The organism is Pseudomonas nabeulensis, from assembly GCF_004682045.1.
GTDB classification, from domain to species: domain Bacteria; phylum Pseudomonadota; class Gammaproteobacteria; order Pseudomonadales; family Pseudomonadaceae; genus Aquipseudomonas; species Aquipseudomonas nabeulensis.
On record NZ_QUZT01000003.1, the window covers coordinates 1 to 56,264 of the forward strand.

At 60.3% G+C, this 56,264-nt stretch carries 53 protein-coding genes and 2 tRNA genes (1 of these 55 running past the window's edge); 30 read left to right on the forward strand and 25 right to left on the reverse strand.

Translation table 11 applies throughout. The annotated features are described in order from the left end of the window. Nucleotides 1-211: 211 nt before the first annotated feature. Complete coding sequence (locus DYL61_RS02370) at nt 212-508, forward strand: DUF6124 family protein (protein WP_420825057.1); 297 nt, start codon at nt 212-214, stop codon at nt 506-508. A 118-nt stretch (nt 509-626) separates the two neighbouring features. Here DYL61_RS02370 and nagE read toward each other — a convergent pair whose 3' ends face one another. From nagE to DYL61_RS02405, 7 genes are all read right to left on the reverse strand, one after another. Next, nucleotides 627-2,327, reverse strand: coding sequence for an N-acetylglucosamine-specific PTS transporter subunit IIBC (gene nagE, locus DYL61_RS02375; RefSeq protein ID WP_135307058.1), 1,701 nt, complete (start codon nt 2,325-2,327; stop codon nt 627-629). A 27-nt stretch (nt 2,328-2,354) separates the two neighbouring features. Then, a complete protein-coding gene (gene ptsP, locus DYL61_RS02380; protein ID WP_135307059.1) occupies nt 2,355-4,865 on the reverse strand; it encodes a phosphoenolpyruvate--protein phosphotransferase in 2,511 nt (836 codons plus the stop codon). A 29-nt stretch (nt 4,866-4,894) separates the two neighbouring features. Then, the gene (locus DYL61_RS02385) at nt 4,895-5,905 is read right to left on the reverse strand and encodes an SIS domain-containing protein (protein ID WP_420825058.1); all 1,011 of its coding nucleotides are present in this window, start codon (nt 5,903-5,905) and stop codon (nt 4,895-4,897) included. Further along, nucleotides 5,898-7,004: an N-acetylglucosamine-6-phosphate deacetylase gene (nagA, locus tag DYL61_RS02390; RefSeq protein ID WP_135307061.1), complete on the reverse strand. Its 1,107-nt coding sequence runs from the start codon at nt 7,002-7,004 to the stop codon at nt 5,898-5,900. The genes DYL61_RS02385 and nagA overlap by 8 nt, the downstream gene beginning before the upstream one ends. A gap of 10 nt (nt 7,005-7,014) precedes the next feature. After that, the gene (locus DYL61_RS02395; RefSeq protein WP_135307062.1) at nt 7,015-7,755 is read right to left on the reverse strand and encodes a GntR family transcriptional regulator; all 741 of its coding nucleotides are present in this window, start codon (nt 7,753-7,755) and stop codon (nt 7,015-7,017) included. A gap of 261 nt (nt 7,756-8,016) precedes the next feature. Further along, nucleotides 8,017-8,520 (reverse strand): L,D-transpeptidase family protein, encoded by a 504-nt coding sequence (locus DYL61_RS02400; RefSeq protein WP_135307063.1) that lies wholly within the window; start codon nt 8,518-8,520, stop codon nt 8,017-8,019. A 28-nt stretch (nt 8,521-8,548) separates the two neighbouring features. Further along, on the reverse strand, nt 8,549-9,097 hold the full coding sequence (locus DYL61_RS02405; RefSeq protein ID WP_135307064.1) for an NUDIX hydrolase: 549 nt from the start codon (nt 9,095-9,097) through the stop codon (nt 8,549-8,551). A gap of 146 nt (nt 9,098-9,243) precedes the next feature. Here DYL61_RS02405 and DYL61_RS02410 point away from each other — a divergent pair, with 146 nt between their 5' ends. The 5 genes from DYL61_RS02410 to purT all read left to right on the forward strand — a co-directional run bounded on the left by DYL61_RS02410 (nt 9,244) and on the right by purT (nt 12,511). Continuing rightward, complete coding sequence (locus tag DYL61_RS02410; RefSeq protein WP_065887517.1) at nt 9,244-9,846, forward strand: CoA pyrophosphatase; 603 nt, start codon at nt 9,244-9,246, stop codon at nt 9,844-9,846. 39 nt (nt 9,847-9,885) lie between these two features. Further along, nucleotides 9,886-10,410 (forward strand): gamma carbonic anhydrase family protein, encoded by a 525-nt coding sequence (locus DYL61_RS02415; RefSeq protein WP_135307065.1) that lies wholly within the window; start codon nt 9,886-9,888, stop codon nt 10,408-10,410. Then, a complete protein-coding gene (locus tag DYL61_RS02420) occupies nt 10,407-10,622 on the forward strand; it encodes a DUF1289 domain-containing protein (RefSeq protein ID WP_135307066.1) in 216 nt (71 codons plus the stop codon). The genes DYL61_RS02415 and DYL61_RS02420 overlap by 4 nt, the downstream gene beginning before the upstream one ends. Nucleotides 10,623-10,792: 170 nt before the next feature. Further along, entirely contained in the window at nt 10,793-11,260 is a 468-nt protein-coding gene (locus DYL61_RS02425) for a VUT family protein (RefSeq protein WP_105523850.1), read from the forward strand. A 69-nt stretch (nt 11,261-11,329) separates the two neighbouring features. Beyond that, the gene (purT, locus tag DYL61_RS02430) at nt 11,330-12,511 is read left to right on the forward strand and encodes a formate-dependent phosphoribosylglycinamide formyltransferase (RefSeq protein ID WP_135307067.1); all 1,182 of its coding nucleotides are present in this window, start codon (nt 11,330-11,332) and stop codon (nt 12,509-12,511) included. Nucleotides 12,512-12,630: 119 nt separating this feature from the next. Here purT and DYL61_RS02435 read toward each other — a convergent pair whose 3' ends face one another. From DYL61_RS02435 to DYL61_RS02445, 3 genes are all read right to left on the reverse strand, one after another. Next, nucleotides 12,631-13,944, reverse strand: a complete 1,314-nt coding sequence (locus DYL61_RS02435) for an MFS transporter (protein ID WP_135307068.1) — start codon at nt 13,942-13,944, stop codon at nt 12,631-12,633. Between the two features lie 356 nt (nt 13,945-14,300). After that, the gene (locus DYL61_RS02440) at nt 14,301-15,539 is read right to left on the reverse strand and encodes a transporter associated domain-containing protein (protein WP_135307069.1); all 1,239 of its coding nucleotides are present in this window, start codon (nt 15,537-15,539) and stop codon (nt 14,301-14,303) included. Between the two features lie 12 nt (nt 15,540-15,551). Next, nucleotides 15,552-16,364, reverse strand: coding sequence for a cytochrome C assembly family protein (locus DYL61_RS02445; RefSeq protein ID WP_105695324.1), 813 nt, complete (start codon nt 16,362-16,364; stop codon nt 15,552-15,554). Nucleotides 16,365-16,598: 234 nt separating this feature from the next. Here DYL61_RS02445 and ffh point away from each other — a divergent pair, with 234 nt between their 5' ends. The 10 genes from ffh to thrC all read left to right on the forward strand — a co-directional run bounded on the left by ffh (nt 16,599) and on the right by thrC (nt 25,455). After that, nucleotides 16,599-17,975 (forward strand): signal recognition particle protein, encoded by a 1,377-nt coding sequence (ffh, locus tag DYL61_RS02450; RefSeq protein WP_135307070.1) that lies wholly within the window; start codon nt 16,599-16,601, stop codon nt 17,973-17,975. A 250-nt stretch (nt 17,976-18,225) separates the two neighbouring features. Next, on the forward strand, nt 18,226-18,477 hold the full coding sequence (gene rpsP / locus DYL61_RS02455; protein ID WP_025854836.1) for a 30S ribosomal protein S16: 252 nt from the start codon (nt 18,226-18,228) through the stop codon (nt 18,475-18,477). A 5-nt stretch (nt 18,478-18,482) separates the two neighbouring features. Continuing rightward, nucleotides 18,483-19,019, forward strand: a complete 537-nt coding sequence (gene rimM / locus DYL61_RS02460) for a ribosome maturation factor RimM (RefSeq protein ID WP_003175898.1) — start codon at nt 18,483-18,485, stop codon at nt 19,017-19,019. Then, on the forward strand, nt 19,001-19,774 hold the full coding sequence (gene trmD / locus DYL61_RS02465; protein ID WP_177343966.1) for a tRNA (guanosine(37)-N1)-methyltransferase TrmD: 774 nt from the start codon (nt 19,001-19,003) through the stop codon (nt 19,772-19,774). The genes rimM and trmD overlap by 19 nt, the downstream gene beginning before the upstream one ends. Before the next feature lie 45 nt (nt 19,775-19,819). Further along, nucleotides 19,820-20,170 carry a 50S ribosomal protein L19 gene (rplS, locus tag DYL61_RS02470; RefSeq protein WP_030139558.1) on the forward strand — a complete coding sequence of 117 codons (351 nt, stop codon included), beginning with the start codon at nt 19,820-19,822 and terminating at the stop codon, nt 20,168-20,170. An 82-nt stretch (nt 20,171-20,252) separates the two neighbouring features. Next, the gene (locus DYL61_RS02475) at nt 20,253-20,666 is read left to right on the forward strand and encodes an acyl-CoA thioesterase (RefSeq protein ID WP_017736774.1); all 414 of its coding nucleotides are present in this window, start codon (nt 20,253-20,255) and stop codon (nt 20,664-20,666) included. Nucleotides 20,667-20,818: 152 nt separating this feature from the next. Continuing rightward, nucleotides 20,819-21,715, forward strand: a complete 897-nt coding sequence (xerD, locus tag DYL61_RS02480; protein WP_105695327.1) for a site-specific tyrosine recombinase XerD — start codon at nt 20,819-20,821, stop codon at nt 21,713-21,715. A gap of 142 nt (nt 21,716-21,857) precedes the next feature. Further along, nucleotides 21,858-22,589, forward strand: a complete 732-nt coding sequence (locus DYL61_RS02485) for a thioredoxin fold domain-containing protein (RefSeq protein ID WP_064053737.1) — start codon at nt 21,858-21,860, stop codon at nt 22,587-22,589. 84 nt (nt 22,590-22,673) lie between these two features. Then, a complete protein-coding gene (locus DYL61_RS02490; protein WP_135307071.1) occupies nt 22,674-23,978 on the forward strand; it encodes a homoserine dehydrogenase in 1,305 nt (434 codons plus the stop codon). A 67-nt stretch (nt 23,979-24,045) separates the two neighbouring features. Beyond that, nucleotides 24,046-25,455 (forward strand): threonine synthase, encoded by a 1,410-nt coding sequence (gene thrC, locus DYL61_RS02495; RefSeq protein ID WP_135307072.1) that lies wholly within the window; start codon nt 24,046-24,048, stop codon nt 25,453-25,455. Nucleotides 25,456-25,534: 79 nt separating this feature from the next. Here thrC and DYL61_RS02500 read toward each other — a convergent pair whose 3' ends face one another. Further along, the gene (locus DYL61_RS02500) at nt 25,535-25,735 is read right to left on the reverse strand and encodes a hypothetical protein (RefSeq protein WP_043205840.1); all 201 of its coding nucleotides are present in this window, start codon (nt 25,733-25,735) and stop codon (nt 25,535-25,537) included. 316 nt (nt 25,736-26,051) lie between these two features. Between DYL61_RS02500 and DYL61_RS02505 the strand changes: the two genes are divergently transcribed. Further along, the gene (locus DYL61_RS02505; RefSeq protein ID WP_105695331.1) at nt 26,052-26,336 is read left to right on the forward strand and encodes a DUF3509 domain-containing protein; all 285 of its coding nucleotides are present in this window, start codon (nt 26,052-26,054) and stop codon (nt 26,334-26,336) included. Nucleotides 26,337-26,510: 174 nt separating this feature from the next. Here the strand turns inward: DYL61_RS02505 and DYL61_RS02510 are convergent, their stop codons facing one another. Then, nucleotides 26,511-27,383 carry a TIGR02285 family protein gene (locus tag DYL61_RS02510; protein WP_135307073.1) on the reverse strand — a complete coding sequence of 291 codons (873 nt, stop codon included), beginning with the start codon at nt 27,381-27,383 and terminating at the stop codon, nt 26,511-26,513. Beyond that, complete coding sequence (locus tag DYL61_RS02515; protein ID WP_135307074.1) at nt 27,383-28,582, reverse strand: CaiB/BaiF CoA transferase family protein; 1,200 nt, start codon at nt 28,580-28,582, stop codon at nt 27,383-27,385. Before DYL61_RS02515 ends, DYL61_RS02510 begins: the two co-directional genes overlap by 1 nt. Nucleotides 28,583-28,718: 136 nt before the next feature. Here DYL61_RS02515 and DYL61_RS02520 point away from each other — a divergent pair, with 136 nt between their 5' ends. Both DYL61_RS02520 and recJ read left to right on the forward strand, forming a co-directional pair. After that, nucleotides 28,719-29,261, forward strand: a complete 543-nt coding sequence (locus DYL61_RS02520) for a YaeQ family protein (RefSeq protein ID WP_105695334.1) — start codon at nt 28,719-28,721, stop codon at nt 29,259-29,261. A 173-nt stretch (nt 29,262-29,434) separates the two neighbouring features. Beyond that, the gene (gene recJ / locus DYL61_RS02525) at nt 29,435-31,144 is read left to right on the forward strand and encodes a single-stranded-DNA-specific exonuclease RecJ (protein WP_135307075.1); all 1,710 of its coding nucleotides are present in this window, start codon (nt 29,435-29,437) and stop codon (nt 31,142-31,144) included. 149 nt (nt 31,145-31,293) lie between these two features. Here recJ and DYL61_RS02530 read toward each other — a convergent pair whose 3' ends face one another. From DYL61_RS02530 to DYL61_RS02545, 4 genes are all read right to left on the reverse strand, one after another. Next, nucleotides 31,294-32,580 carry a virulence factor family protein gene (locus DYL61_RS02530; RefSeq protein WP_135307076.1) on the reverse strand — a complete coding sequence of 429 codons (1,287 nt, stop codon included), beginning with the start codon at nt 32,578-32,580 and terminating at the stop codon, nt 31,294-31,296. Continuing rightward, on the reverse strand, nt 32,580-35,222 hold the full coding sequence (gene mprF / locus DYL61_RS02535; protein ID WP_135307077.1) for a bifunctional lysylphosphatidylglycerol flippase/synthetase MprF: 2,643 nt from the start codon (nt 35,220-35,222) through the stop codon (nt 32,580-32,582). The genes DYL61_RS02530 and mprF overlap by 1 nt, the downstream gene beginning before the upstream one ends. 280 nt (nt 35,223-35,502) lie before the next feature. Continuing rightward, nucleotides 35,503-35,579: transfer RNA gene (locus DYL61_RS02540), tRNA-Met, on the reverse strand. Between the two features lie 184 nt (nt 35,580-35,763). After that, nucleotides 35,764-35,840: transfer RNA gene (locus DYL61_RS02545), tRNA-Met, on the reverse strand. Nucleotides 35,841-36,119: 279 nt separating this feature from the next. Between DYL61_RS02545 and dinB the strand changes: the two genes are divergently transcribed. Next, nucleotides 36,120-37,178, forward strand: a complete 1,059-nt coding sequence (dinB, locus tag DYL61_RS02550; protein WP_064054577.1) for a DNA polymerase IV — start codon at nt 36,120-36,122, stop codon at nt 37,176-37,178. 69 nt (nt 37,179-37,247) lie between these two features. Here dinB and DYL61_RS02555 read toward each other — a convergent pair whose 3' ends face one another. The 4 genes from DYL61_RS02555 to DYL61_RS02570 all read right to left on the reverse strand — a co-directional run bounded on the left by DYL61_RS02555 (nt 37,248) and on the right by DYL61_RS02570 (nt 42,023). Beyond that, nucleotides 37,248-38,201 (reverse strand): hypothetical protein, encoded by a 954-nt coding sequence (locus DYL61_RS02555; RefSeq protein ID WP_135307078.1) that lies wholly within the window; start codon nt 38,199-38,201, stop codon nt 37,248-37,250. A 20-nt stretch (nt 38,202-38,221) separates the two neighbouring features. Then, nucleotides 38,222-39,937 (reverse strand): proline--tRNA ligase, encoded by a 1,716-nt coding sequence (locus tag DYL61_RS02560; RefSeq protein ID WP_135307079.1) that lies wholly within the window; start codon nt 39,935-39,937, stop codon nt 38,222-38,224. Nucleotides 39,938-40,132: 195 nt separating this feature from the next. Continuing rightward, complete coding sequence (locus DYL61_RS02565) at nt 40,133-41,665, reverse strand: AmpG family muropeptide MFS transporter (RefSeq protein ID WP_135307080.1); 1,533 nt, start codon at nt 41,663-41,665, stop codon at nt 40,133-40,135. A gap of 43 nt (nt 41,666-41,708) precedes the next feature. After that, entirely contained in the window at nt 41,709-42,023 is a 315-nt protein-coding gene (locus tag DYL61_RS02570) for an MGMT family protein (protein WP_238704516.1), read from the reverse strand. Between the two features lie 200 nt (nt 42,024-42,223). Between DYL61_RS02570 and DYL61_RS02575 the strand changes: the two genes are divergently transcribed. The 5 genes from DYL61_RS02575 to groL all read left to right on the forward strand — a co-directional run bounded on the left by DYL61_RS02575 (nt 42,224) and on the right by groL (nt 46,851). Beyond that, nucleotides 42,224-43,231 carry a DUF481 domain-containing protein gene (locus DYL61_RS02575; RefSeq protein WP_105695343.1) on the forward strand — a complete coding sequence of 336 codons (1,008 nt, stop codon included), beginning with the start codon at nt 42,224-42,226 and terminating at the stop codon, nt 43,229-43,231. A gap of 106 nt (nt 43,232-43,337) precedes the next feature. After that, nucleotides 43,338-44,069, forward strand: a complete 732-nt coding sequence (locus DYL61_RS02580; protein WP_135307081.1) for a HugZ family pyridoxamine 5'-phosphate oxidase — start codon at nt 43,338-43,340, stop codon at nt 44,067-44,069. A 66-nt stretch (nt 44,070-44,135) separates the two neighbouring features. Further along, complete coding sequence (locus DYL61_RS02585; protein ID WP_105695345.1) at nt 44,136-44,612, forward strand: FxsA family protein; 477 nt, start codon at nt 44,136-44,138, stop codon at nt 44,610-44,612. A 247-nt stretch (nt 44,613-44,859) separates the two neighbouring features. Further along, nucleotides 44,860-45,156 carry a co-chaperone GroES gene (locus tag DYL61_RS02590; RefSeq protein WP_016975516.1) on the forward strand — a complete coding sequence of 99 codons (297 nt, stop codon included), beginning with the start codon at nt 44,860-44,862 and terminating at the stop codon, nt 45,154-45,156. Nucleotides 45,157-45,204: 48 nt separating this feature from the next. After that, the gene (gene groL, locus DYL61_RS02595) at nt 45,205-46,851 is read left to right on the forward strand and encodes a chaperonin GroEL (RefSeq protein ID WP_135307082.1); all 1,647 of its coding nucleotides are present in this window, start codon (nt 45,205-45,207) and stop codon (nt 46,849-46,851) included. 208 nt (nt 46,852-47,059) lie between these two features. Here groL and DYL61_RS02600 read toward each other — a convergent pair whose 3' ends face one another. Further along, on the reverse strand, nt 47,060-49,009 hold the full coding sequence (locus tag DYL61_RS02600; protein ID WP_135307083.1) for an LTA synthase family protein: 1,950 nt from the start codon (nt 49,007-49,009) through the stop codon (nt 47,060-47,062). Between the two features lie 201 nt (nt 49,010-49,210). On the opposite strand from DYL61_RS02600, the gene colR reads away from it, so the two are divergent. From colR to DYL61_RS02625, 5 genes are all read left to right on the forward strand, one after another. Next, the gene (colR, locus tag DYL61_RS02605; RefSeq protein WP_016975511.1) at nt 49,211-49,894 is read left to right on the forward strand and encodes a two-component system response regulator ColR; all 684 of its coding nucleotides are present in this window, start codon (nt 49,211-49,213) and stop codon (nt 49,892-49,894) included. Next, nucleotides 49,884-51,164 carry a sensor histidine kinase gene (locus DYL61_RS02610; RefSeq protein ID WP_135307084.1) on the forward strand — a complete coding sequence of 427 codons (1,281 nt, stop codon included), beginning with the start codon at nt 49,884-49,886 and terminating at the stop codon, nt 51,162-51,164. Before colR ends, DYL61_RS02610 begins: the two co-directional genes overlap by 11 nt. Before the next feature lie 189 nt (nt 51,165-51,353). After that, a complete protein-coding gene (locus DYL61_RS02615) occupies nt 51,354-52,034 on the forward strand; it encodes a class I SAM-dependent methyltransferase (RefSeq protein WP_135307085.1) in 681 nt (226 codons plus the stop codon). A 4-nt stretch (nt 52,035-52,038) separates the two neighbouring features. Continuing rightward, on the forward strand, nt 52,039-52,758 hold the full coding sequence (locus tag DYL61_RS02620) for a lipopolysaccharide kinase InaA family protein (protein ID WP_135307086.1): 720 nt from the start codon (nt 52,039-52,041) through the stop codon (nt 52,756-52,758). Continuing rightward, the gene (locus tag DYL61_RS02625) at nt 52,755-52,982 is read left to right on the forward strand and encodes a hypothetical protein (protein ID WP_099585549.1); all 228 of its coding nucleotides are present in this window, start codon (nt 52,755-52,757) and stop codon (nt 52,980-52,982) included. Before DYL61_RS02620 ends, DYL61_RS02625 begins: the two co-directional genes overlap by 4 nt. Before the next feature lie 54 nt (nt 52,983-53,036). Here the strand turns inward: DYL61_RS02625 and DYL61_RS02630 are convergent, their stop codons facing one another. The 3 genes in view from DYL61_RS02630 to DYL61_RS02640 are tightly spaced (at most 31 nt apart) and all read right to left on the reverse strand, a layout consistent with a single transcriptional unit that may run on beyond the window. Next, nucleotides 53,037-54,134, reverse strand: coding sequence for a DUF1513 domain-containing protein (locus DYL61_RS02630; protein WP_135307185.1), 1,098 nt, complete (start codon nt 54,132-54,134; stop codon nt 53,037-53,039). A gap of 2 nt (nt 54,135-54,136) precedes the next feature. Beyond that, nucleotides 54,137-55,201 (reverse strand): imelysin family protein, encoded by a 1,065-nt coding sequence (locus tag DYL61_RS02635; RefSeq protein ID WP_105695353.1) that lies wholly within the window; start codon nt 55,199-55,201, stop codon nt 54,137-54,139. Nucleotides 55,202-55,232: 31 nt separating this feature from the next. Next, nucleotides 55,233-56,264: the 3' portion of a di-heme oxidoreductase family protein gene (locus tag DYL61_RS02640; RefSeq protein ID WP_135307087.1), read on the reverse strand. It continues 396 nt past the right edge of the window; only the last 1,032 of its 1,428 coding nucleotides appear in the window; the start codon falls outside the window, past its right edge — the gene reads right to left on this strand; it ends in the stop codon at nt 55,233-55,235.

A 56,264-nucleotide genomic window follows, 5' to 3' on the forward strand; every position in this document is an offset into this window, starting at 1 on the left:
GAAAGCTGCTCATCTGCTGTTTCCTTAACTGACTGGCATTAGGGCTTGCCCCCGATGGCGTCCGCCCAGGCGCCTCAGACCTTTCCGACACGTCTTTCAGGTTGTCCCTCGGAACTGGCGTCACTAGTCTTCTTGGGTCGCCATCCATGTGGTGACCGGGACTGCAAGCCTGAAATTCTCACCAGGAGCCTTTTCCGCATGGAGTTTTACGATGATCCACGAAAACGTACGACCTGAATCAAGCACCTCTGAAACCATGTCCCAGATGACAGGCGACCAACTCTTCACCGTCCGCCCCAGCCTCGACAGCGAAACCCTGCTCGCCAACGCCGCCCAGGATATTGCCTCGGTGCAGGCGCTGATGGGCCATTTGGCCTTTGAAATCGACGGCGCTCAGCGGGATATTGCGTTGGGCATTCACCGGATGCTGGAAGGTATCCAGTTGATGGTGGATCGGGTGTTGGATTTGAATGAGGTGGCTGAACTCAAATCATTAGCCGGCAGTTAAAACCAATCGGGGGCAAGCCCCCTCCCACACTGGCCTGTGTTCACAAGTCAAAATAGGTGAACACAGCAAATGTGGGAGGGGGCTTGCCCCCGATGAGGCCTGGTCAGCCAATGAAAATTTAAGCCCCAGCCCCAACCTGCCGACCACTGACCAACCGCTCCAACACCTCACCCAACCCAGAAGCCTTGTCACCCATCAGCAGGTGCCAAACACCACTGTCGAGCTGGGTCACGCCCTGGCACCCAAGCGCCACAAGCTCCGCTTCAGACACCACCGAATCATCCCCCAGTTCCACCCGCAACCGGGTCATCGCCACCGCTTCCAGTTGCCGAACATTCCCCCGGCCACCCAATGCGCTCAGCCATTTCTCGGCTTCCTGTGCATTCACCGTCGCCGGCTTATCCACAGGCACGGCAGCGATGGCGTCAACAAACCCTGGCATCGCCAACCGAATCTCATCGGCAATGCTATCGGCCATCGGCCCGACCACCACCTGCAAACTCCCGCCATTGCCGGGCCGTACAACCGCCATGGCGCCCAGCGCTTTCAAGTCCGCATCCACCGCTTTGTTGCGATCCACCATGTCCAGGCGCAAGCGCGTGGTGCATGCGCCCACACTCAACAGGTTCGAAGCGCCGCCCAATGCGCGGATATACGCGCTGGCCCGCTGGTTATCGCTCATCACCTCGGCCTGCACCACCTGAATATCTTCACGCCCCGGCGTCTTCAAGTTGAACCGGCGAATGCAGTAGTTGAACACGCTGTAATAGACCAGCGCATACGCCAGCCCCACCGGGAACACCAGCCAGCCATTGGTCGATTTGCCCCAACCCAACACCATGTCGATAAACCCACCGGAGAAGGTAAAGCCCAGGTGGATATTCAACAGATTGGTCACCGCCATCGACAGGCCGGTGAGCAGTGCATGGATCAGGTACAGGAACGGCGCCAGGAACATGAACGCGAACTCAATCGGCTCGGTCACCCCGGTCAAAAACGAGGTCAGTGCCATCGACAGGAAGATCCCGCCCATCACCTTGCGTCGCTCCGGCAGTGCATTGCGGTACATCGCCAAACACGCCGCAGGCAGGCCGAACAGCATCACCGGGAACATACCGGTCATGAACTGGCCGCCTTTGGGGTCGCCGGCAAAGTAGCGCGTCAGGTCGCCGGTCACTACCGCGCCGGTCACGGGATCGGTAAAGCTGCCAAACACAAACCACGCCATATTGTTGAGGATATGGTGCAGCCCGGTGACGATCAGCAGGCGGTTGAACACACCGAACACGAACGCACCCAGGCTGCCGCTCTCCATCAGCAACACGCCGAAACTGTTAATGCCATGCTGGATCGGCGGCCAGATCAAACCAAAGATCACACCTAAACCCACTGCGCTGAAGCCAGTCACAATCGGCACAAACCGTCGCCCACCAAAAAACGCCAGGTATTCCGGCAACTTGATGTCCTTGAAGCGGTTATACAGCCCGCCCGCCATCAAGCCGCTGGCGATACCGGCGAGCATGCCCATATTGATGGTGCTGTCCATCACCTTGAGGGTGGAGATCATCACCAGGTAACCGATCGCTCCGGCCAGCCCGGCGGTGCCGTTGTTGTCGCGGGCAAACCCCACGGCGATGCCGATGGCGAAGATCAGCGCCAGGTTGGCGAAGATCGCCTGTCCGGCATCGTGCATCACGGCGATGTTCAACAGATCGGTGTCACCCAGGCGCAGCAACAGGCCGGCGATGGGCAGGATCGCAATGGGCAGCATCAGCGCACGCCCGAGGCGTTGCAGGCCTTCGATAAAGTGTTGGTACATGGCGAGTCTCCTTTTTTCTTGTTGTTGTCAGCTCAGCGGCCAGTGGTGTTGACAGGCTTGGCGAACGGCCCTGGCGCTGCTCAGGTCGAGCAGGCCGTGGCTCAGTTGCCGGCAGTGCGCCGCGTCCAGATGGCGGACGCGGTCCTTGATTTCGCCGATTTGCAGCGGGCTCACCGACAGCTCGCGAACCCCCAGGCCGATCAGCACCGGTGTGGCCAGCGGGTCGGAGGCGAGGGCGCCGCACACGCCGACCCAACGCCCATGCTTGGCCGCACCGGCGCAGGTCTGGGCAATCAGCCGCAGCAGCGCCGGGTGCAGGGCATCGACCCGCGCGGCAAGGCCGGCGTGGTCGCGGTCCATGGCCAGGGTGTACTGGGACAAGTCGTTGGTGCCGATAGACAGGAAGTCCGCATGCTTGGCCAGGTGTTCGGCCATCAGCGCGGCGGCGGGCACTTCGATCATCACGCCCAGCTCGGGGCGCTGGGTCAATTCCAGCTCAGCGCAGAGTTCGTCCAGGCGCTGGCGGATATGCAGCAGCTCATCCACCTCCGTCACCATTGGCAGCATGATCCGGCAGCGCGACAACGGGCTGACTTGCAGCAGGGCGCGCAGTTGTTGGTCCAGCAATTCAGGCCGCACCTGGGCCATGCGAATGCCGCGCAAACCCAATACCGGGTTGGCCTCGACGGGCAGCGGCAGGTAGTCGAGCTGCTTGTCGCCGCCCACATCGATGGTGCGGATGATCACGGATTTATCGCCTATGGCATCCAGTACGGCTTGATAGGCCTGACGTTGTTCCTGCTCATCCGGCGCGGTATGGCGGTCGACGAACAAAAATTCGGTGCGCAGCAGGCCGACGCCATCGGCGCCGTTTTCGAAGGCCACTTGGGCTTCGGCACTGGAGGCGACGTTGGCGGCCACTTCGATATTCACGCCATCGAGACTGCGCGCCGGCAATCGCGCCTGGGCCTGTTGCTGCTGGCGCCGCAGCTTCTGCGCATCACGAATCTGATGCACCTCGGCATGGCGCGCCTCGCTCGGTGCCAATTCCAGGCGACCGTTGGCGGCGTCCAATACCACGCGCTGACCTTGGGGCACGTCGAGCACTTCGCTGCCCAACGCCACCACGCACGGCAGCCCTTTGCCCCGCGCCAGGATGGCCACGTGGGACGTCGCGCCGCCTTCGGCCATGCAGATGCCGGATGCGTGTTGCGCACTCAGTTGCAGCAGGTCCGAGGGGGTCAGTTCATGGGCGCTGACAATCGCCCCCGCCGGCAACTCGAAGTGCCAGGCTTCACCGAGCAATGCGCGCAGTACCCGTTGTTGCAGGTCGCGCAAGTCATTGGCGCGCTCGGCGAACAGCGGCTTGCCGAGAGCCAGCAACACCGCGCATTGCGCTTGCACCGCATCACGCCAGGCGTGAGTCGCCGCGCTGCCGTGTTCGATGGCCGTGGTGGCCGCGTCCAGCAGGGTGGGGTCTTCCAGCAGGGCAAGGTGGGCGGCGAAGATCTCTTCTTCCTCGACGTGCTTGCGCTGTCGGGCGTGGGCCAGGGTGCTGCGGATTTCACTGCGTACCTGTTCCAGCGCGGTGTCCAGGTGTTGCAGTTGCTGGTCGGCGATATGGTTGCCAGTGTCGGCCGGCAACTCGATGCCCGTGAGACGGAACAGCGGCCCGCAGACCAGGCCCGGCGCGGCACACACGCCTTGCAACACGCCGGCCTCGGTATTCGCCCGACGAGGCGCCACGGTGACAGGCGCGTGATGTTCTTCCTTTATGACGGCTGACAATGCCGCGACCAGTGCCTGCAACGCTGCTTCGGCGTCCTTCCCCCGACAGCTGACACGTACTTCGTCGCCTTCGCCAATGCCCAGCCCCAGCAAGCCCATCAGGCTGTCACATGCGGCGGATTTATCGCCATAGTGCAACCATGCCTGGCTGCTGAACCCTTGCGCCGTCTTGCGCACCAACGCCGCCGGGCGCGCATGCAAACCACCACGATGAGTAATACGTACGCTGGCGCTGGCTTCGGCGACCGAGTTATCCACAGACGCTTGATCGGACGACGTCGAGCGGGCAACGACCTGCAACAACGGCTCACCGACCTTGACCGTCCTACCCGCCACGGGGCTTAGTTCAAAGCGCTCACCATTGGTCAGGATAATCAGGCTGACCAGGCTCCTGCAGTGCCGCGCCACCCGGTCCAGGTCAAACTGCACCAGCGCCTGGCCTCGACTGACGCGGGCGCCGTCCTTGACCAGCAATTCAAACCCTTCGCCGTTGAGCTCTACCGTGTCGATGCCTACATGCATCAGCACCTCGGCACCGTTGTCGGCGCGAATGCTCAGCGCATGCCCGGTGCGGGCGACGTGGATGATCACGCCATCACACGGCGCATGCAGGCAATCGTTCAGCGGGTCGATGGCAATCCCGTCGCCCAGGGTGCCGCTGGCGAACACTTCATCGGGAACGTTGCCCAGGGCCAGCACCGGGCCGCTTAACGGGGCGCTGAGGATCAATTCATTATTGTTGTAGGACATGGGCACGGTACTCATCAGGAAAACGTCACTCAGTGAGTGCGGGTGACTTTGCTCAGGTGGCGCGGTTGGTCCGGGTCCATGCCCCGGGCGACCGCCAAGCCTGCCGCCATGACGTAGAAGCTTTGGATGGCCAGGATCGGGTCGAGACTTGGGTGTTCGGCGCGGCCCAGGGTCAGGTCGCGTTCGGCGATATCGTCCGGCGCGGCCAGCAAGACGCGGGCGCCGCGTTGGCGCATATCGGCGGCCAGGCTGAGCAGGCCGGCTTGTTCGGCGCCGCGTGGAGCGAACACCAGCAGTGGGTAGTTGTCGCCAATCAGCGCCATCGGGCCGTGGCGTACTTCGGCGCTGCTGAATGCTTCGGCCTGGATCGCCGAGGTTTCCTTGAGCTTGAGCGCGGCTTCCTGGGCGATGGCAAACCCGGCGCCACGGCCGATCACCATCAATTGCTGGCAGTCGCGCAGGGCTTCAATCGCGGGGCTCCAGTCTTGCTGGGTGGCGGCGCGCGAATCGTCGGGCAAGGCCTGGCAGGCTTGCAGCAAATCGGTTTCCTGGTTCCAGTGGCCGATCAACAGCGCGCTGGCGCTGAGGGTGGCGATAAAACTCTTGGTCGCCGCCACGCTGAGTTCCGGCCCGGCGCACAGCGGTACATGGAATTCACAGGCGGCTTCCAGCGGTGAGTCTTCGGCATTCACCAGCGAGATGCTCAGCGCGCCACGTTTGCGCAGCAGGCGCAGGCTGTTGACCAGGTCCGGGCTCTGGCCCGATTGGGAAAAGCCAAACGCCACCTGGCCGCTGACCTTCATCGGCGCCTGCAACAGCGTCACCACCGACATCGGCAACGACGCCACTGGAATGCCCACATGCTGCATCGTCAGGTAGGCGAAATAGCTGGCGGCATGGTCCGAGCTGCCGCGGGCGATGGTCATCGCCACTTGCGGCGGCTGGCGGCGCAGGCGACCGGCGATCTCTGCAAGCAGCGGCTCCAGGCGTTGCAGTTGGGCGGCGACGGCGTCGCAGGAGGCCAGGGCCTCTTCAAGCATTTTTGAAGTCAATGGTGTCTCCTTCGACCATTACGTCGGTGAGTGTGAGGGAGCGGTCCAGGCGCACGCAGTCGGCAAAGCTGCCGGGTTGCAGGCGGCCGCGTTCTTCCAGGCCCAGGTAGTCCGCCGGAAATTGCGACAGGCGTTGTGAGGCTTCGCTGATGGGCAGGCCGATCTTCACCAGGTTGCGCAGCGCCTGGTCCATGGTCAGCGTGCTGCCAGCCAAGGTGCCGTCGGCCAGACGCACGCCGCCCAGGCATTTGGTCACGGTGTGGCTGCCCAGCTTGTATTCACCGTCGGGCATACCGGCGGCGGCGGTGGAATCGGTGACGCAGTACAGGCACGGGATCGAGCGCAAGGCCACACGCATGGCGCCGGGGTGCACGTGGAGCAAGTCGGGGATCAATTCCGCGTATGTGGCGTGGGCCAACGCGGCGCCGACGATGCCGGGTTCGCGGTGATGCAACGGGCTCATGGCGTTATACAAGTGGGTGAAGCTGGTGGCCCCGGCGGCGAGGGCGGCGACGCCTTCTTCATAACTGCCCAGGGTGTGGCCGATCTGCATGCGCACGCCGCGCTCGCTCAGTGCACGAATCAGGGCGTCATGCCCGGCGATCTCCGGGGCGATAGTGATGACGCGGATCGGCGCCAGGCGCAGGTAGGCCTCTACTTCAGCCATCAACGCGGTGTGGGCGAAGTTGGGTTGGGCGCCGAGTTTTCCGGGATTGATGTAGGGCCCTTCCAGGTGCACGCCGAGTACCCGGGCGCTGCCGGTAGGACGTTGCTCGCAGAAAGTACCGAGTTGGCCGAGCACGCGGGAGATTTCATCCACCGGCGCGGTCATGGTGGTGGCCAGCAGGGAGGTCGTCCCAAAGCGCACGTGGGTGCGGGTGATGGTCTCGAACGCGCTGGCGCCTTCCATAATGTCTGCGCCGCCACCGCCGTGTACGTGCAGGTCGATAAAGCCGGGCAGCAGGTACGGCAGGTCGTTGTCCGCCGGGTCGCAAGGCTTGCCCTCGATGGCGGTCACCTTGCCGTGTTCGTGCACCAGGCGGCCGCGGATCCAGCCGTTGGGCGTGAGGATGTTGTCTTCGGACATGGGCTGTTCTCTAAAAATCGTAGCGGCGCAGTTCGGCTACAAAGTCGTAGTAGTCGTTGCGGCAGTAGGTGTCGGTGATTTCAATCGGCGTGTTGTCGGCGGTGTAGCCGACCCGTGTCATCAGCAACATGGCGGTGCCGGGGGCAATCCCCACCAGCTTGGCGAATTCGTCGGAGGCATTGATTGCCTGGATATGTTGCAGGGCGCGCACGATGGGTTTGCCGATGCCTTCCAGGTATTCGTACAGCGAATTGCCAATAGCTTGTGGGTGGGGCAGCACGGAGGCGGGCATGGCGGTCATTTCAATGGCCATCACCGTGTCATCGGCTTTGCGCAAACGCTTGAGGCGGGCGATTTTGTCGGTGGGCGACAGGCCCAGGCGGATCAGTTCTTCATGGGTCGGTTGGGTGATGTCGCGCTCCAGCCACTGGGAACTGGGCACAAAACCCTTGAGCCGCAACATTTCGCTGAACCCCGACAGGCGGGACAGCGGCTGCTCCAGGCGCGGCGTGATAAAGGTGCCGGAGCCCTGATTGCGGCGGATCAGGCCTTGGGTGAACAACACTTCCAGTGCTTTGCGGGCGGTGACCCGGGAAATGCTCAGTTGTTCGCTAAGCACACGCTCCGACGGCAGCGCCTGTTCGGAGGTCCACTGGCCGGCATGGATCGCCGCTTCCAGTTTGCGCGCCAATTGCAGGTACAGCGGCGTGGATTGTTTGTCGTCGGGGCGCAGGGCCAGGATCGAATTCATCTGTCGGTGTCCGATGCGGTTATTGGAGTGTTGTCGCCCGGTATTGGCCGGAAACTAATACCACTTAAATACCATGTCAATGCAGCCAAAACGGTGCAGGCGCAGGGTTGTAGGCCCTGTAATAGAGCTTTCTATCAAGTGGTATTAGAGAGGTCTTTATCGCGCGCAGAACTGCGCAGCCCGCGGGGTGAACTGGTATTCACCGGCAGGCGCTGCCAAGGGGCGGGATTTTTTTTGAATTATTTTACGAACGGTATGAGGTTACGGGCGAATCTCGACCATGGTGCCGTCTTTGACCAGGTTCCAGACTTCGCGCATGTCCACGTTGCGCATGCCGATGCAGCCGTCGGTCCAGTCCAGGGTGTGGAACCACTGCTCCGGGTAGTCCTCGGTGTCGGGCGTGCCGTGGATCATGATCATGCTGCCAGGGCTTACCCCTTCGCGGCGGGCGCGGGCGGCGTCGCTGATATTGGGGTAGGAAATGTGCATGGACAGGTTGAAACGGTCGCTGGTCTTGCGCCAGTCGATCCAATAAAAACCTTCCGGGGTGCGGCGGTCGCCTTCGATCAGCTTGGCGCCCTTGGGGTTTTTACCCAGGGAAATGCGGTAGGTCTTGAGCGGCTTGCCATCGTTGATCAACTGCAACTGGCGGGCGGACTTGAGCACCAGCACTTTCTCGACGGGTTTGCCGTTGATGATTTCCACTGTGGAGGCCGAAGACAGGGTGGCGAACGACAAGCAGATAAAAGCGAGCAACCAACGCATTGAAACGACTTCCCTGGGGACCAGATTATTATTGGGTGGGCTTGGACAGTGGGGGTACGGCTTCGCTGCGCACCGGGTACGACTGCTGCCGACGGTCAGCGAAAAAGTATTCTAGGGTACGCCCGACCGTGCGGAAAGCCAGCTCGGACCAAGGGATGTCGGCTTCGTCGAATAGTTGTACTTCCAGGCTTTCGGGGCCGGCGGAAAAGTCCAGGTCGACCAGGTCGGCGCGGTAGAAGATATGCACCTGGTTGATATGCGGCACGTCGATCAGCGTGTAGATGCTCAGGTTGCGCACGCGGGCGCAGGCTTCTTCCAGGGTTTCGCGGGCGGCGGCCTGTTCGACGGTCTCGCCGTTCTCCATAAAACCGGCGGGCAGGGTCCAGTAACCCAGGCGCGGCTCGATGGCACGGCGGCACAGCAGCACTTTGTCGCCCCACACCGGGACCGTGCCGGCAACGATATTGGGGTTTTGGTAGTGAATGGTCGAGCAGTGATCACACACAAAGCGCAGGCGGCCGTCGCCTTCGGGGATGCGCTGGGTAACCGGTTTACCGCACTGGCTGCAGAAGTTCATGCTGGGGTTCCTGGAAAGTGCACCTATCTTGGCGTGGCGGGCAGGGCCCTGCAAGTTGTCGTTTAGCGACAACCCCTGGGTTTTGGGGTTGGGCGCCCGCACGCTTTGGTGCATGATGCAAGGTAGCCAACAGACCGAGATGACTCATGCTGGACGAGCTACTTCGCCGGGTAAGCAATCACACCCCCCACACGCTGGAAACTGACGGACGTTTCCCCGAGGCGGCGGTGTTGGTGCCGATCACCCGCAGTGACGAACCTGAGCTGATCCTGACCCTGCGCGCCAGTGGCCTGTCGACCCATGGGGGCGAAGTCGCCTTTCCCGGCGGGCGCCGCGATCCCGAAGACCCGGACCTGATCTTCACCGCCCTGCGCGAAGCCGAAGAAGAAATCGGCCTGCCGCCTGGCCTGGTGGAAGTCATCGGGCCGTTGAGCCCCTTGATCTCCCTGCATGGTATTCGGGTTACGCCTTATGTAGGCGTTGTCCCTGATTACGTCGAATACCTGGCGAATGACGCCGAGATCGCCGCCGTTTTCAGCGTGCCTTTGGACTTTTTCCGACAGGACCCGCGTGAACATACCCACAGGATCGATTACCAGGGCCGCAGTTGGTACGTGCCCAGTTATCGATTTGGTGAATACAAAATCTGGGGGCTGACCGCGATCATGATCGTCGAGTTGATCAACCTGCTCTATGACGACGCCAAGATCAGCCTGCACCAGCCGCCGAAAAGCTTCATCAACATCTAATAAGCCATCGTCTGAATGGCAATGCCGTGAGGAAATACCATGAAATACCGCCTGGGCGACGCCCGCGTAGAGACTCATCCACACAGCTGGGTCGCACCGAATGCCACGCTGGTGGGCAAGGTCAAGCTGGAGGAGGGCGCTAACGTCTGGTTCAACGCGGTGTTGCGTGGCGACAACGAGCTGATCCTGATCGGCAAGAACAGCAACGTGCAGGATGGCAGCGTGATGCACACCGACATGGGTTTCCCGCTGACCCTGGGCACCGGCGTGACCATTGGCCATAACGCCATGCTGCATGGTTGCACCGTGGATGATTACAGCCTGATCGGCATTAACGCGGTGATCCTCAACGGCGCCAAGATCGGCAAGCATTGCATCATCGGCGCCAATTCGTTGATCGGTGAAGGCAAGGAAATCCCCGACGGTTCGCTGGTGATGGGTTCGCCGGGCAAAGTGGTGCGTGAGTTGACCGAGGCGCAAAAGAAGATGCTCGAAGCCAGCGCCGCGCACTATGTGCATAACTCGCAGCGGTATGCGCGTGATTTGGTTGAGCAGGAAGAATGAACCCGGTCGAGCGCCCCGTTGCATCGCCGTGCGTAAGTATTTGCGCGTTGGATGATGACGATATCTGTACCGGTTGCCAGCGAACGGTGGCTGAGATTACGCGCTGGAGCCGCATGGACAATGCCGAACGCCGAGTGGTGTTGGGGTTGTGTCATGAGCGGGCGAAGGCGAGCGGTTTGGTGTTTATGGTTTCCGGGAAATCGGGCGTCTGATAGACCGCTATCGGGGGCAAGCCCCCTCCCACACTGACTGTATTCACAAGTCTGAATATGTGAATACAGTCAAATGTGGGAGGGGGCTTGCCCCCGATAGGGCCCTCCCAGACGACATATTTCCCATTGTGAAGTACCCTGTGCGGCATAACCCACAGGTCCACTTCTCCATGCTCTTCCTGATCGCCTACATCAGCAGCGTCGTGCTGATCAACTTCGCCTTCTCCACCGCCCCACACCTGGATGTGATCTGGTCCGCCTGGGGTGGTCTGGTCTTCATCCTGCGCGATATGGTGCAAACCCGCTTCGGCCACGGCGCAATCGTCGCCATGCTCGCGGCGTTGGTGCTGTCGTATATCACCTCCGACCCGTCCATCGCCCTGGCCAGCGCCACCGCGTTCGCCGTGTCCGAATGTATCGATTGGTTGGTGTTCAGCATCACCAAGCGCCCGCTCCACGACCGTCTGTGGATAAGTTCGGCGCTGAGCATTCCCCTGGATACCTTTATCTTCTTCGGCCTGATCGGCGCACTCACCCCAGCCGTGGTGGGCACCGCGTTGGCGTCGAAATTCGCCGGCGTCACCGCCGTGTGGCTGATCATGGCCTGGCGTATCCGGCGGCGTGCCGTCGCCAACTGAGGCCAATTCTTACAGTTCATGTAAAATGCCGGCCTTTCTCCAAACGATCCGCTCCCCTGAGGACCTGAGATGACCCGAATCGGAACTCCATTGTCGCCGACCGCGACCCGCGTTTTGCTGTGTGGCTGCGGTGAGCTGGGCAAGGAAGTGGTAATCGAACTGCAACGCCTGGGCGTTGAAGTGATTGCCGTGGATCGCTACGCCAATGCGCCTGCCATGCAGGTGGCGCACCGTAGCCACGTGATCAACATGCTCGACGGCGCTGCACTGCGTGCGGTGATCGAAGCCGAGAAGCCGCACTTCATCGTGCCGGAAATCGAAGCCATCGCCACCGCCACCCTGGTGGAACTGGAAGCCGAAGGTTTCACCGTGATCCCGACCGCGCGTGCCACCTCGCTGACCATGAACCGCGAAGGCATCCGCCGCCTGGCCGCCGAAGAGCTGGACCTGCCGACTTCGCCGTACCACTTCGCCGATACCTTCGAAGACTACAGCAAGGCCGTGCAAGACCTGGGCTTCCCGTGCGTGGTCAAGCCGGTGATGAGTTCGTCGGGCAAGGGCCAGAGCCTGTTGCGCAGCGCCGACGACGTGCAAAAGGCTTGGGACTACGCCCAGGAAGGCGGTCGTGCGGGTAAAGGCCGGGTGATCATCGAAGGCTTTATCGACTTCGACTACGAAATCACCCTGCTGACCGTGCGTCACGTTGGCGGCACTACGTTCTGTGCGCCGGTTGGTCATCGTCAGGAGAAGGGCGACTACCAGGAATCCTGGCAGCCACAGGCCATGAGCCCGATTGCGCTGGCGGAATCCGAGCGTGTTGCCAAGGCGGTGACCGAGGCTCTGGGTGGCCGTGGCCTGTTTGGCGTGGAGTTGTTCATCAAGGGTGATCAGGTGTGGTTCAGCGAAGTGTCGCCGCGTCCGCATGACACCGGCCTGGTGACGCTGATTTCTCAGGATCTGTCGCAGTTTGCGCTGCACGCCCGCGCCATCCTGGGCCTGCCGATTCCATTGATCCGTCAGTTCGGTCCTTCGGCTTCGGCGGTGATCCTGGTGGAAGGGCAGTCGACTCAGACGGCATTCGCCAACCTGGGCGCCGCCTTGAGCGAGCCGGACACGGCGTTGCGCCTGTTTGGCAAGCCGGAAGTGAATGGCCAGCGTCGGATGGGTGTGGCATTGGCGCGGGATGAGTCGATTGAAGCGGCTCGGGCTAAAGCCACCCGTGCTTCCAAGGCTGTTGTTATAGAGCTTTAAAAAGCATCGGGGCGGTGCGACGATTCGACAAGCCCCCTCCCACACTGGATTGGGTTCACAAATTAAACTATGTGAACCCAATCAAATGTGGGAGGGGGCTTGCCCCCGATAGCGATCTATCAGGCAACCCGATTCAAATCATTATCCCGCGTCTCTTTCAGGCACAGCACAGCAATCAAGCTGAGTAACGCTGCCGCCGACACATACCCGCCGACATAACTCAGCCCACCCATTGCCACCAGTTTGGTCGCGAAGAACGGTGCCGCTGATGCCCCCACAATCCCACCCAGGTTATACGCCGCTGACGCACCGGTATAACGCACGCGGGTCGGGAACAGTTCTGGCAACATCGCGCCCATTGGTGCAAAGGTCACGCCCATCAAAAACAGCTCCAGCGCCAGGAACAACGCCACCGCCCAGGTCGAACCGTGGGTCAGCAGCGGCTCCATGGTAAAGCCCGACAGGATCGCCAGGATGGCACCCGCGATCAGCACCGGCTTACGCCCGTAACGATCACTGGCCAGCGCCGCCAATGGTGTGGCCAGGCCCATGAACAGCACCGCAAAGCACAGCAGGCCGAGGAAGGTTTCGCGGCTGTAACCCAGGGTTGAAACACCGTAGCTCAGGGAAAACGCGGTGGTGATATAGAACAACGCATAGCACACCACCATCGACGCGGCGCCCAGTAGCACCGGCAACCAATGTTGGCTGAACAGCTCTACCAGTGGCACTTTTACCGGCGCTTCCTTGGCGACCGCATTGGCGAACACCGGTGTCTCATGTAGCTTGAGGCGCGCATACAAGCCGACCATCACCAGGGCTGCGCTGAGGATGAACGGGATACGCCAGCCCCAGCTGCGGAACTGCTCGTCGCTCAGGCTCATGGCCAGGATCAGGAACAAGCCGTTGGCCGCCAGGAAACCAATCGACGGGCCCAATTGCGGGAACATGCCGAACCAGGCACGTTTGCCCTTCGGCGCGTTCTCGGTCGCCAGTAGCGCCGCTCCGCCCCATTCCCCGCCCAGGCCAAGGCCCTGGCCAAAACGCAACACGCAAAGCAGGATCGGCGCCCAGGCCCCGATGCTGTCATAGCCCGGCAGCAAACCGATCAGCGTGGTACACACGCCCATCAACAGCAGCGAGGCCACCAGCGTGGATTTACGCCCGATGCGGTCACCAAAGTGGCCGAACAACGCCGAGCCGAGCGGACGGGCGATAAACGCGATACCGAAGGTCAGGAACGACGCCAGCATCTGCGCAGTACCGGACGTCTGCGGAAAGAACACCGGGCCGATCACCAGCGCAGCGGCCGTGGCGTAGATATAGAAATCGTAGAACTCGATGGCGGTGCCGATGATGCTCGCGGTGGCAACCCGTGCGGTCGAGTTGGTCGGGGCGGCGGCGGGCGCGGCCTCGTTATAGGTGGTGCTCATGGCAGTATCCCTGACGGTCATTGCGCGTTTGAACGCGGATTATTATTGGTCGAACACCCATGGATCAGGGTAGTGCGCGGGGTGGCTCGGGATGGGAGCGAACACCGGTCAGACACGGTAAAGCGGTGCCTGGACGCTTGAAGTGCGGGTAGCACGCGGCCGGGCGGGGCTTGGGTAAGCCGCAGGGATTATAGGAAGGGGTTTGGACATACAACAAGAGGCACCGGTGCACCATAAATCAAATGTGGGAGGGGGCTTGCCCCCGATTGCTGAGTGTCAGCCACTGTATCTGGTGACTGACCCACTGCTATCGGGGGCAAGCCCCCTCCCACATTTAACTGTGTCCTGGCTGAGGACTAGGCGGCGACCGGCATTCTGCTGGTATGCCAGATCAACACCTTGCTCACCCGGTTGTCCTCGGTCTCGAGGATCTCCAGTCGATAACGCCCGATCTTCAAGCACACCGCGCAATCCGGAATGGTCTCGAGCGCTTCCGTCACCAAGCCATTGAGGGTCTTGGGGCCGTCGCTGGGCAGGTGCCAGTTCAAGCTCTTGTTCAACTCACGGATCGACGCGGCGCCATCGATAATGTAACGACCATCCGGTTGCGCTTCGATATGCGGGTTGTCCGCGCTCTGCTCGCTTTCGAATTCGCCGACGATCTCTTCGAGGATATCTTCCAGGGTGACAATGCCCAGCACTTCGCCGTATTCGTCCACCACCATGCCCAGGCGGCGCTGTTGTTTGTGGAAGTTCAGCAGTTGCAGTTGCAGCGGCGTGCTTTCCGGGACGAAGTAGGGCTCGTGGCAGGCGGCGAGCAGCGCTTCTTTGGTCAGGCTGGCGTCTGGCAGCAGGTGCTGGACCTGCCGAGTGTTGAGCACGGCCTCGACCTGGTTGATATCGCTGTGGAATACCGGCAGGCGTGTGCGCTGGGAGGTGCGCAGCTGTTCGATGATGTCCTCGATCGGGTCATCCAGGTTGATGCCGTCCACTTCGCTGCGGGGCACCAGGATATCGTTGACGGTGATGTTATCCAGGGCATGGATGCCGGGCATGCCAGGCGTGCGGCCTTCGTCGGCTTCGGGCTCGGGTTCGTCATCGTGATCGGGCAGCGGTTCGTCGCTTTTCTTCACGACGCCGGATGTGCGCGCAAAGGGTCGCAGCAACAGCAAGGCGATGCCATTGAGCAGCCAGGCCAAGGGATAAAGGATTTTCAGCGGGACGCCCAGCAGCGCATTGCCGAAGCCGAGCACGGCTTGCGGGTAACGGACGGCGAGGGCGCGGGGCAGGTAGTCGGCGAGTATGAGCAGGACGGCGCAGGAGATCAGCCAGCCAAGCCAGGGACCGTTTTGTGCCCAGGCGTAGATCGCCAGCAGGGTGCACAGGATCACCACGGCGGCGCGGCACAGGCTGTTGCACAGGATCAGGCTATGGCGCGGAAAGCTCAGGCGGGCCGCCGCCTTGTCACCCTGGCGTGTGCCGGGGCGCAGGGCCAGCAGATGTTGTTGCGCAGCCTCAATGGCGGTGAACAGCCCGGCCCACAGCACCAGCAGGGCAATTACCGCGAGCATCGGCCCCAAGGGCAAGTTGTCCATGTTCGCTGCCCGTCAGATATGCAGGATGTATTCGCGGACCAGCTTGCTGCCGAAATAGGCCAGCATCAGCAGGCAGAAACCGGCCAGGGTCCAGCGGATCGCCTTGTGCCCACGCCAGCCGAGGCGGTTGCGGCCCCACAGCAGCACGCTGAACACCACCCAGGCCAGGCATGCCAGCAGGGTTTTGTGCACCAGGTGCTGGGCGAACAGGTTTTCGACGAACAGCCAGCCGGAGATCAGCGACAGCGACAGCAGCGTCCAGCCCGCCCACAGGAAACCAAACAACAGGCTTTCCATGGTTTGCAGCGGCGGGAAGTTCTTGATCAGGCCCGACGGGTGCTTGTGCTTGAGCTGGTGGTCTTGCAGCAGCAGGAGCAAGGCCTGGAACACCGCAATGGTGAACATGCCGTAGGCCAGGATCGATAGCAGGATGTGGGCGAGGATGCCCGGTTCTTCATCAATAACCTGCACCGTGCCGGTCGGGGCAAATTGCGCCATCAGCACCGTCAGCATGCCGAGCGGAAAGAGCAGCACCAGCAGGTTCTCGACGGGGATCCGATAACAGGCGATCAGGGTCAGCGCGATCACGGCGGCCGCAATCAGGCTGGCGGCACTGAAAAAATCCAGGCCCAGGCCGACCGGCGTCATCAAGTGGGTAAACAGGCTGGCAGCGTGAGCCAGCAGGGCAAGGACGCCAAAGCCTACCAACAGGCGTTTATCCGCCTTGGTGCCTTGGGCCAGACGAGTGCCCTGATAGAGAGTCGCAGCGGCGTACAAAACGGCGGCGGCGAGGCTGGGTAGCAAACTGGGTGACAAAGGGAGCATAAATCCTGTTAGGCAAGCCCGAAAGCCGCTGAGTTTGGCATACCCCCGCGTAACACGAAAGACTCTCAAGCCAGACAGCGGGTGTGCATGGCGGCAGTCTTCGCTATAATCCGCGACCTGCCCACGCCGCAGGCTCGTCGAGCGCTGTTGTTCATAGCGATTTAGCACAGCCTGGGCCGCCATTACCTCGGTCTACCACTGCACTTCGCTGGATAGGGCCTTAAAGGATCGCGCATGTTTGAAAACTTGACTGACCGTCTCTCGCAGACGCTGCGCCATGTAACCGGCAAGGCCAAGCTGACCGAGGACAATATTAAAGACACCCTGCGCGAAGTGCGCATGGCGTTGCTGGAAGCCGACGTGGCCTTGCCCGTGGTGAAGGACTTCGTCAACTCGGTCAAAGAGCGCGCAGTGGGCACCGAAGTGTCCCGCAGCCTGACCCCGGGCCAGGCATTCGTGAAGGTCGTCCAGGCCGAACTCGAAAGCCTGATGGGCGCCGCCAACGAAGACCTGAACCTCAGCGCCGTGCCGCCGGCCGTCGTGCTGATGGCCGGTCTGCAGGGTGCGGGTAAAACCACCACCGCCGGCAAGCTGGCGCGCTTCCTTAAAGAGCGCAAGAAGAAGTCCGTGATGGTGGTGTCGGCTGACGTCTACCGTCCGGCGGCGATCAAGCAGCTGGAAATGCTCGCGGGCGAAGTGGGCGTGACGTTCTTCCCGTCCGACCTGAGCCAGAAGCCGGTCGACATCGCCAACGCGGCTATTAAAGAAGCGAAGTTGAAATTCATCGACGTGGTCATCGTCGATACCGCCGGTCGCCTGCACATCGACGAAGAGATGATGGGCGAGATCAAGGCGCTGCATGCCGCGATCAACCCAGTCGAGACGCTGTTCGTGGTCGACGCCATGACCGGCCAGGATGCGGCCAACACCGCCAAGGCCTTTGGTGATGCACTGCCGCTGACCGGCGTGATCCTCACCAAGGTCGACGGCGACGCCCGTGGCGGTGCGGCGCTGTCGGTTCGTGCCATTACTGGCAAGCCGATCAAGTTCATCGGTATGGGCGAGAAGAGCGAAGCGCTCGAACCGTTCCACCCTGAGCGTATCGCCTCGCGCATCCTCGGCATGGGCGACGTGCTCAGCCTGATCGAACAGGCCGAAGCCACGCTCGACAAGGACAAGGCCGACAAACTGGCCAAGAAGCTGAAGAAGGGCAAGGGCTTCGACCTCGAAGACTTCCGTGACCAGCTGCAACAGATGAAGAACATGGGTGGCCTTGGCGGCCTGATGGACAAACTGCCAAATATGGGTGGTGTGAACCTGGCGCAAATGGGCAATGCCCAGGGCGCGGCAGAGAAGCAGTTCAAGCAGATGGAAGCCATCATCAACTCCATGACCCCGGCCGAGCGCCGCGACCCTGAGCTGATCAGCGGTTCGCGCAAACGTCGGATCGCCATGGGTTCCGGCACCCAGGTGCAGGACATCGGTCGCTTGATCAAGCAACACAAGCAGATGCAGAAGATGATGAAGAAATTCTCCGCCAAAGGCGGTATGGCCAAGATGATGCGCGGCATGGGCGGTATGTTGCCCGGCGGCGGCATGCCAAAGATGTAAAGAATTCGAGCAGAAGTTCGCTTCTGCTCCGACCCACAGGGAAGTGGGATCTCCAGCAAACCCGCCGTTGGCGGGGGCTGACTCGCCGTTTTAACCGACGGCTCTATAGCAGATCTGAATGGCACGCTGATAGGCGCCAGAAAAAGACATTTGCAAAAGTCCGGATATTCCTTAGAATATGCGGCCTTTCGGGCACCTATGCCCGCTGTGCATTTAGATTTGCAGCACCGACTACAGGAACGATGTTCACATGCTAACAATCCGTCTTGCCCTTGGCGGCTCCAAAAAGCGCCCGTTTTACCACTTGACCGTAACTGACAGCCGCAACCCACGTGACGGCTCTCACAAGGAACAAGTTGGCTTCTTCAACCCGATCGCTCGTGGTCAAGAAGTTCGTCTGTCCGTGAACCAAGAGCGCGTAGCCTACTGGCTGAGCGTTGGTGCACAACCGTCTGAGCGTGTTGCTCAGCTGTTGAAGGACTCGGCTAAGGCCGCAGCCTGAGCAATATGAACGCGACGCCAGCTGTTGCTGATGATTTGATCGTTATCGGCAAGATTTACTCTGTTCATGGCGTTCGCGGCGAAGTGAAGGTGTATTCCTTTACTGATCCGACTGAAAACCTGTTGCAGTACAAAACCTGGACGCTCAAGCGCGAAGGTAGCGTGAAACAGGTCGAGCTGGTCAGTGGACGCGGGAGCGATAAGTTCCTGGTCGCAAAGCTCAAGGGTCTTGATGATCGTGAAGAAGCTCGTCTTCTGGCTGGTTATGAGATCTGCGTGCCGCGCAACCTGTTCCCTGAATTGACCGACGGCGAGTACTACTGGTACCAGCTGGAAGGTCTGAAGGTTATTGATCAACTCGGGCAGTTGCTCGGGAAAATCGATCATCTTCTGGAAACCGGCGCCAATGATGTAATGGTGGTCAAGCCTTGCGCTGGCAGCCTGGATGATCGCGAACGCCTGTTGCCGTATACCGAGCAATGTGTGTTGGCCGTCGACCTGGCCGCGGGCGAGATGAAGGTGGAATGGGACGCGGACTTCTAAGCGTGGCTAATTTGCGCATTGAAGTGATCAGTTTGTTTCCCGAGATGTTCTCCGCCATCAGCGAGTACGGCATCACCAGTCGGGCGGTGAAACAGGGGCTCTTGCAGCTCACCTGTTGGAACCCGCGAGACTACACGACGGATCGACATCACACTGTGGATGATCGCCCATTTGGCGGTGGTCCGGGCATGGTGATGAAGATCAAGCCCCTGGAAGACGCATTGGTTGAGGCCAAGGCTGCTGCCGGGGAGAAGGCGAAGGTAATTTACCTGTCCCCTCAAGGCCGTCAGCTGAAACAGGCTGCGGTACGCGAACTGGCGAATGAGGAAGCACTGATCCTGATTGCCGGTCGCTATGAAGGCATTGACGAGCGCTTTATTGAGGCTCATGTCGATGAAGAGTGGTCGATTGGGGACTATGTCCTGTCTGGCGGCGAGCTGCCGGCGATGGTCCTGATAGATGCGGTTACACGACTGCTGCCTGGAGCTTTAGGGCATGCGGACTCCGCGGAGGAAGATTCCTTCACGGATGGTTTGCTGGATTGCCCGCACTACACCCGTCCGGAGGTGTATGCGGATCAGCGTGTTCCCGACGTGTTGCTAAGTGGCAATCACGCACACATCCGGCGTTGGCGTTTACAGCAGTCCCTTGGTCGGACCTATGAACGACGCGCCGATCTTCTGGAAAGCCGCTCGCTTTCTGGAGAAGAGAAGAAGCTGCTCGAGGAATACATCCTCGCGCGGGACGATAGTTAACAACGTATCGATGGTAGGTCCATTGACTTACCTTAGGAGCACAGCATGACTAACAAAATCATCCTTGCACTCGAAGCAGAGCAGATGACCAAAGAGATCCCTACCTTTGCCCCGGGCGACACCATTGTCGTTCAGGTGAAAGTGAAGGAAGGCGACCGTGCGCGTCTGCAAGCGTTCGAAGGCGTGGTAATCGCCAAGCGTAACCGTGGTGTGAACAGTGCTTTCACTGTTCGTAAAATCTCCAACGGTGTTGGCGTAGAGCGTACTTTCCAGACCTACAGCCCGCAAATCGACAGCATGGCCGTTAAGCGTCGCGGTGACGTACGTAAAGCCAAGCTGTACTACCTGCGTGACCTGTCCGGTAAAGCAGCTCGCATCAAGGAAAAACTGGCTTAAGTCCAGCTTCCCGATGCAGAAAAAAGCAGCCTACGGGCTGCTTTTTTGTGCCTGAAATTTGTCTATTCCCCGGTATTTGTTAATGACCACCCGCCTTGAAGAAATCCAGCGCCGCACCGACCTGTCCGTTACCCATGTGACCAAGGCAGTGTTCCCGCCGACCACCAACCATCACAACACGTTGTTCGGCGGCACTGCGCTGGCCTGGATGGATGAGGTGTCGTTTATCACCGCCACGCGGTTTTGCCGGTTGCCGTTGGTGACAGTCTCCACAGACCGTATCGACTTCAATCATGCGATCCCGGCGGGCTCTATCGTTGAGCTGATTGGGCGTGTGATCAAAGTGGGTAATACCAGCCTCAAGGTTGAGGTCGAGGTGTTCGTCGAGAGCATGAGTGCCGATGGTCGTGAGAGGGCGATCCAGGGGGTGTTCAGCTTTGTGGCGATTGATGCGGATAAGCGGCCGGTGCCGGTGCTGCCGGGGTTTGTGGACTGATCCGTGACCGAGTCGCGGCTATCGCAGGCAAGCCAGCTCCCACATTTGACCGGTGTCGGTCACAAATCATTGGTCAGACACAAAACCCCTGTGGGAGCTGGCTTGCCTGCGATAGGATCTAATAGACACTACAGTAATCCGCCCGAGCCCCCATGCCCGCCATTGACCACCCCTTGATCGACCGCTTCCTCGACGCTCTCTGGCTGGAAAAAGGCCTGTCGGACAACACCCGCCAGGCCTACCGCAGCGACCTGGCCCTGTTCAACGGCTGGCTACAGGAGAAAAATCTCGAGCTGGTCAACGCCGGACGCGAGTTGATCCTCGATCACCTGGCCTGGCGCCTGGAGCAAAACTACAAGCCTCGTTCTACTGCGCGATTCCTTTCCGGTGTGCGCGGCTTTTATCGTTATTTGCTGCGGGAAAAACTGATCGCCCTCGACCCAACCCTGCAAGTCGACATGCCGCAGCTTGGTAGGCCTTTGCCTAAATCCCTGTCGGAAGCTGACGTCGATGCCTTGCTCGCCGCGCCCGACTTGAGCGAAGCCATCGGCCAGCGCGACCGTGCCATGCTCGAAGTGCTGTATGCCTGCGGCCTGCGGGTCACCGAGTTGATCAGCCTGACCCTGGAGCAAGTCAACCTGCGCCAGGGCGTGCTGCGGGTGATGGGCAAGGGCAGCAAGGAACGATTGGTGCCGATGGGCGAGGAGGCGATTGTGTGGGTCGAGCGCTATATGCGCGACGGGCGCAGCGAATTGCTCGGTGGTCGCCCCAGTGATGTACTGTTTCCCAGCCAGCGTGGTGAGCAGATGACACGCCAGACGTTCTGGCACCGCATCAAGCATCAGGCCAAGGTGGCCGGTATCGGCAAGAGCCTGTCGCCCCACACATTACGTCACGCTTTCGCCACCCATTTGCTCAATCACGGCGCAGATTTGCGCGTGGTGCAAATGCTGCTCGGCCACAGCGACTTATCCACAACCCAGATCTACACCCACGTCGCCCGCGCGCGCTTGCAGGATATGCACGCCAAGCACCATCCGCGTGGCTGAATAACGCCAATTTAAGCCACTGCGGGCTGCCCTGCGGCCCAACTGTGGTAGGCTTTGCCGGTTCGCAAAGGGGACGGCCCAAACCTGTGTTTTCCGTTCAGTGTTCTTGCTCCCGTCCCTGCATCTGCCTTCAGGAGTTCCCATGCGCTTGACCCAGATTATTGCCGCCGCAGCCATTGCGTTGGTTTCCACTTTTGTTGTCGCCGATGATGCTGCCGAGCAGACCATCCGCAAGAGCCTGGCCAACCTGCAGCTCGACACGCCAATCGAAAGCATCAGCGCCAGCCCAATGGCCGGCCTGTACGAAGTCAAGCTCAAGGGCAGCCGCGTGCTGTACGCCAGTGCCGATGGCCAGTACATCGTGCAGGGCTACCTGTTCCAGTTGAAAGACGGTAAGCCGGTCAACCTCACCGAGAAAGCCGAACGTCTGGGCGTGTCCAAGCTGATCAACGGCATTCCGGTGGCTGAGACCGTGGTTTACCCGGCCATCGGCGAGACCAAGACCCACATCACCGTGTTCACCGACACCACTTGCCCGTACTGCCACAAGCTGCACGCCGAAGTGCCTGCGCTGAACAAGCTGGGTGTGGAAGTGCGCTACGTAGCGTTCCCGCGCCAGGGCCTGGGCTCGCCGGGTGATGAGCAGTTGCAGGCGGTATGGTGCTCGGCCGATAAAAAGGCCGCCATGGACAAGATGGTCGATGGCAAGGAAATCAAGGCGGCCAAATGCGCCAACCCGGTTTCCAAGCAGTTCGCCCTCGGCCAGTCCATTGGCGTGAACGGTACACCGGCCATCGTTTTGGCTGACGGCCAAGTGATTCCGGGCTACCAGCCGGCACCACAAGTTGCCAAACTGGCGCTCAGTGCCAAATAAACCGTATCGTTAATTTAAAGCCGCAGTTGTGCGGCTGTTTTCCACGGCCGACCTCGCGTCGGCCGTTTCATGGGGAGTTCTTCAGTGAAACCGGTCAAAGTAGGCATCTGTGGGTTAGGGACCGTCGGTGGCGGAACCTTTAACGTACTTCAGCGTAACGCTGAGGAAATTTCCCGCCGTGCAGGTCGCGGGATTGAAGTGGCGCAGATTGCCACGCGTTCGCCAAAGCCTCAGTTCGAAACGACCGGTATTGCGATTACCAACGATGTCTTCGCCGTTGCCACCAACCCTGAGATCGATATCGTTATCGAGCTGGTCGGCGGCTACACCGTGGCCCGTGACCTGGTGCTCAAGGCCATCGAAAACGGCAAGCATGTGGTCACCGCCAACAAGGCGCTGATCGCCGTGCACGGCAACGAGATCTTCGCCAAGGCTCGCGAGAAGGGCGTGATCGTAGCGTTCGAAGCCGCCGTCGCCGGTGGTATCCCGGTGATCAAGGCGATCCGTGAAGGCCTTTCCGCCAACCGCATCAATTGGGTGGCCGGCATCATCAATGGCACCGGTAACTTCATCCTCACTGAAATGCGTGAGAAGGGCCGTACCTTCGAAGACGTGCTGGCCGAGGCCCAGGCCCTGGGTTACGCCGAAGCCGACCCGACGTTCGACGTGGAAGGCATCGACGCTGCGCACAAGTTGACCATCCTGGCGTCCATCGCCTTTGGTATCCCGCTGCAGTTCGACAAGGCCTACACCGAAGGCATCACCCAGCTGACCACGGCCGATGTGAACTACGCCGAAGCCCTGGGCTACCGCATCAAGCACCTGGGCGTGGCGCGCAGCACTCCGGCCGGTATCGAGTTGCGTGTGCACCCGACGCTGATCCCGGCTGATCGCCTGATCGCCAACGTCAATGGCGTGATGAACGCCGTGATGGTCAACGGTGACGCTGCCGGTTCGACGCTGTTCTACGGCGCCGGCGCTGGCATGGAGCCAACGGCTTCCTCGGTGATCGCCGACCTGGTGGACGTGGTTCGCGCCATGACCAGCGACCCGGAAAACCGCGTGCCGCACCTGGCTTTCCAGCCGGACTCGCTGTCGGCCCACCCGATCCTGCCGATCGAAGCCAGCGAAAGCGCCTACTACCTGCGCATCCAGGCCAAGGACCATCCGGGCGTGTTGGCGCAGGTGGCCAGCATCCTGTCGGAGCGCGGTATCAATATAGAGTCGATCATGCAGAAGGAAGTCGAGGAGCAAGACGGCCTGGTGCCGATGATCCTGCTGACTCACCGTGTGCTCGAACAGCACATCAACGATGCCATCGCCGCCCTGGAAGCCCTGCAAGGCGTGGTTGGCCCGGTGGTGCGCATCCGCGTCGAGCACTTGAACTAACCGATCTGTTCCAGAGGCCCCGCGTGTGTGGCGGCCTCTGTTCGAGAATGTTTTAGAGGAGCCAGTCATGCGTTACATCAGCACCCGCGGCCAGGCACCGGCCCTGAATTTCGAAGACGTCTTGCTGGCAGGCCTTGCCACTGACGGCGGCCTGTACGTGCCGGAAAACCTGCCACGCTTTACCCAGGAAGAGATCGCTTCCTGGGCCGGCCTGCCGTATCACGAGTTGGCGTTCCGGGTGATGCGCCCGTTTGTCACCGGCAGCATTCCGGATGCGGATTTCAAGAAGATCCTCGAAGAAACCTACGGCGTGTTTTCCCACAGCGCCATCGCACCACTGCGCCAACTGAACGGCAATGAATGGGTATTGGAGTTGTTCCACGGCCCGACCCTGGCGTTCAAGGACTTCGCCCTGCAACTGCTGGGTCGCCTGCTCGACTACGTGCTGCAAAAGCGCGGCGAGCGCGTGGTGATCATCGGCGCGACCTCCGGCGATACCGGCTCGGCGGCCATCGAAGGCTGCAAGCACTGCGAAAACGTCGACATCTTCATCCTGCACCCGCATCAACGGGTATCGGAAGTGCAGCGTCGCCAGATGACTACCATCTTTGGCGAGAACATCCACAACATCGCCATCGAAGGCAACTTCGATGACTGCCAGGAAATGGTCAAGAACAGCTTCGCTGACCAGAGCTTCCTCAAAGGCACGCGCCTGGTGGCGGTAAACTCGATCAACTGGGCGCGGATCATGGCCCAGATCGTTTACTACTTCCATGCAGCCCTGCAACTGGGCGGCCCGGCGCGTTCCGTGTCGTTCTCGGTGCCGACCGGCAATTTCGGCGACATCTTCGCCGGTTACCTGGCGCGCAACATGGGCCTGCCGATCAACCAATTGATCGTCGCCACCAACCGCAACGACATCCTGCACCGCTTCATGAGCGGCAACCAGTACGTCAAGGAAACCCTGCACGCCACGTTGTCGCCGTCGATGGACATCATGGTCTCGTCGAACTTCGAACGCCTGCTGTTCGACATGCACGGTCGCAACGGCGCGGCGATTGCCGGTTTGATGGACACCTTCAAGAGCGGTGGCGGTTTCAGCGTCGATGAGGAGCGTTGGACCGAAACCCGCAAGCTGTTCGACTCCCTGGCCGTGGACGACGCGCAGACCTGCGAAACCATCGCTGAAGTCTACGCCCAGACGGGCGAGGTGCTGGACCCGCACACCGCCATCGGTGTGAAGGCTGCCCGCGAATGCCGCCGTAGCCTGGACATCCCGATGGTGATCCTGGGTACCGCTCACCCGGTGAAATTCCCGGACGCGGTGGTCAAGGCGGGCGTTGGCAAGGCGCTGGAATTGCCGGTGCATCTGGTCGACCTGCTGGAGCGCGAAGAGCGTTGCACCGTGTTGGCCAATGACTTGAAGGCGGTGCAGGCGTTTGTAAGCCAGCATGGCAACCGGGGCAAGCCGTTGTAAGGCGAACTGCGTAAAAAAAAACGCCGCTTTCCCTTCCTTGGGTCAGCGGCGTTTTTATAGGGCCCGTACCGCGCAAGTACTACGTGAGTAGTTTTTGTACGATTGCCAATACAGTGCTGAAAGCCGTAAACATGGCCATGACGACGCCCAAGGGGTACCAAAAATTCTCTCGAGTTATCTTGTGGGTCTCGGCAGTCAGTTTGCGTTGCTCCGCATAGATGCGTGATATGTCGGCGTGAATCTTCTCCAGTGCGGCTTGTTCTTTGTCGTGTTCCAACATCGTCTTCATCCTTCGCAAAATAAGGGCCTTTTGACATGCGCTTTTATCTGCATAGCAGCGTGACCAGCGCTCACCGAGTATAGGATTCACCTTCGGGCTCAGCCGTGGGCGAACCCCAAAACGACTCGCCATTGCGTAAGCAGTTATGTGCCGCCGTTTTTTCCCTGTCATGTTGCGAGCGCATGCTGGAATCCGTCACTCCCTGACGACCCCATAAAGACGATAAAGCGAACTTTCCTACGTCACAAACAGTCACTTAGGATAGATGCAGCTCCCGTTGAACCGATTGTTCCCGAACTATTGAGTGGTGATCGAGATGGAAAGTATCAGCCTATTGCTCGAAGAAGCACTGAGCCCTTATCAGGTTACGCTGACCACCTCTGGTGTGCAGGACGAGTGTCTGGTGACCGTGAAGAACCCTGCTGGCGCTATCGTGGTCGAGCGTGACGTCGACCGGGCGCAATTGCTGGACAAACGCGTGTTGGTGGATGTGGTGGATTGCCTGCTGCGCGACATCAAAATTGCCGAAGGGCGCCTGGAACCCTCGGTCATCGCGGCCTTGCGTAATGCCGCCCAGACACGTAGCGCCGCTGCTGCATGAAGAATTGTTTATTCAGGGAAACTTCCTACAACGTGCCCGGTCAGATTTCATAACAGCAAGCGCAAACATTGTGCTCCGGTGTTTGTGCCTTGTTGTACTGGTCTCTATTGGTAGGCCACGTTTAACCCCGAGTTGTCTCCCCACTGCTCGGGGTTTCTTTTTGCCCGCGATTTGTCACGGCGCTGGCGCATCCTGGAAGAAGCTTGGGTTGTCGTGCAGATAACGCTCGCGCATCACTGGGTCCAGCCACGAGGCGTAGGACTGTTGCACCTGCTCCAGCGGGACCTTGCGCAAAACCTGGTTGATCCGCTCGATGGCCTGGCGCCCTTGAGGTGTATCCGAGCAACCAATGTACGTGCGCTGGTAAGGCGATGAACCTTTGATCGGATAGAACCGCAAGTCTTCGGAGGCAATGCCCTGCTGCATCGCGTGGTAGCGGATTTCCGGCCAATAACCCAGCACTGCCTCCAGCCGCCCAAGACGCTGCATCTGCAACAGGCTGCCCAAGGCATCGTTGCCGTAATGGAGCGCCAATTTGTGTGCGTCGGCATGCTTGAGTTGTTCATCGATGGCCGGGCCGTAGCTGCGTTCTGCAATGGTGCCGATCCGGGTGTTATGGGCCTCCAGGAAGGCGTGCAGGTCGAATTGATCCTGGGTGATAAACGCTGACAGGGCTTCGAGTTGGCTGCGTCGCAGCGTGACCCCATTGCTGGCGACTACAAATGCCTGGCTCGAAAACACCACGTACTTCGCCCGCTCCGCCGTCCACAGCAGGGACGGGTCGCAGGTGAACGAGGGTTCGCGCAGCATCTGCGTGCCACGGGCGCGGTTGACGTGCAGCACTTGGTGCTGATATTCCGGCAAGCGCTCGATCAGCATCGGCAGCAGTTGATCCAGGGCGCCTTCGCCACTGCGTGGTCCTTCGAAGATGGTCAGTGGCGGCAAGTCGCGCAATAGCCAGATCAACGTGTCTTGGGCGTTCGCCGCAAGAGGCCAGCCACACGCCATAAGCGCAGCGAGGCACAGCTGAGTGAGCCGAGCGGCCATCAGATCGCGCCTGCCTCGCGCAAGCGAACAATGGCGGCTGCGTCATAACCCAGCCCATTGAGTACTGCGCTGTTGTGTTCACCCAGCTGGGGCCCGACCCATTCGCAGCTGCCGGGGGTGTCCGACAGCTTGGGCACGATGCCGGGCATCTTGAAGTCCTTGCCGCCGGGCAACTGGGCGTTGAGAAACATCTCGCGGGCGAGGAATTGTGGGTCACCCAGCATGTCCTCGGCACTGTAGATGCGGCTCGCCGGTACTTCGGCGTTGTTCAAGGCCTCGATCACCTGATCCAGTGGCAGCGAATTAACCCAGCGATCGATCACACCGTACAGCTCATCCCGGCGGCTATCTCGCCCGTCATTGCTGGCAAGCGCAGGATCATTGGCCAGATCCTCTCGGCCAATGGCGACCATGAAACGCTTGAAGATGGCATCACCGTTGGCGCCAATCTGCACATGCTTGCCGTCGGCACTGGTGTGAATGGAGGAGGGCGTAATGCCGGGCATGATGTTGCCGGTGCGCTCGCGAATAAAGCCGAACACGTCGAACTCGGGGATCATGCTTTCCATCATGGCGAAGATGGCTTCATACAGTGCCACATCCACCACCTGGCCCAGCCCGCCGTTGACTTCGCGGTGTCGTAGCGCCATCAGCGCACCGATCACGGCCCACAAGGCGGCAATCGAATCACCGATGGAAATGCCTGTGCGCACAGGGGGGCGGTCCTCGAAACCGGTGATATAGCGCAAGCCGCCCATTGACTCACCCACCGCGCCAAACCCCGGCTGATCCTTCATCGGCCCGGTCTGGCCAAAGCCCGAGAGCCGCACCATGACCAGTTTCGGGTTGAGTGCGTGCAAGGTCTCCCAGCTCAGGCCGAGTTTCTCAAGCACTCCGGGGCGGAAGTTTTCGATCAGGATGTCGGCGTCGACCAGCAACTGCTTGAGAATCGCCAGGCCGTCCGGGTGCTTGAGGTTCAGCGTCAGTGACTGCTTGTTGCGTGCCTGCACAAACCACCACAGCGAAGTGCCTTCATACAGCTTGCGCCACTTGCGCAGTGGGTCGCCGCCGTCCGGCGATTCGACCTTGATCACCTCGGCACCGAATTCGGCGCAGATACGCGAGGCGAACGGGCCGGCGATCAACGTGCCGAGTTCGATGACTTTCAGGCCAGCAAGCGGTTTGGCATTAAACGACATGGGGATCCTTGTCTGCGCGGGGCGGGGGTGTGAAGCCTTTTAACATAGGCGAGCGGCGCCGTGCAGTGGAGGATTCGTTGAATCACCCCACCATCGGTTAGACTGGCCGCCTTTCCCTGTCTCTAGAAGTCCGTTCATGGCCCAGCCGTCCACGACCTACAAATTCGAACTCAACCTTACCGACCTTGATCGCTCGGTGTACGAGAGCGTCAAACAGACCATCGCCCGCCATCCTTCGGAAACCGAAGAGCGCATGACCGTGCGCCTGCTGGCCTACGCCCTTTGGTACAACGAGCAGTTGGCATTTGGCCGTGGCCTGTCAGATGTAGACGAGCCGGCCCTGTGGGAAAAGAGCCTGGATGACCGGGTTCTGCACTGGATCGAAGTCGGCCAGCCCGACGCCGAGCGCCTGACCTGGTGCTCGCGCCGTACCGAACGCACTAGCCTGCTGGCCTACGGCAGTCTGCGTGTGTGGGAAGGCAAGGTGGTGCCGGTGGCCAACAACCTGAAAAACGTACACATCGCCGCCGTGCCTCAGGAGGTCCTGGAGACCTTGGCCAAGGACATGCCCCGCGTGATCAAGTGGGATGTGATGATCAGCGAAGGCACGATGTTCGTCACGGATGACCGTGGCCAGCACGAAGTGCAGCTGCAATGGTTGGTCGGCGAACGCGGTTAAACATGTGGGAGGGGCGGTGCGACGATTCGACTTGCCCCTGATAGCGGAGGGTCAGTTGAAGATAAGCTGACTGATGCATCGCCATCGGGGGCAAGCCCTTTCCCACTTTTATCCATATTGTTTCCAAGATAGTTGTTTAACCGTTATATCAATAGAGAAGCCCTCAGTACCCCATGCGTATCGATCCCCGCCCGTTACCCGCCACCCTGCCATTCCTCGGTGAATTGCCACCGCTGTTGACCCGTCTCTACGCCGCGCGTGGCGTGCAGTCGGAGGCCGAGCTGGATAAAAGCCTGGCGCGGTTGATTCCCTATCAGCAGCTCAAGGGCATCGATGCGGCGGTGGATTTGTTGGTGACCGCCCTGGAGCAGCGCCAGCGCATCCTGATCGTCGGTGACTTCGACGCCGATGGCGCCACTGCCAGTACCGTGGGTACGCTGGGCCTGCGTTTGCTTGGCGCCGCCCATGTCGATTACCTGGTGCCCAATCGCTTCGAATACGGCTATGGCCTGACCCCGGAGATCGTCGCTGTCGCCTTGCAACGCGAGCCGCAGTTGTTGATCACGGTGGATAACGGTATTTCCAGTGTCGAAGGCGTGGCGGCGGCGAAAGCGGCGGGGTTACAGGTGTTGGTCACCGACCACCACTTGCCGGGGGATGAACTGCCGGCGGCGGACGCTATCGTCAACCCGAACCAGCCGGGCTGCGCGTTCCCCAGCAAGGCCCTGGCCGGTGTGGGCGTGATCTTCTACGTACTGATGGCCCTGCGTGCGCGCCTGCGCAGTCTGGGCTGGTACGAGAACAAACCGCAGCCGAACATCGGCGAACTGCTGGATCTGGTGGCCTTGGGCAGCGTCGCCGACGTGGTGCCCCTGGACGCCAACAACCGCATCCTGGTGCACCAAGGCCTGGAGCGGATTCGCGCAGGGCGTGCGCGGCCGGGGATCAAGGCGATCCTGGAAGTGGCCAAGCGCGACGCGGCGCGTATCACCTCCACCGACCTGGGCTTTATCCTCGGGCCGCGCCTGAACGCCGCCGGGCGTCTGGATGATATGAGCCTGGGCATCGAATGTTTGCTCACTACCGACGTCGCCGCCGCACGGGAAATGGCCGCGCAACTGGACGGCATGAACCAGGATCGCAAATCCATCGAGCAAGGCATGCAGCGTGAGGCCCTGGCCCAGCTCAAGGACTTGCCGGTGGAGTCGATGCCCTACGGTTTGTGCCTGTTCGATCCGGAATGGCACCAAGGCGTGATCGGCATCCTGGCGTCACGCATGAAGGAGCGTTACTTCCGCCCGACCATCGCCTTCGCCGACGCCGGTGACGGCCTGCTCAAGGGCTCAGGGCGCTCTGTGCAGGGCTTTCACATCCGTGATGCCCTGGCGGTGGTGGCGAGCCAGCATCCCAACCTGATCGCCAAATACGGCGGCCACGCCATGGCGGCGGGGCTGACACTGCCGGAGGAAAACTTCCCACTGTTCGCCGAGGCGTTTGACGCCGAAGTACGTCGGCAACTGCGCGAAGAAGACCTGACCGGACGCTTGTTGTCCGATGGCACGCTGGCAGTGGAAGAGTTTCACCTGGAACTGGCCCGCGCCTTGCGTCATGCCGGTCCTTGGGGCCAGCACTTTCCCGAGCCGGTGTTTCACGGTGTGTTCCAGTTGGTGGAGCAGCGCGTGGTGGGGGAGCGACACTTGAAGGTGGTGCTCAAGACCGAATGCGGGTCGGTGAAGCTCGACGGTATTGCGTTTGGCGTGGATCGAGAGGTCTGGCCGAACCCGACGGTGAAGTGGGTGGAGTTGGCCTACAAGCTGGATGTGAACGAGTTTCGGGGTAATGAGACAGTGCAACTGATGATTGCCCATATCGAACCGCGTTAAACCTCACCAACACCGCAAAACCAATGTGGGAGGGGCGGTGCGACGATTCGACTTGCCCCCGATAGCTGAGTGTCAGTCACTGAACCTTTGACTGAACCACCGCTATCGGGGGCAAGCCCCCTCCCACATTTTTTGCGTACAGCCTGAAATTACTCAGCTTTATCCTTGGCCTGATGCTTCACGATGATATCCACCAACCGCTTTGCCAGCGCCGGGTAGTTCTCATCAAAGTGATGCCCACCTGGCAGCTTCAACGCTTCACCCACCGCAGTCTTGTCCGTGCAGCCGCTCTCGTCGACTTCCTCTGCACCATAGATGCACACCACTTTGTCCGCCGGCAGCTTGGCCATTTCCGGGCCCGTTGCGGCTTCTTTGCCCGCGTTGCCCAGCCAGCCTTCCACTTCGATCTCAAAGCTGCCGGTACGCGCGAACGCCAACAGGATGATCGCATCCACACGCTGCTGTTCGTTCTCCGGCAGGCGGTTGTAGATGGCGGGGAGGACATCGGCGCCGAACGAGTAGCCGGTCAGCACGAAGCGTTTGGTGCCCCACTTCTGACGGTAATGCTGCATTAGCTCAGTCAGGTCCTTGGCGCTTTGCTCAGGCGTCTTGTGCTGCCAGTAGTAGCGCAAGGTGTCGATGCCCACCACCGGGTAGCCGATCTTGGCCATCTCGCCCGCGACGTCGCGGTCCAGGTCACGCCAGCCGCCGTCACCGGAGAGGAACAGGGTCACGGTGTCCTTGGCTTGACCGGCCGGTACTTCGACCACTGGAATGGCCAGGCCGCCATTGTCCGAGCCCACCAGTTGCTTGCGCAGTTCGTTGTTCAGCACTTGCGGGTAGTGAATGTCGTAGTCGCTGATGCTGGTGGTGGCACGTGGTGTGTCACGCACGAAACTGGCGCTTTCATCGTCAGGGTTATCGTTCCAGGCCACCAGCCAGTTACCGTGGGCCGACGTTTTTGGCAGTGGGTCCTTGCAGCCTTCCTGCACCAGGGCGAAGCCGACGGAGATGGCGTTGGCCTTGTCGTCGTTCTGGGTGGCCAGCCAGCGCCAGGCGAGGGCGGCGCCAGGGCCGATGCCGCTGACCAGCGTCGCCGGGCCCTTGAGCTGGCCCAGGGCGTTTTGCAGCGCTTGCTCCTGCAGCTTGCAGTCATCCTTGGGCAGGATCACTTGGACAATCTGTGCCGTGCCTCCCTGGCTGAGGGCGATCAGTTGGCTGTCGGTCAGGGTTTCATCGGCCATCACGGCCACTGCGACGCGGGCTTTGGCTGTGCCGTACGGGGTCACGCGGGTCATCACCGAGCCGTCGGCCTGGGGCAGTTGCTCCAGGGTCGGTTGCGGGGCAGGGCGGTTCCAGTACCAATAGCCGCCACCCAGGATCAGGGCGAGCAGCACTACAAAAGCCAATACATACCGCCAGGAACGTCGAATCATCAGCGTTTCACCAATCCAGTCAAGCCGCCCGCGATCAGGGCGGCGGTATCGGCCAGTGCCACCAGCGGATCAAGTCCTGCGGGCACGGCCATGTAACGGGGTTCCCAGTCAGGCTGGAACTTGTCTTTGAAGCGGCGCAAACCTTGGAAGTTATACAGTTGCTCGCCACGACGGAACACCATCGAGCCCAGGCGCTGGGTCAGTGGCGCGCCGCGACGGGGTTGCAGGCCCGACAACGGCACCATGCCGAGGCTGAAGCGGGCGTAGCCGTGACTCTTATAGTGTTGAATCAGGCCGACCATCATGAATTCCATGGTCAGCTTGGGCGCGTCCGGGTGGGCACGCATCAAGTCGAGACTGGCCAGGTCGTGGTTGAAGGTCTCGAGCAGGTTGGCGAAGGCCACCGGGCGCCCTTCGAAGCGAATGATCGCAATGCGAAAGTGCTTGAGGTAGTCGTCGCTGAAACGGCCCAGGGAAAAGCCCTTTTCCCGCACGTTCTTGCCGGTCAGCCAGGCGTCGGAGATGACCTTGAGTTCATCCATCGGCGCCATGCCCGCATCGCAGATCTCCAGGGACAAGCCGTCCCGGGTGCCACGGTTCCAGGTGTAGCGCAGGTCCTTCATCTCTTTGCCCTTGGCTTCCAGGTCAAAGCGTTTCAGGTCGACGCGGGCTTCTTCGCCCAGCTTGATCGCGGTAAGGCCGATGTCCATGTAGTACGGCAGGTTCTCCGCCCGCACCTGATAGAACACCGGGCGCGCGTGGTGAATGTCGCAGAGGTCACGGAACTGCCAGATCATTTCGGCCCGTGCCAGGGTCGGCCCGATCGGGTCGTACAAGGCTACCAGGCTACGCCCGCGACGGGCGTACATGAGAAAAGCTTCATCATTGGGATGGAACAGCAGCGCTTTGTCGCCAGTGAGCGCCAGGCCGCCGTCGGGTTGGGACGAGGCCATCAGGATCTTGCTGGCGCGTTCCAGTTCATCCGGGGTGGGCAGGTGGATCACCGGGCGCGCGGTGCGCAGCAGCCAGGTCAGCGACACGATCACCAGCACGACAGCGGCACCCAGCAACGAGCGCAGGCCGCGTGGGGCGTTGGCGTCGAGGGTGAACTGCCACCACAGTTGATGGCTGTAGGGGACGTCCTGGTAGGCAAACAGCAGCAACCAGATCGAAGCCCCCAGCACGCACACACTGGCCACCAGGTACAGCGGCGAAAACGGCAACTCGGTCAGGCGGCTGGCGCGGTAGAACGAGCGCCGGAAAATCGCCAGCAGCACCGCCGTCATGGTCATCAGGCTGGCTTCTTCCCAGTCGAAACCCTTGAGCAGCGAGAGCAGGGCGCCGGTCAGCAGCAGCACCATGGTCAGCATCCAGGCCGCCGAGAGGCGTCGGCGCAAACCTTGGGCGAGCAACAGGCACAGCACGCCGATCAGGCTGGCACCGAAGTGCGAAGCATCAATCAGGCGGTGGGGAATCAGGAAGCCGATGTTTTCCAGGCGTGAATCGATTTCCGGCGTGGCGCCGGAAAACAGCAGGACCACGCCGGACAAAAAAACCAGTACGGCCAGTACTGGCGCTGCCAGCCCTGACGCAACCCGCAGACTTTGCTGAGTCTGGAACAGGCGCTGCGCTTCGTTGACCAGCAGGAACACGCAGGCGATCAGCAGTGGCAGCACCACGTAGATCATGCGGTACAGCAGCAGGGCGGCGGCCAGTGGCGCAGCGCCGAGTTTGTCGGCAAAGGCGGCGAGCAGGATCGCTTCGAATACACCCACGCCACCGGGTACATGGCTGAGCACACCGGCGGCCAAGGCCAGCAGATACACCAGCAGGAATGGGCCGAACGGCGGCGCTTCCGGCAATAGCATATAAAGGACGGTAGCGGCTGCGGCGACGTCGAGTGCGGTGATGATCAATTGCAGGAACGTCAGGCGGGCGCCAGGCAGGCGCAGTGTGCGACGGCCAATCTGCACCAGCAGGTTGTCGGCAAAGGGTTGCTCTGGCAAACGACGCCGATAGAGACCGATACACAGTGCAACCGTCAGCAACAGCACAGCACCGGCAACGCCGCCGAGCAAACCTTCGGATAACCCCAACGCGGTTGCGGCGGCCGGCAGGTTGCTCAAGGTCGCCAGCGCCGCCAGCGGGGGCAGGGCGCAACCGAGCGCGAGGCTGGCGAATACCGTCATGCGCGCGACTTCCGATGCGCCGATGCCGTGGCGGGCATACAGGCGATAACGCACCGAACCACCGGACAGCATCGACAGGCCAATCGCATTGCCAATGGCAAAGGCGGTAAATCCACCATGGGCCAAGGTCTTGGCTGGCAGCTTCACACCGGCGTAGCGCGCGCCGGAAAATTCGTAACCCAACAGAATGACGAAACCGGCGACTGCGGCGGCAAAGGCGCCGAGCAACGCAGGCTTGGGCACTTCCAGGATGGAGTCATGGAGCGCGTAGAGATCCAGTTCCAGCAGCAGGTGTCGGCAGGCGATCAGGGCGATTGCGAACAGCAACAGGGTAACGGCCAGCCCGATGGGTTGCCGGTATTTGCTTAACAGATCCAGCCAACGCAGACGGGTAGGAGTGATCGGTTGTTCTGCTGTGACGGTGTCTTGTGTTTCAGACGAGTTGGCGCGCATCAATCACCTCGTGGATTGTGCGCGACAGGATGGAGGTATCCAGCCAAGTTACCAATCCCTATGGACAAAATAATTACAAATATTAACGCGTATCACCGAGTGCGGCGACAGCGGCCATTGGTCGTAGAGGGGTAGCGCTTGAGCATTGAGCATAGCTTGCAATGAAATGGACTCTACAAACCATTTACGGTTTCATGAAAGATGCCATGTCATTGTTTCAGAAGAACTTTTTTTGCGGATACAAAAAAGGCCACTCTTTCGAGTAGCCTTTTTTGATGTTTGGTTGCGGGAGCCGGATTTGAACCGACGACCTTCGGGTTATGAGCCCGACGAGCTACCAGACTGCTCCATCCCGCGTCTGTGGGCGGCATTCTACAGTCAAGTGGCGGGGTGTCAACCGTTAATGTCGTAAAGGGTCAAATAACGGTGAATTGGTCACTCGAGCGCCCTAAGTCCGCGATTGAAAACGGTTTTGCTTGTGTTCCCCATTTTGTGAGGCGCACAAAAAAGGCCACTCTTTCGAGTAGCCTTTTTTGATGTTTGGTTGCGGGAGCCGGATTTGAACCGACGACCTTCGGGTTATGAGCCCGACGAGCTACCAGACTGCTCCATCCCGCGTCTGTGTGGCGGCATTCTACAGAGGAACTCGGGTGTGTCAACCCGTGAATGAAAGAAAAGCGCTTGTGGTTCAATCGGTTAGCTCTCCATGTAGGCGCTTGGGTGCCCTCGGGGCCAGTCTGGCTAGGGGTTTCGGCTCTATTGAGGGCTAGGATTCGATTGAAAAAATAAATTCATTTGGGAATCTTCCTACCGCTTATACGGAAGATTCAAACTACTGGTGCTATATACAGGGGTGAATGCGATACTGGCCACCCGTTGAATCAACCCTCTGTTTATATGACGCAACGCAAAATCATCCACGTCGACTGTGATTGCTTCTACGCCGCCATCGAGATGCGTGATGACCCGAGCCTGGCGCAAAAGCCGCTGGCGGTCGGCGGCTCGGCGGATCGGCGTGGGGTGATCGCAACCTGCAACTACGAAGCACGGGCGTATGGGGTGCGTTCGGCCATGTCGTCACGTCATGCCTTGAAGCTGTGCCCGGACCTGACCATCGTCAAGCCGCGTATGGATGCCTATAAGGAAGCATCGAAGGAAATCCAGACGATTTTTCGTGACTACACCGACCTGATCGAGCCGTTGTCGCTGGATGAGGCGTATCTGGACGTTTCCGACAGCCCGCACTTTGGCGGCAGTGCCACGCGTATTGCCCAGGATATTCGGCGCCGGGTCTCCAATCAGTTGCATATCACTGTGTCTGCCGGTGTTGCGCCGAACAAATTCCTGGCCAAGATCGCGAGCGACTGGAAAAAGCCCAACGGCTTGTTTGTGATTACGCCAGACCAGGTTGAAGACTTCGTCTCCCAGCTGCGCGTGAGCAAGTTGCACGGCGTGGGCAAGGTCACCGCCGATAAGCTGGCGCGCCTTGGCATTGAGGACTGCCTACAGCTTCGCGAGTGGAACAAGCTGGCGTTGGTGCGAGAATTCGGCAGTTTTGGCGAGCGGCTTTGGAGCCTGGCCCGTGGGATTGATGATCGGGTAGTACAGAACGACAGTCGTCGGCAATCGATCAGCGTGGAAAATACCTACGATGTGGATTTGCCGGACCTGTCCAGCTGTCTGGCGAAACTGCCTGAGCTCATGGAAACCCTGGCGGGGCGCATGGCGCGTATCGACAGCAGCTACCGGGCGGGCAAGCCGTTCGTTAAGGTGAAGTTTCATGACTTTACCCAGACCACCTTGGAGCAGGCAGGGGCGGGGCGGGATTTGGAGAGTTATCAGCAGTTGCTGACGCAGGCGTTTAATCGGGGTGGGAAGCCGGTGCGGTTGTTGGGGATTGGGGTGAGGTTGCTGGACTTAAGCAATGGCAACGAACAACTCGAATTTTCCTGGTAGAAACCGGGAGCAAAGTGTGGGAGGGGGCTTGCCCCCTCCCACATTTTGATCTTCAACAGTCTTGAGAAATCAGCGAGCGCCGGGATCTGCGACGAGGCGCCCCGCATCCTTGGTCAACGCCTGCAAAAACTCCTGCTGCAACTCCGGATCATTGCGCGTCAGTTCGATCAGGCTTTGTTCCAGCTCACTGGCTTCTTCTTCCAGGCCCAGTTCCGACAGGCGTTTGACCCGGTGCACCCACTGGTTCACTTCGTCATCTTCCAGGTCGTCATAGATCAGGCCATGGGCTTCCAGCAACTTGTTGCGCAAGGTGCTGCTGACGGCGAGGGTCGAGTCCGAATGCACGTCGTCCTGGCCATCTTCCACGCTGATCTTCAGGGTGGTGACGCGGTTCAAGTCTTGCTCGGCAAACGGGCTGTCCAACAGGTTCAGGCGCAGCACGCCGTTACGGTCGGTGGTCAGTTCGTGAGTCTGCTTGCCAGCGGTGACCTGTACCGGGCGTTCGCTCCAGGGCAGGCTCGAATACTCCGTGCGTTTATCACGCTGGACTTCATCGATACCCGCCAGGTTCTGTTGCGCGCGGCCGTGGGATTGCACGTTCATGAACGGGTTGAGGCCGTCCACGCCGTAGGTCAGCCAATCGTGGGTCATGCTGGTGGGCAAGTGACCCAGAGCGAAGATATTCGCCACGTTGGCCCCCGCGCCCGCCACCAGGGCTACCGCACCCAAAGGCATCTCGTAGACTTTGCGCCAAGGCTGGTAGGGGGTGTAGCGGTCGTAACGACGGGTGACTTCGAACTCGGTGACCTCAAAGGTCTTTTGCTCGTGAATCCGCACCCGGCGTTGCGGCAGTTCCAGCACTTTGGGTTCGCCCACGTCGATCTGCAAGCTGTGGTCGAGCAACTTACGCTCGACCCGTTCCTCGTGCTCACTGCGTTGCGACATCTGGTTGGCGCAGCCGCTGACCAGCAGGGCGCCGCACAAGGCGGCGCCCCCCAGGGCTCTGGTGTTTCGCTTGAACATGACGTCTCTTGATCTGGTTTTCAGCGACGAATACGCGCCTGGAGGAAAGACAGCACGTCAGCCACCGGCAACGGTTGGGCTTCGGCTTCGGTCCGGCTCTTGTATTCCAGATTGCCATCGGCCAGACCGCGGTCACTGACCACGATACGGTGCGGGATACCAATCAGTTCCATGTCGGCAAACTTGATGCCGGGGCTGGTTTTCTTGTCCCGATCATCCAGCAGCACTTCAAAACCGGCAGCCGTCAGTTCGGCATACAGTTTGTCGGTGGCTTCGCGTACTTGCTCGGTTTCATAGCGCAGCGGCACCAGGGCGATCTGGAACGGCGCCAGGGTGTCGCTCCAGATGATGCCTTTTTCGTCGTTGTTCTGCTCGATGGCAGCCGCAACCACGCGGGAAACACCAATGCCGTAGCAACCCATGTCCAGGGTGATCGGCTTGCCGTTTTCGCCCAGCACTTCGCACTTCATCGCCTTGCTGTACTTGTTGCCCAGCTGGAAGATGTGCCCGACTTCGATACCGCGCTTGATTTCCAGGGTGCCCTTGCCATCCGGGCTTGGGTCGCCAGCGACAACGTTGCGCAGGTCGGCCACGGTTGGAACCGGCAGGTCACGCTCCCAGTTCACGCCGAAGTAGTGCTTGTCGTCGATGTTCGCACCGATGCCGAAGTCGCTCATCAGCTCGACCGAACGGTCGATGATGATCGGCAGCGGCAGGTTCAGCGGGCCGAGGGAACCGGCGCCAGCGCCAATGGCGTCGCGCAGTTCGGCATCGGTGGCCATGACCAGCGGGCTGGCCACGCCAGGTTGCTGGGCGGCTTTGATTTCGTTGAGTTCGTGGTCGCCACGGATCACCAAGGCGATCAGCTTGCCTTCTTCCTCGGCGCGCACGATCAGGGTCTTGATGGTCTTTTCAATCGGCAGATTGAATTTTTCCACCAGGGCCGCGATGGTCTTGGTCTCCGGGGTGTCCACCAGGCGCAGTTCTTCGGCCGGCGCAGCGCGGGAAGTTTCCCGTGGCACGGCTTCGGCTTTCTCGATGTTCGCTGCGTAGTCGGAACCGTTGCTGAACACGATATCGTCTTCGCCGGACTCGGCCAGTACGTGGAACTCGTGGGAGCCCGCGCCGCCGATGGAGCCGTTGTCCGCTTCAACCGGGCGGAATTTCAGGCCCAGGCGGGTGAACACGTTGCAGTAGGCCTGGTGCATGCGGTCGTAGGTGACCTGCAACGAAGCCGGGTCGGCATGGAACGAATAGGCGTCCTTCATGATGAATTCACGGCCGCGCATCAAACCGAAGCGTGGGCGGATTTCGTCACGGAACTTGGTCTGGATCTGATACAGGTTCAGCGGCAGTTGCTTGTAGCTGCTCAGCTCGTTGCGCATCAGGTCGGTGATCACTTCTTCGTGGGTCGGGCCGGCGCAGAAATCGCGGCCATGACGGTCCTTGAAGCGCAGCAACTCGGGGCCGTACTCTTCCCAGCGCCCGGATTCCTGCCACAACTCAGCCGGTTGGGTGCTCGGCATCAACACTTCGAGAGAGCCGGCGGCGTTCATTTCTTCACGAACGATGGCTTCGACCTTGCGCATCACCTTCAAGCCCATGGGCAGCCAGGTGTACAGGCCGGAGGCCAGTTTGCGGATCATGCCGGCGCGCAGCATCAGCTGATGGCTGATCACGACCGCATCGGAAGGCGTTTCTTTCTGTGTGGCGAGCAAATATTGACTGGTACGCATGGTAGGCCGTTGTCGGTTGCTTGGACTTGAAATGACTTGGGATTGTACGGGCGGTTGCTGCCGGAGTACAGGCGTCAGAATGCGGAGGGGTAGGTGGGAGGGGGCTTGCCCCCGATAGCGGAGTGTCAGTCACGGCAAATACAACTGATACAGCGCAATCGGGGGCAAGCCCCCTCCCACATTGACAGTGGTGTATCAGTCTTCGACCGGGGGATTCAAGCGCGCCCGGCGGTTTTCCTGGAACCAATGCAACGCAATCAAAAACAACGTCGGCACACCCAGCAGGCAGGTGATCAGGAAGAAGTTGTGATAGCCGAACTTCTCCACCATCACCCCCGAATACCCGCCGATCAAGCGTGGCAGCAACAGCATGATCGAGCTGAGCAGCGCGTATTGGGTGGCGGAGAACTTGAGGTTGGTCAGGCTCGACAGGTACGCCACGAACGCCGAGGTGGCCAGGCCCGAGCTGAAGTTATCCAGGGAAATGGTGAAAATCAGCATCTGCAGGTCCGGGCCCATATCCGCGAGCATCACGAACAACAGGTTGGTGCCGGCTGACGCCACACCGCCGATAAACAGGATCGGCAAGATACCGAAGCGCACAATCAGCAGGCCACCCATGCCGGCGCCGAGCAGGGTCATGATCAGACCGAAGATCTTGCTGACCCCGGCAATCTGGTCCTTGGTGAAGCCCTGGTCGATGTAGAACACGTTGGCCATCACGCCCATCACCGTGTCGGACATGCGATAGGTGGCAATCAGCCCGAGCAGCAGCAATGCCTGCCAACGGTAGCGCAGGATAAAGTCGTTGACCGGCGTCAGCACCGGCGCCAGGCCACGTCGGCCCATGGCTGACAGGCACAGTGCGGTAAGGGTGATATAGAGGATGGCGCGCAGGAAGGCGCGGTCTTCCATCAGCAGATCCCACAGGCTCATGCCGTGGAACAGCACGCTTTCGAAGTCCGTATTGAACAGCTGGGTGAACATCGCCGGCACCGACACCAGCAACACGATCAGCACAAACACCGACACCAATTGATGCACGAAGCTGTAGCGCCCGGCCTGCAATTGGGTACGCAGTGGCACGTTGGGTTCACGCATGAACAGGGTGGTCAGCAGCGCCGGGATCATCAGCACGCCGAACAGCACATAGGTGCCGAGCCACGCCGAATGTTGATAGTTGAAACCGGTAGAGCCGAAGCCTTCGGCAAAAAACAGCGCACCGGCTGTCGCCAGCAGCGCCGCGATGCGGTAACCCGACATATAGCTGGCAGCCAGGGCGGCCTGGCGGCTGTCGTCGGCGATTTCCAGGCGGTAGGCATCGACGGCGATATCTTGGGTGGCAGAAGCGAAGGCGACCACGACGGCAATCGCGATCAACCATGACAGGTGCTTCTGCGGGTCGCAAAAGCCCATGCCGATCAAGCCGAGGATCACCAGCGACTGCGCCAGTACCAGCCACGAACGGCGCCGCCCGAGCTTGCCCAGCAACGGCAGGCGCCATTGGTCGAGCAGCGGCGACCAGACCCATTTGAAGGCATACGCCAGGCCGATCAGGCTCGCATAGCCGATGGTCTCGCGGGCCACACCGGCCTCACGCAACCACACCGACAGCGTCGAGAACACCAACATGTAAGGCAGGCCGGCGGCAAAGCCGAGCAACAACAGGACTAACGTCGAGGGGCTGGCATAGGCGGCGAGCGCGGCGCGCCAGGTTTTACGGGGCATGGGCTGGAGTCTGCCTCAGATTTGCGGAAACAAAGCGCGCACTCTAACCGCTGTGCTCTACCGGGCGCCAGCCATGGCGCTGAATATCAACGCGATTGTTCAGGATAGTGACGCCTTCGCTGCGTAAACGTGCCCGTTGCTCGTCGCCTGAGGCGCTGCCCACTGGCAGACTTATCCGACCACCGGCACCCAGCACGCGATGCCAGGGCAGCCTGGTGTCCTCGGGAAGTTGGCTGAGGGTGCGTCCCACCCAACGTGCCGCGCGCCCCAGTCCGGCCAGGTGCGCCAGTTCGCCGTAACTCACCACGCAGCCTTCGGGCACCTGTGCCAGGGTCAGGTACAGCGCCGTGCGGCGCATTTCGGCGGGGCTTTGTGGGGTTTCGGCAGGTTGATTCACTGTGGGGCTACCCGTTGAGATCGTCGGTCTTTTGTAAGAAACGTCTGTAAACATGGCGATGAGAATTGAACTCAACCCCAATCCTTGAGTCAGTCCTTGCTAAGACGTTATCTAACACGATAATGCCCTTTTTTCGCCAAGCCCGAGCCCCGAATCTGCTTATGTTGTCCAGAACCCTGCTGTGCCTTGCTGTTTTCAGCGCCTCCACGCCCTTGCTGGCCGACACCGTCTGGTTGAAGAACGGTGACCGCCTGACCGGCAAGATCAAAGTCTTCGACGGTGGCAAGTTGCTGGTTCAGACCGATTACGCAGGCGCCATTCCCATCGACTGGAAGCAGGTGAAAACCCTGGAAAGCGACCAGGAGCTGCTGGTCAAGCAGGACGCCTACACCGGCGAAAAGGCCAAGTCCCTGAAAGCGGCGGATGACGGCAAGGTGACGCTGGCCAATGGCGAGGCACCCAAGACCGTCGAATTGGCGAGCATCCAGCAGATCATCAAGCCCAAGCCGGTGATTGAGGACTTGGTGTGGAAGGGCAATGTCGACCTGGCGCTGGACTACAAGCGCGCCGAAAACGACACCAACGATTACGACATCGATTTCAAGACCACCGCCCGCCACGGCAAGTGGCGTCACACCGGCCAAGGCGAGTACAACCGCGAGTTCCAGGACGACGTCACCACCACCGATAACTGGGCCCTGGAGTATGACCTGGACCGCTTCCTGACCGACCATTGGTTCTGGCAGGGGCGTTTGACCTACAAACGCGACAAGGTTGAAGACCTGGCCCGACAACGCACCGTGGGTACCGGCCCTGGCTACCAATTCTGGGACGATGAACTGGGCGCGTTCTCCCTCGGCTCGCTGGTCAACCGCACCGACTATGAATATGCCGACGGCGGCAAAGACAACTTCTATTCGGTGGCGATGAAGTGGAATTACAACCGCTATCTGGTGGGCAAGACCGTCGAATTCTTCACCACCGGTGAGCTGGGCCGGCCGATTGACGGGCCGGTCGACTACTCCCTGGATGCGGAAATGGGCCTGCGCTACAAAGTCACCGAGTGGGCGTCCCTCAACCTCAAGGCCGAGCGTGACATTATCAGTGGCGACTCCGACAGCAGCCTGAGCAAGACCCGCTATACCGCAGGCTTCGGCGTGGCCTGGTAATAAGGTCGAACAAAACCTGCTTGGCAACCGCTGTGCATATTGATTACCGTGTGTTGAGATCCATTCCCATATGCCATGGGCGGCGCAATACCCGAGGAGTCATACGTTGAGCACACAGGTTGCCAAGAACGCCCGAGAGCTGTTGCTCAAGGAATACCGTGGGGCGCTTTCCACATTGTCCAAGGCCATGCCCGGCTTCCCGTTCGGCTCGGTCGTGCCGTATTGCCTCGACGAGCAAGGCCGCCCGCTGATCCTGATCAGTCGCATTGCCCAACATACTCACAACCTGCAAAAAGACCCCAAGTGCTCGTTGCTGGTGGGAGAACGTGAAGCGGATGACGTGCAAGCCGTCGGCCGTCTCACGTACCTGGCCGAAGCCGAGAAACTGGAGGAGGGCGCTGCCATCGAGGCGGCTGCCGAGCGTTACTACCGCTACTTCCCCGAGTCGGCCAACTACCACAAGGCGCATGATTTCGACTTCTGGGTGCTCAAACCGGTGCGCCACCGCTATATCGGTGGTTTCGGTGCGATCCACTGGATCGACCAGCTCACCCTGGCCAACCCCTTTGCCGGCAAGGCCGAGCAAAGCATGATCGAGCACATGAACAGCGATCACACCAAGGCCATCGCCCATTACGTCGAGTTGGCCGGTTTGCCGACCTCGGAACCGGCGCAACTGGCCGGCATCGACAGCGAAGGCATGCACCTGCGCATTGGCCAATCGTTGCACTGGCTGCCTTTTGCCGAGTCTTGCAACACCCCGACACAAGTGCGAGAAGCCCTGGTTTCATTGGCCCACGCCGAGGTCTGGCCGAAAAAAGCACCTGCCAACGCTTGAATTCACGAAACGGCGACGTCATCTAAGGTGGACTAGCAAGGCATTCTTGCGTTGAGGAACCTTTTGATGCGCCCTTTTTTGTTGCTCTTTCTGCTGTTCCCGGTGTTGGAGCTGTTCGTATTCGTTCAAGTCAGCGGAGCGATCGGGTTTTTCCCGGCCCTGTTGCTGATCATTCTCGGCTCGATGCTTGGCGTACTGGTGCTGCGCGTCGCCGGCCTGGCCACGGCGCTACGTGCCCGTGAAAGCCTGAACCGCGGCGAACTGCCAGCCCAGACCATGCTCGAGGGCCTGATGATGGCCCTGGCCGGTGGCCTGTTGATCCTGCCGGGTTTCATCAGCGACGTGGTCGGCCTGGTCATGTTGCTGCCGTTCACCCGCAAGCTGCTGGCCGGCAAGATGCGTCAGCGCGCCGAAGAAGCGGCGATTCGCCAACGTGCGTTTGCCGATGACCTGCAATCCCGTGGTGGCCCGGCTCCGCGCCAACCGCTGGAGCGGGAAGGCGACGTGATCGAAGGCGAGTTCGAGCACCGCGACAGCAAATAACCGCTTCACTGGCACGGCACCTTCGGGTGCCGTGTTGCTTTGTGCCGCCGGCAGCTGCAAAAAAAATCCGCCGAGGCCTCTTGTAATAACCTTATGCGCCCTTATGTATCGGTCACCGCAAGGTTTCTGGTGGCGACACCAGACAGACTTCAGCGTCTTGCTTGGCGAGGCGCGACCGGTATAGCCGGAATACAACTTGCCGGTACTGACACCGGCCGATGAAAAACACAATTAGGAGAGATCGACAATGAGCAAGCTTCGTCCTCTGCACGACCGCGTCGTAATCCGTCGCAGCGAAGAAGAAAAGAAAACCGCTGGCGGTATCGTTCTGCCAGGTTCGGCTGCTGAAAAAGCCAACCACGGTGTGATCGTCGCTGCAGGCCCAGGCAAGACTCTGGAAAACGGTGAAGTACGTGCGCTGGCCGTTAAAGTCGGTGACAAGGTTGTATTCGGCCCTTACTCCGGCAGCAACACTGTGAAAGTCGACGGCGAAGACCTGCTGGTCATGGCTGAGAACGAGATTCTCGCCGTACTGGAAGCGTAATTCCCGCTCATTTTCCCGTTACTTCAAAGTATTTAAGGATTATCGATCATGGCTGCTAAAGAAGTTAAATTCGGCGATTCCGCCCGCAAGAAAATGCTCGTTGGCGTAAACGTCCTGGCTGACGCGGTTAAAGCGACCCTGGGCCCGAAAGGCCGTAACGTGATCATCGAGAAGAGCTTCGGCGCTCCGACCATCACCAAGGACGGCGTTTCCGTCGCCAAAGAAATCGAACTGGAAGACCGTTTCGAAAACATGGGCGCGCAGCTGGTCAAAGACGTTGCCTCCCGTGCCAACGATGACGCAGGCGACGGCACCACCACCGCTACCGTTCTGGCTCAGTCGATCGTCAACGAAGGCCTGAAAGCCGTCGCTGCCGGCATGAACCCGATGGACCTGAAACGCGGCATCGACAAGGCGACCATCGCCATCGTCAAAGAGCTGAAAAACCTGTCCAAGCCATGCGCTGACACCAAGGCAATCGCTCAGGTAGGTACTATCTCCGCCAACTCCGACAGCTCCATCGGCGACATCATTGCCGAAGCCATGGAAAAAGTCGGTAAAGAAGGCGTGATCACCGTTGAAGAAGGCACTGGCCTGGAAAACGAACTGTCGGTTGTAGAAGGCATGCAGTTCGACCGTGGCTACCTGTCCCCGTACTTTGTCAACAAGCCAGACACCATGGTTGCCGAGCTGGACAGCCCGCTGATCCTGCTGGTCGACAAAAAGATCTCCAACATCCGCGAAATGCTGCCAGTGCTGGAAGCCGTTGCCAAAGCCGGCCGCCCACTGCTGATCGTGGCTGAAGACGTTGAAGGCGAAGCCCTGGCGACTCTGGTTGTGAACAACATGCGTGGCATCGTCAAAGTCGCAGCCGTCAAGGCGCCAGGCTTCGGCGACCGTCGCAAGGCCATGCTGCAGGACATCGCTGTTCTGACCGGCGGTACCGTAATCTCCGAAGAGATCGGGCTGAGCCTGGAAAGCGCCACCCTGGAAAACCTGGGTAGCGCCAAGCGCGTCACCCTGTCCAAGGAAAACACCATCATCGTTGACGGTGCTGGCGTTGAAGGCGACATCGAGTCGCGTATCGCTCAGATCCGTGCCCAGGTTGCCGAGACTTCCTCGGACTACGACCGTGAAAAACTGCAAGAGCGTCTGGCCAAGCTGTCCGGCGGCGTAGCAGTGATCAAGGTTGGCGCTGGTTCCGAAGTAGAAATGAAAGAGAAGAAAGCCCGCGTTGAAGACGCCCTGCACGCAACCCGCGCAGCCGTTGAAGAAGGCGTGGTACCTGGCGGTGGCGTTGCGCTGATCCGTGCTCTGGAAGCGCTGACCAACCTGACCGGCGACAATGCTGACCAGAACGTAGGTATCGCTGTACTGCGTCGCGCGGTTGAAGCTCCAATGCGTCAGATCGCTGCAAACTCCGGCGACGAGCCAAGTGTTGTGGTCAACGAAGTCAAGAACGGCAAAGGTAACTTCGGTTACAACGCTGCGACTGGCGAATACGGCGACATGATCGACATGGGCATCCTGGACCCTACCAAGGTGACCCGTTCGGCACTGCAGGCAGCTGCCTCGATCGCTGGTCTGCTGTTGACCACCGACGTTGCGATTGCTGATGCACCGAAGAAAGAAGGCGCTGCTGGCGGCGGCATGCCAGACATGGGCGGCATGGGTGGCATGGGCGGCATGATGTAAGCCAGCCTTACCCCCGTACTGAAAAAGCCCCGCCTGCAGTGATGCAGGCGGGGCTTTTTTATTGGAGCTGTGTGCTGTTTGTGAGGGCCTCATCGGGGGCAAGCCCCCTCCCACATTTTGAATGTATTCACAGATCAAAGTGTGGGAGGGGCGGTGCGACGATTCGACTTGCCCCCGATAGCGGCCTTACACCCGCCGCAGATATCGGCTACCGCCCACTCAACTGCGGACTAGCCTCCTTCGGCCCCTTCCAGCTCAACAATTGCTGCTTGAACCCATAACTGGCCGCCTGGTAATAAGTGATCGCCCGCTGAATCAACGGATCATCACTGCCCACCCGCGATTCCTGGCTCTCACCCAGCGCCTGGTCGTGACGACGCAAGCCCAGGCGTGGACTGAGAATCGCCAGGTCCTTGCCATCGAACAACCCCAGATGCTGATAGTTGCCCACCACCACACGCGGTGGCAGCGGGTTGTCCTGCAACAGATTGCGACCAAAGAAGGTGGATTCGTAGCTCAGGTTGATCAACCCCAGCAACGTCGGCGCCAGGTCAATCTGGCTGGCCAACAGCGCCGTCTCCCGGGCGTCAACCAACTTGGGCGCATAGATGAACAGTGGAATCTGGTAATTGGTGATCGGCAGGTCTTCCTTGCCTGCGCTGCCAGCGGTGTGGTCGGCGACGAACACAAAGACCGTATTGTCGAACCAGGGCTTTTGGCGCGCAGCGGTGAGGAACTCACCGATGGCGTGGTCGGTGTATTTCACCGCGCCGTCACGACCATTGCCGGATTTGATATCGATACGCCCGTCCGGGTAGGTGTAGGGGCGATGGTTGGAAGTCGTCATCAACTGCAACAAAAACGGCTGCTGCTTGGCATAGTCGGCATCGGCCAGTTTCAGGGTCTGCTTGTAGAGGTCTTCGTCAGCCATGCCCCAGGCATTTTTAAACGAGATTTCCGATTCCGGCACGCTGCTCTGGTCCACCACTCGGTAACCGTTGCCGCTGAAAAACGCATTCATATTGTCGAAATAACCGCGCCCGCCGTAGACGAACACACTGTCATAACCGATGGCGGTGAGCTGTTGGCCCAGGCTGGCGAAACCGCTTTCACGACCAATACGCTTGACGATGGAGCGCCCCGGCGTCGGTGGAATCGCCAGGGTAATGGCTTCCAGGCCACGGTCAGTGCGAGTGCCGGTGGCGTAGAAGTTGTTGAAGTACAGGCTCTGTTTGCGCAGTGCATCCAGATTGGGCGTGAGGTTACGCCCATCACCATTACTGCCCATGTACTTGGCGCTGAAACTTTCGATGGTCACCAGTACGATATTGGGTTTACGCAAGGTGCCGGGGTTGTCGATGGCGCGGCGAATATCCAACGGGTCTTTGCCGATAAAGCGTGCATTGGGCTCGCTGAGTTCGGCGCGCAATTGTTGGGCGACGACATCTGTCGGCAAGGTTTTGTAGAACTGGGGGTAATCCAACTCGTTGTTACGGAAGGCGGCGAAAAACTGGTAGGGGCCGTTGCTGGCCAGCTCGTTGTTGTAGGCATTGCCGCCCTGGGTGCGAGGGCTGTCCTGGCTGATCAATTGCAGGCTGAGGCCGGCAATCACCAGCAGGCCCAGTGCATTCACCAGACGGCCACGCAGTGGCGGCAGCGGTGCGTTCATCGCGGCGTTGAAAGGTTTGCGCAGGGCCAGGCTCAACACCACGGCCAGCACGGCCAACAAGCTGAGGAGTTTGCCGATTGGGTACGACTCCAGCAGGTTGTTCAGCACCTCATCGGAATACACCAGGTAGTCGACGGCGATAAAGTTGAAGCGCACGCCGAATTCATCCCAGAACAGCCATTCGGCCACCGAGGTGAACAGCATGGCGAACACGCTCACGGTCAGCACGGCTTGCAGGAACCAACGATGGCCCCGGCGGCGCCACAGGGCAGGTGGACACAGCAACAAATACAGGCCCAACGGCAACGCGGCATAGGCCAGAAAACCCAGGTCGTAGAGCAAACCCACGCCAAACACCGGCAGGAGATTACCGCTGACTTCATCCAGATGGGTAAGCAGTAGAACGCTGCGCGTGAGCAGGAAAATCACCAGCCAGGTGCCGGTGACGAGCAGCAGATAGCGCATAGGCGCTGTTTTGAGAAACCCCATGTCCAACTTCCTTATATCGATGGGCGGCGATCTTCGCCCTGACACTGTAGTCAGTTTGTGAAGCTATAGTGAAAATCTCGTTCAACTTAAATAACGGTTGAAAACCCTTATCGGCAGGCCGTTCAGGTCTATCCCTTAGCCCCACTTGGCCTTAAGCTGCGCGAGCCAACACGGCTGTTACCGCGTACGGAGACACTGCCCATGCGAATTCTATTGGTTGAAGACAACCGCGATATTCTGGCCAACCTGGCCGATTACCTGGGGCTAAAAGGCTATACCGTGGACTGTGCGCAGGACGGTTTGTCGGGCCTGCACCTGGCCGCCACCGAGCATTACGACTTGATCGTGCTCGACATCATGCTGCCCGGCATTGACGGTTACACCTTGTGCAAACGCCTGCGCGAAGATGCCCGCCGCGACACGCCGGTGATCATGCTCACCGCTCGCGACCAACTGGATGACCGGCTGCAGGGCTTCAAGTCCGGCGCCGATGACTACCTGCTCAAGCCTTTCGCCCTGTCGGAACTGGCCGCACGCATCGAGGCCGTGCTGCGCCGTGCCCAGGGTGGCGGGCGCCGTGCCCTGCAAGTGGCTGACCTGCATTACGACCTCGATACCCTGGAAGTCACCCGCGAAGGGCGCCTGCTCAAGCTCAACCCGGTCGGCCTCAAACTGCTGGCGGTGCTGATGCAGAAGAGCCCCCACGTACTGCGTCGCGAGATTCTCGAAGAGGCCCTGTGGGGCGATGACTGCCCGGACAGCGACAGCCTGCGCAGCCATGTTCATCAATTGCGCCAAGTGATCGACAAACCGTTCGCCAAGCCGCTGCTGCAAACCGTGCATGGCGTGGGTTATCGCTTGGCCGAGGGGCGTGATGGAGTTTAAGCAAAGCCTTGCCCAACGGATCATCATCGCCTTTGCCTTGATGAGCGCGTTGGTAGCAGGGGCCTTCGCCATGGGCATTGTGGCGACTGTGCACCTGGTGGAAGAGAAGCTGATCTCGGCCGGGTTGGGCGGTGATTTGCAGCGCCTGTTGCTGATGGACACCGTGGAGGACTGGCGGCATCGGCCGGAGCCGGACCAGCTGTTTTACTTCAGTGGCGGCCCGGGCGATTTTGAGTTGCCCAAAGACTTGCGCCACCTTGAGCCCGGTTTTCATGAAGTCTTTCGTGAGGCCTTGTCGTACCACGCCATGGTTGAAGTGGTGGATGGTCGGCGTTATGTGCTGTTGCAGGATCAAAGCGATTTCGAAGAACGCGAGCGCGTTCTGTTTGCCGTCGTGCTGGTGGGCTTTGTGCTCAGCCTGGCATTGGCGGTGTTTCTCGGCTGGGTGCTGGCCCGCAAAGTTATGGCACCGGTGGTGCGACTGGCCCGGCAGGTGCGTCACCGCGACCAGTTGCTCGGGCTGGCGCCGCCCTTGGCGCCGGATTACGCCGCCGATGAGGTGGGCGAGTTGGCGGTGGCGTTTGATGCCACCCTGGGTCGGTTGCGTCAGGCATTGTCCCGTGAGCAGCTGTTTACCAGCGATGTCAGCCACGAACTGCGCACCCCGTTGATGGTATTGGCCAGCTCCTGTGAGCTGTTGCTGGAGAACCCGGCGATTGATCAGCGCGGTCGCAACCAAGTGGAACGTATCGCCCGTGCCTGCAGCGAAATGCGCGAACTGGTGCAGACCTTCCTGATGCTGGCCCGTGCGCAACATAACGATGCGGCGATGTCTCCCCAAGTGACCCTCAGCCAAGTGGCGGATGATTTGCTCGGCATTTGGCGCGAACCCATCCAGCAAAAGGGCTTGGAGTTGATCTACCAGCCGGGTAACCCACTGGATACGCGCTACAACACCACGTTCCTGCATGCGGTGATGGGTAACCTGCTGCGCAATGCACTGCATTACACCGAGCATGGCTTTATCCGCTTGACCCTGGAACCCAGCGGTTTTGTGGTGGAGGACAGCGGCGTGGGTATTCCTGAAGAAAAGCGCGAAGCGATGTTCGAGCCTTTTGTACGCGGCAGCGAGAAGCGTGGAGAAGGCCTGGGCCTGGGCTTGTCCTTGGTGCAGCGTATCTGTGAAAACCAGGGCTGGAGCGTGAGCCTCAGCACCATGGAGCCCAATGGCTGCCGCTTCCATGTTGAATTGAGCCAGGTCAAATCCTGACTGCCCTCCCTGCCGCTATCCTGCGGCAGATCCCAGCCTATTCGGCGAAGATGGCCCCATGCCACCTCTTGTGTCTGTAAAGTCTTGAAATGTATGAAACTGGACAGGACAAGTTTTTCACAACGAGTTGACCTGTTGATCACAGGTCGCTGTTTACGGTTGTAGGCATCAGTAACCGGAGACCCGTTGATGTCTAGTCCGATCAAGCTCGAATTTTCCGATAAGTACGACGATCAGCACGCCCAAGAGTATTTGCTCAAGCACAAGGACAATCTGGCTCGCCGGCTGTCCCATAAGCGCGATGAGCAATTGGCGCGCGGTGCGCTGGCCATGGCCGGAGAGCCTGGCCTGGTGCTGGACCTGCCCTGTGGTGCAGGGCGGTTCTGGCCGCTGCTGGCCGAAAAACCCAACAGAGTGATTATCGGCGCGGACAATTCCGGGTCGATGTTGAAGGTCGCGATGGCCGCCCAACCCGCCGATGTGGTGAAACGGGTACGACCCTTGCAGACATCTGCCTTCGATATCGATTTACCGGACAACTCGGTCGACAGCATTTTCTGTATGCGCCTGCTTCATCACATCGGTGACCCAGCGCATCGATTGGCGATATTGCGTGAGTTTCAACGTGTTACACGAGACAGCGTGATCCTTTCGCTGTGGGTTGATGGCAATTTCAAGGCTTGGAAACGTAAGCGCCTCGAAGGGCAGCGCCGTAAAAACGGTGAGCAGGACGGTTACCAAAATCGATTTGTGTTACCGGCTGCTACTGTTGAAGACGAGTTCGAGCAGGCCGGTTTCCGTGTTCAGGAGTCCCTGGACTTCATGCCGCTTTACGCCATGTGGCGAGTGTATGTATTGCGAAAGAGGTAACAGGATGGCAGTTGAGTGCATAGCAGGCAGTCATGTAGCTCCCGAAGAAAGATTCGATTATTTCTGGCGCCAGCAGGGCGAATGGGTCGAGGAACCCAACCGTCGGCGTGGTGGTGAAAGTGGCGTGAAACGCGTGCTGGGTACCAATGGCCGTTTGCTCTACAGCAAACGCCAGACAGGGCATATCTACCGCAGTTGGCTGCACCCGTTTGGACGGCCGACGGTGCTGCGTGAGCGGGACGCGATCAGAGGCTTGCGTTTGCTGGATGTGCGCGTGCCGGAGATGGTCTTTTGCGAGGCGCGTCGTGACCCGCAGCACCAATGGAAGGCATTGTTGGTGACCGCAGCCCTCGATGGCTTCGATGAAATTGAAAACTGGTACGCGGCCGGTGGTCGTGAACAGTACGGCGAGCTGGTGCACGAACGTTTGCTCAAGGAATTGGCCGGCACTTTGGCGCGTATGCACAAGGGCCGTTGGCAGCACGGTTGCCTCTATATCAAGCATATTTTCGTACGGGTCACCGGTGAGGGCGACGCGGCCAATGTCGAAGTGGCCTTGCTGGATTTCGAGAAGTGCCGCCAGCGTCTGACCGCTTATCGGGCTGCGTCCCACGACATGCTGCAGTTGCGCCGCCATTCGTCGTGGAACAGCGCTGACTGGGCAAAACTCAGCTACTTTTACGAGACGGCGTTTGGCAGCGCTATCAAGGGTTTAACCAGATGAAGCTAGAAATAGCACGAGGTGTGTTCCTGGTGGGGGCGTTGGGCGTTGCAGCCCTGGCCCTGGCCGCCTGGGAACAGCCTCGGACACAGGTGCTCAGTGCCACGCAGGGTGGGGCGCAATGCCTGCTGCCACGCGTGGCCAAGGCGAGCACGGCGGCCAAGCCTGATCATGAGTTGTTGCTGTTCATGTTTGGCATGTCTCAAGGCATGAGGCCGCAGAGTTGAAACGATTCAAACCCCCGGAAAAGGGCCTTGCGATGCGAGGCCCTTTTTTTGCCTTCAGATCAGATGCAGATGGTTGTCCCACAGGCCTGCCGGTAGCTCCAGCGGCTTGGCGACCAATGGTTGCTGGCGACAATCGTAGAAACGGCAGCGCCCTTGGCCTGAGGTCACGACAAAGCCGTCGGCCACAGCGCCGACGCCGGCACAATCCGGTAACGGCCCATCCAAACGCAGCGCACCGCTGTCCATGTCCCAGATAAAGAATCGATTACCACGCGGGGCCGTCAACGCCACCAGGCGCAATTCGCTGTGCACCGCGACGCTGGCGGTGTAATGCCCCATTGCCTGCAACTGCTCGTCCGCCACCGGGAAGGCTTCGAACGGCTGGCCTGGACGTTTGATCGCCAGTAGTTCGGAACGCTCCTGGGACGGCCCCATGAACTGCTGCCCGGTAAGGATCGTGCCATCGCTGGCAATCCCCATATGGCGCACGCTGTTCATCTGCTGGCCGAGGGTTTCCTTGCTGATCAAGGTGCCGTCACGATGCATCAGCACCAGGCTCGGTTCCATGGCGTTGAGGTTCATCTCCACGCGGCTTTCGGCTTCGGTGCGAATACCCCCGTTGGCCACCACCAGGGTTTCACCGTCGGGCATCCATGACACCTGATGCGGGCCGATGCCATGGGTGGAGATCTCGCCGGTATGCACCAGCCGCTCACCTTCGAACTTGTACACACCGAGCAGGCCACGGCCAGCGTCGGAGGTGTCATTCTCGGTGGCGTACAGCCAGTCGCCGCTCTTGTGGATCACCGCATGGCCATAGAAATGGCGATTGGCCTTGGAGGTGATGGTTTGCAGCAGCGCGCCATCACGCAGGTCGATCAGGTAACTTTCGGTGCCCGGGCGGCGGGCGACGAACAGCGCAATCGGCAGCGTCGGGTGGTTGATGATGTCGTGGCAGCGCTGGCCGACCTGGGTGGTAAACACCGGTTTGCCATCCAGTCGATAGCCCACGGCGTAATGCTTGCCGTCGGCATCATCCCGCGCCGACAGCAGCAGCGGGCCCTTGTCCTTTTGCCTGGACAGCGTCCAGCCCCCCAGCGTGATCGCACTGAGCAGCATGCTGCCAACCGCCAAAGCCTGTCGCCTGAGCATCATCAGTCACCGTCGTTGGCGTTAAAGCCCAGTTGGATGCCCAGCGCCTTGGCCAACTCGCCTTCGTGCAGGCGGTGGACAACGTTGAGGCTGTCGTAGATATCGTTGAGTTGCTGGCGCCCGGCGTCGTCGGCCAACAGTTCATTGAGGGTGCGCTGGTTGCTGGCGAACAGTTTCAAGGAGGCAGCATAGGCGGCGTCGATCTTGTCGGCCAACGGCTTTTGTTCAGACGGCAACAGGCCGCGCAGGCCTTTGTTGTCGACGCCGACCCACACGGTCTGGGCCGCGGCAAGGCTGGCTTCGAGGCTTTGCAGGGACGATTCGCTGCGCCACGCATCGGCCTGGAATGGCTGCGGGATGCCTTTGGTCTGGCGACCCATTGGCGTGCCGAGTTTTTTCTTCAAAGTGTCCAGTGCGGTGACCTGGACGCGCAGCAGATCGGCGATGGCTTCGTGGGAATCGGCGTAGCGCTGGTTCGGAAACTTGGTCATCTGCGCGAGCATGCCGTCGGTGCTGTTCCAGCTCGCCAGGATCTCTTCGGCGAGGGCCTTCTGGCGCTCGCCAATGGCCACCAGCAGCGGGCAGTAACGGGCTTTCTGCGCCTCGTTGGCGACGTCGGTCTTGGCGTCGTAGAGGATGTATTCGTAGGCCGACAGGCCTTGTACCACCACACTCGACTTGGCCAGGGCGGCGCTGTCGATCTGCGGCTGGGCGGTCACCAACTGTTCAACCTGACGCCCCACCAGGTTCTTTTTGTCCGGCCAGAACTGCACCTGCCACGAACGGTTGCCCTCGGCCAACGGGCCGATCAGCAACGGTTGCAACTCGGCCCAGGCCTTTTGCGCGTGGAGGAAGTCGGCGCGGGCGGTCTCCAGGCTTTCCTTGCCCTGGCAGTAGGCCAAGGCACTGACGGCCAGTTGACGGTCAGCTTCGACCCAACGGCTGTAGGTCGGCAGGATCACTTGCTTGGCGATGGCCGCCGAGGTCACGGCTTGTGGGTCTTGCGGCGAGCAGGCGCCGAGGGCGAGGGCGGCGAGGCTGGTGAACAACAACTTGGGACGGAACATGTAGAGCTCCCTTCTGTAATTGGGGCGAAGCTTATAAAGAATTCAGGAACGCCAGCAACGCGGCACGTTGCTCGGCATTAAACGACAACACATGCTGCTGCGCCGCGTGTGCTTCACCGCCGTGCCACAGCACGGCCTCCAGCAGGTTGCGGGCGCGGCCGTCATGCAGGAACTGGGTGTGGCCACTGACGGCTTGCGTCAAACCGATGCCCCACAACGGCGCGGTGCGCCAGTCGCGGCCACCGGCCTTGAATTCGCTGCGGTTGTCTGCAAGGCCTTCGCCCATGTCGTGCAACAGCAGGTCGCTGTAGGGGCGGATCACCTGGTTGGCCAGTTCAGGTTCGGCAGCCGAGGCTGACGTGGTGAACGAGGGTTTATGGCAACCCTGGCAACCGGCCTGGTAGAACAGGTTTTTGCCGGCCAGCACTTGCGGCGAATCAACGTCGCGACGCGCCGGTACGGCGAGGTTACGGGTGTAGAACAGCACCAGGCGCAGGATGTTGTCGCTGACTTCCGGCTCGCCATCGGGGCCATTGCCATTGGGCGCCTGTTTGCAGGCCACTTGGGCATCGGTGCAGTCATCAAAGGGTCTCAGGGTGGTGGTGAGGCCCATATCACCAGAAAACGCGTGAACATTTTGTTGATTGAGGTTGGGTTGTCCGGCTTTCCAGCCAAAACGCCCCAGTACAGTCTTGTGTTGGGCGTCATCCCAGACCCGGTTGGCACGACCAACGATGGCTTCTTTGTCGGCGGTTTTCGGGTCGGTGTTGCGCAGGATATCGGCGTCGCTGATGGCTTCCAGCAGACCCAGGCCGATCATCGGTGGCGCAATGCGCGCTGAAAAAAGTGTATCGGGATGCATCGGGCCGTAGCCGAGTTGGGTGATTTGCAGGTCTGGCTTGCGCAACTCGACCACGGTGCCGTCCTTGAACGTCACGTTGACCGGTGTGTAATCCACCCGCACTTTGCCTTCCGGCGTCACGCCGGGCACGGCCATGTCTTGCAGTTGCCCGCCGTAGACCGGCTCGGGAACCACGCCGACTTGCTCGATAAGCTTGGCGTA

Bases quoted from the DNA above. Each gene is read 5' to 3' on its own strand.
- DYL61_RS02385 (WP_420825058.1), bottom strand. From the start codon at position 5,905: ATGCTTGAAGAGGCCCTGGCCTCCTGCGACGCCGTCGCCGCCCAACTG.
- DYL61_RS02395 (WP_135307062.1), bottom strand. From the start codon at position 7,755: ATGAATTCGATCCTGGCCCTGCGCCCCGACGACAAACAATCCACGCCG.
- thrC (WP_135307072.1), top strand. From the start codon at position 24,046: ATGCGTTACATCAGCACCCGCGGCCAGGCACCGGCCCTGAATTTCGAA.
- nagA (WP_135307061.1), bottom strand. From the start codon at position 7,004: ATGTCCGAAGACAACATCCTCACGCCCAACGGCTGGATCCGCGGCCGC.
- DYL61_RS02510 (WP_135307073.1), bottom strand. From the start codon at position 27,383: ATGGCCGCTCGGCTCACTCAGCTGTGCCTCGCTGCGCTTATGGCGTGT.
- DYL61_RS02485 (WP_064053737.1), top strand. From the start codon at position 21,858: ATGCGCTTGACCCAGATTATTGCCGCCGCAGCCATTGCGTTGGTTTCC.
- DYL61_RS02600 (WP_135307083.1), bottom strand. From the start codon at position 49,009: ATGGGGTTTCTCAAAACAGCGCCTATGCGCTATCTGCTGCTCGTCACC.
- xerD (WP_105695327.1), top strand. From the start codon at position 20,819: ATGCCCGCCATTGACCACCCCTTGATCGACCGCTTCCTCGACGCTCTC.
- DYL61_RS02615 (WP_135307085.1), top strand. From the start codon at position 51,354: ATGTCTAGTCCGATCAAGCTCGAATTTTCCGATAAGTACGACGATCAG.
- DYL61_RS02590 (WP_016975516.1), top strand. From the start codon at position 44,860: ATGAGCAAGCTTCGTCCTCTGCACGACCGCGTCGTAATCCGTCGCAGC.
- trmD (WP_177343966.1), top strand. From the start codon at position 19,001: ATGGGACGCGGACTTCTAAGCGTGGCTAATTTGCGCATTGAAGTGATC.
- DYL61_RS02630 (WP_135307185.1), bottom strand. From the start codon at position 54,134: ATGCTCAGGCGACAGGCTTTGGCGGTTGGCAGCATGCTGCTCAGTGCG.
- DYL61_RS02370 (WP_420825057.1), top strand. From the start codon at position 212: ATGATCCACGAAAACGTACGACCTGAATCAAGCACCTCTGAAACCATG.
- colR (WP_016975511.1), top strand. From the start codon at position 49,211: ATGCGAATTCTATTGGTTGAAGACAACCGCGATATTCTGGCCAACCTG.
- DYL61_RS02440 (WP_135307069.1), bottom strand. From the start codon at position 15,539: ATGGACAACTTGCCCTTGGGGCCGATGCTCGCGGTAATTGCCCTGCTG.
- DYL61_RS02555 (WP_135307078.1), bottom strand. From the start codon at position 38,201: ATGTTCAAGCGAAACACCAGAGCCCTGGGGGGCGCCGCCTTGTGCGGC.
- DYL61_RS02410 (WP_065887517.1), top strand. From the start codon at position 9,244: ATGCTGGACGAGCTACTTCGCCGGGTAAGCAATCACACCCCCCACACG.
- DYL61_RS02625 (WP_099585549.1), top strand. From the start codon at position 52,755: ATGAAGCTAGAAATAGCACGAGGTGTGTTCCTGGTGGGGGCGTTGGGC.
- DYL61_RS02560 (WP_135307079.1), bottom strand. From the start codon at position 39,937: ATGCGTACCAGTCAATATTTGCTCGCCACACAGAAAGAAACGCCTTCC.
- DYL61_RS02425 (WP_105523850.1), top strand. From the start codon at position 10,793: ATGCTCTTCCTGATCGCCTACATCAGCAGCGTCGTGCTGATCAACTTC.
- DYL61_RS02530 (WP_135307076.1), bottom strand. From the start codon at position 32,580: ATGATTCGACGTTCCTGGCGGTATGTATTGGCTTTTGTAGTGCTGCTC.
- DYL61_RS02420 (WP_135307066.1), top strand. From the start codon at position 10,407: ATGAACCCGGTCGAGCGCCCCGTTGCATCGCCGTGCGTAAGTATTTGC.
- nagE (WP_135307058.1), bottom strand. From the start codon at position 2,327: ATGTACCAACACTTTATCGAAGGCCTGCAACGCCTCGGGCGTGCGCTG.
- rplS (WP_030139558.1), top strand. From the start codon at position 19,820: ATGACTAACAAAATCATCCTTGCACTCGAAGCAGAGCAGATGACCAAA.
- DYL61_RS02520 (WP_105695334.1), top strand. From the start codon at position 28,719: ATGGCCCAGCCGTCCACGACCTACAAATTCGAACTCAACCTTACCGAC.
- rpsP (WP_025854836.1), top strand. From the start codon at position 18,226: ATGCTAACAATCCGTCTTGCCCTTGGCGGCTCCAAAAAGCGCCCGTTT.
- DYL61_RS02620 (WP_135307086.1), top strand. From the start codon at position 52,039: ATGGCAGTTGAGTGCATAGCAGGCAGTCATGTAGCTCCCGAAGAAAGA.
- DYL61_RS02475 (WP_017736774.1), top strand. From the start codon at position 20,253: ATGACCACCCGCCTTGAAGAAATCCAGCGCCGCACCGACCTGTCCGTT.
- DYL61_RS02585 (WP_105695345.1), top strand. From the start codon at position 44,136: ATGCGCCCTTTTTTGTTGCTCTTTCTGCTGTTCCCGGTGTTGGAGCTG.
- DYL61_RS02435 (WP_135307068.1), bottom strand. From the start codon at position 13,944: ATGAGCACCACCTATAACGAGGCCGCGCCCGCCGCCGCCCCGACCAAC.
- DYL61_RS02575 (WP_105695343.1), top strand. From the start codon at position 42,224: ATGTTGTCCAGAACCCTGCTGTGCCTTGCTGTTTTCAGCGCCTCCACG.
- DYL61_RS02570 (WP_238704516.1), bottom strand. From the start codon at position 42,023: ATGCGCCGCACGGCGCTGTACCTGACCCTGGCACAGGTGCCCGAAGGC.
- DYL61_RS02445 (WP_105695324.1), bottom strand. From the start codon at position 16,364: ATGCTCCCTTTGTCACCCAGTTTGCTACCCAGCCTCGCCGCCGCCGTT.
- DYL61_RS02610 (WP_135307084.1), top strand. From the start codon at position 49,884: ATGGAGTTTAAGCAAAGCCTTGCCCAACGGATCATCATCGCCTTTGCC.
- ffh (WP_135307070.1), top strand. From the start codon at position 16,599: ATGTTTGAAAACTTGACTGACCGTCTCTCGCAGACGCTGCGCCATGTA.
- DYL61_RS02515 (WP_135307074.1), bottom strand. From the start codon at position 28,582: ATGTCGTTTAATGCCAAACCGCTTGCTGGCCTGAAAGTCATCGAACTC.
- DYL61_RS02405 (WP_135307064.1), bottom strand. From the start codon at position 9,097: ATGAACTTCTGCAGCCAGTGCGGTAAACCGGTTACCCAGCGCATCCCC.
- DYL61_RS02565 (WP_135307080.1), bottom strand. From the start codon at position 41,665: ATGCCCCGTAAAACCTGGCGCGCCGCGCTCGCCGCCTATGCCAGCCCC.
- DYL61_RS02500 (WP_043205840.1), bottom strand. From the start codon at position 25,735: ATGTTGGAACACGACAAAGAACAAGCCGCACTGGAGAAGATTCACGCC.
- mprF (WP_135307077.1), bottom strand. From the start codon at position 35,222: ATGCGCGCCAACTCGTCTGAAACACAAGACACCGTCACAGCAGAACAA.
- purT (WP_135307067.1), top strand. From the start codon at position 11,330: ATGACCCGAATCGGAACTCCATTGTCGCCGACCGCGACCCGCGTTTTG.
- DYL61_RS02415 (WP_135307065.1), top strand. From the start codon at position 9,886: ATGAAATACCGCCTGGGCGACGCCCGCGTAGAGACTCATCCACACAGC.
- groL (WP_135307082.1), top strand. From the start codon at position 45,205: ATGGCTGCTAAAGAAGTTAAATTCGGCGATTCCGCCCGCAAGAAAATG.
- DYL61_RS02635 (WP_105695353.1), bottom strand. From the start codon at position 55,201: ATGTTCCGTCCCAAGTTGTTGTTCACCAGCCTCGCCGCCCTCGCCCTC.
- rimM (WP_003175898.1), top strand. From the start codon at position 18,483: ATGAACGCGACGCCAGCTGTTGCTGATGATTTGATCGTTATCGGCAAG.
- dinB (WP_064054577.1), top strand. From the start codon at position 36,120: ATGACGCAACGCAAAATCATCCACGTCGACTGTGATTGCTTCTACGCC.
- recJ (WP_135307075.1), top strand. From the start codon at position 29,435: ATGCGTATCGATCCCCGCCCGTTACCCGCCACCCTGCCATTCCTCGGT.
- DYL61_RS02400 (WP_135307063.1), bottom strand. From the start codon at position 8,520: ATGCGTTGGTTGCTCGCTTTTATCTGCTTGTCGTTCGCCACCCTGTCT.
- DYL61_RS02505 (WP_105695331.1), top strand. From the start codon at position 26,052: ATGGAAAGTATCAGCCTATTGCTCGAAGAAGCACTGAGCCCTTATCAG.
- ptsP (WP_135307059.1), bottom strand. From the start codon at position 4,865: ATGTCCTACAACAATAATGAATTGATCCTCAGCGCCCCGTTAAGCGGC.